Annotated in this window: 53 protein-coding genes and 1 pseudogene (1 of these 54 cut by a window edge); 16 read left to right on the forward strand and 38 right to left on the reverse strand. The window is 65.2% G+C overall.

Translation table 11 applies throughout. The features are described from left to right. Positions 1-1708, reverse strand: the 5' portion of a protein-coding gene (gene csaB, locus B5E42_RS15980; RefSeq protein ID WP_087241465.1) for a polysaccharide pyruvyl transferase CsaB. It extends 524 nt beyond the left edge of the window; 1708 of the gene's 2232 nt are visible here — the first part of the coding sequence; it begins with the start codon at positions 1706-1708; its stop codon lies beyond the left edge, outside the window. Positions 1709-1833: 125 nt separating this feature from the next. On the opposite strand from csaB, the gene B5E42_RS15985 reads away from it, so the two are divergent. From B5E42_RS15985 to pfkB, 3 genes are all read left to right on the forward strand, one after another. Continuing rightward, positions 1834-2361: a DUF4330 domain-containing protein gene (locus B5E42_RS15985; RefSeq protein WP_087241467.1), complete on the forward strand. Its 528-nt coding sequence runs from the start codon at positions 1834-1836 to the stop codon at positions 2359-2361. A gap of 79 nt (positions 2362-2440) precedes the next feature. Beyond that, a complete protein-coding gene (locus tag B5E42_RS15990) occupies positions 2441-2995 on the forward strand; it encodes a phosphatase PAP2 family protein (RefSeq protein ID WP_087241469.1) in 555 nt (184 codons plus the stop codon). Positions 2996-3016: 21 nt separating this feature from the next. Further along, positions 3017-3931: a 1-phosphofructokinase gene (pfkB, locus tag B5E42_RS15995; RefSeq protein WP_087241470.1), complete on the forward strand. Its 915-nt coding sequence runs from the start codon at positions 3017-3019 to the stop codon at positions 3929-3931. Positions 3932-4240: 309 nt separating this feature from the next. Here the strand turns inward: pfkB and B5E42_RS16000 are convergent, their stop codons facing one another. From B5E42_RS16000 to B5E42_RS16040, 9 genes are all read right to left on the reverse strand, one after another. Beyond that, positions 4241-6778 carry an ATP-dependent Clp protease ATP-binding subunit gene (locus B5E42_RS16000; RefSeq protein ID WP_087241472.1) on the reverse strand — a complete coding sequence of 846 codons (2538 nt, stop codon included), beginning with the start codon at positions 6776-6778 and terminating at the stop codon, positions 4241-4243. Between the two features lie 80 nt (positions 6779-6858). Further along, positions 6859-7398 carry a CDP-alcohol phosphatidyltransferase family protein gene (locus B5E42_RS16005; protein WP_087241474.1) on the reverse strand — a complete coding sequence of 180 codons (540 nt, stop codon included), beginning with the start codon at positions 7396-7398 and terminating at the stop codon, positions 6859-6861. 38 nt (positions 7399-7436) lie between these two features. Next, positions 7437-8132, reverse strand: coding sequence for a CvpA family protein (locus B5E42_RS16010; RefSeq protein ID WP_087241476.1), 696 nt, complete (start codon positions 8130-8132; stop codon positions 7437-7439). 18 nt (positions 8133-8150) lie between these two features. Then, the gene (locus tag B5E42_RS16015; RefSeq protein ID WP_087241478.1) at positions 8151-9353 is read right to left on the reverse strand and encodes a DUF5711 family protein; all 1203 of its coding nucleotides are present in this window, start codon (positions 9351-9353) and stop codon (positions 8151-8153) included. Positions 9354-9410: 57 nt separating this feature from the next. Then, complete coding sequence (truA, locus tag B5E42_RS16020; RefSeq protein ID WP_087241480.1) at positions 9411-10160, reverse strand: tRNA pseudouridine(38-40) synthase TruA; 750 nt, start codon at positions 10158-10160, stop codon at positions 9411-9413. A gap of 34 nt (positions 10161-10194) precedes the next feature. Then, positions 10195-11007 carry an energy-coupling factor transporter transmembrane component T gene (locus B5E42_RS16025; RefSeq protein ID WP_087241481.1) on the reverse strand — a complete coding sequence of 271 codons (813 nt, stop codon included), beginning with the start codon at positions 11005-11007 and terminating at the stop codon, positions 10195-10197. Continuing rightward, on the reverse strand, positions 11008-11886 hold the full coding sequence (locus B5E42_RS16030; RefSeq protein ID WP_087241483.1) for an energy-coupling factor transporter ATPase: 879 nt from the start codon (positions 11884-11886) through the stop codon (positions 11008-11010). 76 nt (positions 11887-11962) lie between these two features. After that, positions 11963-12814: an energy-coupling factor transporter ATPase gene (locus B5E42_RS16035; protein ID WP_087241485.1), complete on the reverse strand. Its 852-nt coding sequence runs from the start codon at positions 12812-12814 to the stop codon at positions 11963-11965. Positions 12815-12825: 11 nt separating this feature from the next. Then, on the reverse strand, positions 12826-13689 hold the full coding sequence (locus tag B5E42_RS16040; protein WP_087241487.1) for a class I SAM-dependent methyltransferase: 864 nt from the start codon (positions 13687-13689) through the stop codon (positions 12826-12828). A gap of 220 nt (positions 13690-13909) precedes the next feature. Here B5E42_RS16040 and B5E42_RS16045 point away from each other — a divergent pair, with 220 nt between their 5' ends. The 3 genes from B5E42_RS16045 (at position 13910) to B5E42_RS16055 (ending at position 15401) form a co-directional block, all read left to right on the forward strand. After that, positions 13910-14140 (forward strand): hypothetical protein, encoded by a 231-nt coding sequence (locus B5E42_RS16045; protein WP_087241489.1) that lies wholly within the window; start codon positions 13910-13912, stop codon positions 14138-14140. A 133-nt stretch (positions 14141-14273) separates the two neighbouring features. Further along, positions 14274-14579, forward strand: a complete 306-nt coding sequence (locus B5E42_RS16050; protein ID WP_087241491.1) for a hypothetical protein — start codon at positions 14274-14276, stop codon at positions 14577-14579. A gap of 78 nt (positions 14580-14657) precedes the next feature. After that, complete coding sequence (locus B5E42_RS16055; RefSeq protein ID WP_087241493.1) at positions 14658-15401, forward strand: hypothetical protein; 744 nt, start codon at positions 14658-14660, stop codon at positions 15399-15401. Between the two features lie 73 nt (positions 15402-15474). Here B5E42_RS16055 and B5E42_RS16060 read toward each other — a convergent pair whose 3' ends face one another. The 26 genes from B5E42_RS16060 to B5E42_RS16185 form a co-directional block, all read right to left on the reverse strand. Next, a complete protein-coding gene (locus tag B5E42_RS16060; RefSeq protein WP_242967187.1) occupies positions 15475-16317 on the reverse strand; it encodes a helix-turn-helix transcriptional regulator in 843 nt (280 codons plus the stop codon). Positions 16318-16413: 96 nt separating this feature from the next. Continuing rightward, entirely contained in the window at positions 16414-17214 is an 801-nt protein-coding gene (locus B5E42_RS16065) for a helix-turn-helix transcriptional regulator (protein ID WP_087241496.1), read from the reverse strand. A gap of 108 nt (positions 17215-17322) precedes the next feature. Further along, positions 17323-18594 (reverse strand): phosphoribosylamine--glycine ligase, encoded by a 1272-nt coding sequence (gene purD, locus B5E42_RS16070; RefSeq protein ID WP_087241498.1) that lies wholly within the window; start codon positions 18592-18594, stop codon positions 17323-17325. Between the two features lie 9 nt (positions 18595-18603). Continuing rightward, positions 18604-19377, reverse strand: a complete 774-nt coding sequence (locus B5E42_RS16075) for a TraX family protein (RefSeq protein WP_087241500.1) — start codon at positions 19375-19377, stop codon at positions 18604-18606. 141 nt (positions 19378-19518) lie between these two features. Then, entirely contained in the window at positions 19519-20691 is a 1173-nt protein-coding gene (locus tag B5E42_RS16080; RefSeq protein WP_087241502.1) for a phosphoribosylaminoimidazolecarboxamide formyltransferase, read from the reverse strand. A 20-nt stretch (positions 20692-20711) separates the two neighbouring features. Then, positions 20712-21419, reverse strand: coding sequence for an IMP cyclohydrolase (locus B5E42_RS16085; RefSeq protein ID WP_087241504.1), 708 nt, complete (start codon positions 21417-21419; stop codon positions 20712-20714). Between the two features lie 12 nt (positions 21420-21431). After that, entirely contained in the window at positions 21432-22073 is a 642-nt protein-coding gene (gene purN / locus B5E42_RS16090; protein ID WP_087241506.1) for a phosphoribosylglycinamide formyltransferase, read from the reverse strand. A 242-nt stretch (positions 22074-22315) separates the two neighbouring features. Further along, positions 22316-23362: a phosphoribosylformylglycinamidine cyclo-ligase gene (gene purM, locus B5E42_RS16095; RefSeq protein ID WP_087241508.1), complete on the reverse strand. Its 1047-nt coding sequence runs from the start codon at positions 23360-23362 to the stop codon at positions 22316-22318. Between the two features lie 263 nt (positions 23363-23625). Next, positions 23626-25047 carry an amidophosphoribosyltransferase gene (locus B5E42_RS16100; protein WP_087241510.1) on the reverse strand — a complete coding sequence of 474 codons (1422 nt, stop codon included), beginning with the start codon at positions 25045-25047 and terminating at the stop codon, positions 23626-23628. A 2-nt stretch (positions 25048-25049) separates the two neighbouring features. Continuing rightward, the gene (gene purC, locus B5E42_RS16105; protein ID WP_087241512.1) at positions 25050-25769 is read right to left on the reverse strand and encodes a phosphoribosylaminoimidazolesuccinocarboxamide synthase; all 720 of its coding nucleotides are present in this window, start codon (positions 25767-25769) and stop codon (positions 25050-25052) included. Between the two features lie 48 nt (positions 25770-25817). Further along, complete coding sequence (purE, locus tag B5E42_RS16110; RefSeq protein WP_087241514.1) at positions 25818-26312, reverse strand: 5-(carboxyamino)imidazole ribonucleotide mutase; 495 nt, start codon at positions 26310-26312, stop codon at positions 25818-25820. 309 nt (positions 26313-26621) lie between these two features. Beyond that, positions 26622-27332 carry a 4Fe-4S binding protein gene (locus B5E42_RS16115; RefSeq protein ID WP_087241516.1) on the reverse strand — a complete coding sequence of 237 codons (711 nt, stop codon included), beginning with the start codon at positions 27330-27332 and terminating at the stop codon, positions 26622-26624. Between the two features lie 321 nt (positions 27333-27653). Then, complete coding sequence (locus tag B5E42_RS16120; protein WP_087241518.1) at positions 27654-28082, reverse strand: DUF3788 domain-containing protein; 429 nt, start codon at positions 28080-28082, stop codon at positions 27654-27656. Further along, positions 28082-29308 (reverse strand): WYL domain-containing protein, encoded by a 1227-nt coding sequence (locus B5E42_RS16125; RefSeq protein WP_087241520.1) that lies wholly within the window; start codon positions 29306-29308, stop codon positions 28082-28084. The genes B5E42_RS16120 and B5E42_RS16125 overlap by 1 nt, the downstream gene beginning before the upstream one ends. Further along, positions 29308-29706, reverse strand: coding sequence for a GNAT family N-acetyltransferase (locus B5E42_RS16130; RefSeq protein WP_087241521.1), 399 nt, complete (start codon positions 29704-29706; stop codon positions 29308-29310). The genes B5E42_RS16125 and B5E42_RS16130 overlap by 1 nt, the downstream gene beginning before the upstream one ends. Next, the gene (locus tag B5E42_RS16135) at positions 29703-30215 is read right to left on the reverse strand and encodes a GNAT family N-acetyltransferase (protein ID WP_087241523.1); all 513 of its coding nucleotides are present in this window, start codon (positions 30213-30215) and stop codon (positions 29703-29705) included. Before B5E42_RS16135 ends, B5E42_RS16130 begins: the two co-directional genes overlap by 4 nt. Continuing rightward, on the reverse strand, positions 30212-30724 hold the full coding sequence (locus B5E42_RS16140; RefSeq protein WP_087241525.1) for a GNAT family N-acetyltransferase: 513 nt from the start codon (positions 30722-30724) through the stop codon (positions 30212-30214). The genes B5E42_RS16135 and B5E42_RS16140 overlap by 4 nt, the downstream gene beginning before the upstream one ends. Before the next feature lie 101 nt (positions 30725-30825). Then, complete coding sequence (locus tag B5E42_RS16145) at positions 30826-31662, reverse strand: DegV family protein (protein WP_087241527.1); 837 nt, start codon at positions 31660-31662, stop codon at positions 30826-30828. 98 nt (positions 31663-31760) lie between these two features. After that, on the reverse strand, positions 31761-33122 hold the full coding sequence (locus tag B5E42_RS16150; RefSeq protein WP_087241529.1) for an alpha-amylase family glycosyl hydrolase: 1362 nt from the start codon (positions 33120-33122) through the stop codon (positions 31761-31763). Then, the gene (gene trmD / locus B5E42_RS16155; protein WP_087241531.1) at positions 33119-33874 is read right to left on the reverse strand and encodes a tRNA (guanosine(37)-N1)-methyltransferase TrmD; all 756 of its coding nucleotides are present in this window, start codon (positions 33872-33874) and stop codon (positions 33119-33121) included. Before trmD ends, B5E42_RS16150 begins: the two co-directional genes overlap by 4 nt. Further along, on the reverse strand, positions 33867-34367 hold the full coding sequence (rimM, locus tag B5E42_RS16160; protein WP_087241533.1) for a ribosome maturation factor RimM: 501 nt from the start codon (positions 34365-34367) through the stop codon (positions 33867-33869). Before rimM ends, trmD begins: the two co-directional genes overlap by 8 nt. Before the next feature lie 211 nt (positions 34368-34578). Continuing rightward, positions 34579-34809, reverse strand: a complete 231-nt coding sequence (locus tag B5E42_RS16165) for a KH domain-containing protein (protein ID WP_087241535.1) — start codon at positions 34807-34809, stop codon at positions 34579-34581. A 17-nt stretch (positions 34810-34826) separates the two neighbouring features. After that, on the reverse strand, positions 34827-35066 hold the full coding sequence (gene rpsP / locus B5E42_RS16170) for a 30S ribosomal protein S16 (RefSeq protein ID WP_007489428.1): 240 nt from the start codon (positions 35064-35066) through the stop codon (positions 34827-34829). Positions 35067-35133: 67 nt separating this feature from the next. Beyond that, positions 35134-36492 carry a signal recognition particle protein gene (ffh, locus tag B5E42_RS16175; RefSeq protein WP_087241537.1) on the reverse strand — a complete coding sequence of 453 codons (1359 nt, stop codon included), beginning with the start codon at positions 36490-36492 and terminating at the stop codon, positions 35134-35136. A gap of 3 nt (positions 36493-36495) precedes the next feature. Continuing rightward, positions 36496-36864 (reverse strand): YlxM family DNA-binding protein, encoded by a 369-nt coding sequence (gene ylxM, locus B5E42_RS16180; protein WP_087241539.1) that lies wholly within the window; start codon positions 36862-36864, stop codon positions 36496-36498. A gap of 105 nt (positions 36865-36969) precedes the next feature. Next, positions 36970-37743 (reverse strand): formate/nitrite transporter family protein, encoded by a 774-nt coding sequence (locus tag B5E42_RS16185; protein ID WP_087241541.1) that lies wholly within the window; start codon positions 37741-37743, stop codon positions 36970-36972. A 449-nt stretch (positions 37744-38192) separates the two neighbouring features. Here B5E42_RS16185 and B5E42_RS19750 point away from each other — a divergent pair, with 449 nt between their 5' ends. From B5E42_RS19750 to lgt, 4 genes are all read left to right on the forward strand, one after another. Next, positions 38193-38828: a hypothetical protein gene (locus B5E42_RS19750; protein ID WP_242967189.1), complete on the forward strand. Its 636-nt coding sequence runs from the start codon at positions 38193-38195 to the stop codon at positions 38826-38828. Between the two features lie 113 nt (positions 38829-38941). Next, on the forward strand, positions 38942-39454 hold the full coding sequence (locus B5E42_RS19755) for an insulinase family protein (protein ID WP_242967191.1): 513 nt from the start codon (positions 38942-38944) through the stop codon (positions 39452-39454). Between the two features lie 4 nt (positions 39455-39458). Then, positions 39459-40736, forward strand: coding sequence for a pitrilysin family protein (locus tag B5E42_RS16195; RefSeq protein WP_087241543.1), 1278 nt, complete (start codon positions 39459-39461; stop codon positions 40734-40736). Further along, entirely contained in the window at positions 40733-41809 is a 1077-nt protein-coding gene (gene lgt, locus B5E42_RS16200) for a prolipoprotein diacylglyceryl transferase (protein ID WP_087241545.1), read from the forward strand. Before B5E42_RS16195 ends, lgt begins: the two co-directional genes overlap by 4 nt. Before the next feature lie 55 nt (positions 41810-41864). Here lgt and B5E42_RS16205 read toward each other — a convergent pair whose 3' ends face one another. Next, on the reverse strand, positions 41865-42398 hold the full coding sequence (locus tag B5E42_RS16205; protein WP_087241548.1) for a nitroreductase family protein: 534 nt from the start codon (positions 42396-42398) through the stop codon (positions 41865-41867). A 120-nt stretch (positions 42399-42518) separates the two neighbouring features. Between B5E42_RS16205 and B5E42_RS16210 the strand changes: the two genes are divergently transcribed. After that, positions 42519-42896, forward strand: a complete 378-nt coding sequence (locus B5E42_RS16210) for a helix-turn-helix domain-containing protein (RefSeq protein ID WP_087241550.1) — start codon at positions 42519-42521, stop codon at positions 42894-42896. Between the two features lie 14 nt (positions 42897-42910). On the opposite strand, the gene B5E42_RS16215 is transcribed toward B5E42_RS16210, so the two are convergent. Beyond that, positions 42911-43429: a methyltransferase gene (locus B5E42_RS16215; protein WP_087241552.1), complete on the reverse strand. Its 519-nt coding sequence runs from the start codon at positions 43427-43429 to the stop codon at positions 42911-42913. Positions 43430-43636: 207 nt separating this feature from the next. Between B5E42_RS16215 and B5E42_RS16220 the strand changes: the two genes are divergently transcribed. From B5E42_RS16220 to B5E42_RS16240, 5 genes and pseudogenes are all read left to right on the forward strand, one after another. Continuing rightward, positions 43637-44548, forward strand: a complete 912-nt coding sequence (locus tag B5E42_RS16220; protein ID WP_087241554.1) for a stage III sporulation protein AB — start codon at positions 43637-43639, stop codon at positions 44546-44548. Continuing rightward, entirely contained in the window at positions 44542-45051 is a 510-nt protein-coding gene (locus tag B5E42_RS16225; RefSeq protein ID WP_087241556.1) for a stage III sporulation protein AB, read from the forward strand. Before B5E42_RS16220 ends, B5E42_RS16225 begins: the two co-directional genes overlap by 7 nt. A gap of 13 nt (positions 45052-45064) precedes the next feature. Next, a complete protein-coding gene (spoIIIAC, locus tag B5E42_RS16230; protein ID WP_087241558.1) occupies positions 45065-45259 on the forward strand; it encodes a stage III sporulation protein AC in 195 nt (64 codons plus the stop codon). Between the two features lie 3 nt (positions 45260-45262). Next, a complete protein-coding gene (locus B5E42_RS16235) occupies positions 45263-45649 on the forward strand; it encodes a SpoIIIAC/SpoIIIAD family protein (protein ID WP_087241559.1) in 387 nt (128 codons plus the stop codon). Between the two features lie 25 nt (positions 45650-45674). After that, a pseudogene (locus B5E42_RS16240) lies at positions 45675-45996 on the forward strand (stage III sporulation protein AE); the annotation flags it as partial.

Consider the following 45996-nt stretch of genomic DNA (forward strand, 5'->3'; position numbering starts at 1 on the left):
CCCTGGGGTCGATGCCCTGGCTCTCCAGGATGCCGTCCACCACCTGCTCCGGGGCGGCGGGGAGGATCACCGTGGGGTCGGCGGAGAGAATGATCTCCGGGTTGGTGACCCCCATATCCTCCAGCTCCTCCCGGGAGTGGGTGTCCCGCAGGGTGATGGCGTCCACGCTCTTCTGGAGCACCTTGGCCGCCCGGCGGCGGTTGGCGGGGGAGTGGATGGGCCCGATGCCGCAGCCGTACATCATCACCTGGCAGCCCAGGCGCTTGGCCGCCGAGATGGTGAACAGGTAGAACCACAGGGAGCGGTGGCTGGTCACATCCTGCATCAGGGAGCCGCCGCCGTTGATGTAGAGCCGGGTTTTGCCCATCCGCCGCAGGAAACGGGGGAAGGCGAAGGTGTAGATGGAGTTGACCCGGTAGGTGAGGCGGGTGTCGTCCGGGTTGCGGGAGAGCACCCAGATGGGCAGATCCGGGTCGATCTGCCGCAGCTCGGTGACGATGGCCTCCAGGATGGCGTCGTCGCCGGCGTTGCCCCGGCCGTAGGCGCCGCACACCAGGGCCCCGTCCCGGCGGCCCCTGAGGTTTTTCTTCCGCTCCTGGCGGCGGAGGATGGTGCGGTAGATGGTCAGCTGCCGCTCCAGGGTGCTCTCCAGGGAGAAGTCGGCCTTGGCCCGCTGGTAGAGCCGCTGCCCCAGGTGCTCCCGCAGGGTGGGATCCTGGGCCAGGGAGACCAGGCAGCGGGCCAGCCCCTCCGCATCCCCCGCCTCGAAGAGCAGGCCGTGGATGCCGTGCTCGATGAGGTAGGGCACGCCGCCCACCCGGCTGGCCACCGTGGGCAGGGCTGCCCGGGCCCCCTCGGTGAGGGAGTAGGGGAAGGTCTCGGACAGGGAGGTGAGGGTGTTGATGTCGATGGCGTGGTAGAAGCTGTCGGTGTCGGTGATCCACCCGGCAAAGCATACCTGCCGCTCCACCCCCAGCTCGGCGGAGAGCTTTTTCAGCATGTCCATCTGCTCCCCGTCGCCGGCGATGAGCAGCCGCAGGTTGGGGCAGGTCTGGTGGGCGATGGCGAAGCCCCGCACCAGGGTGGCGATGTCCTTCACCGGGTTGAGCCGGGCGGCGATGCCCACCACCACGCTGTCCCCGTCGGCCTCCAGCCCCACGGAGCGGAAATACTCCTCCCGGCCCAGGGCGGGGGTACGGGGGGTGAAGTCGATACCGTTGTAGATGGTGAACAGCTTGTCCGGGTCGAAGCCCCGGCTGATGAGCAGGTCGGTCATGGCGTCGGACACGCCGATGCGGTAGTCCAGCAGCCGCAGGGCGATGGTGTTGATGGTGCCGTAGCTGAGGCGGGAGAAGGGGCGGCCCAGGTAGTCCAGACGGTAGTCGGAGTGGACGGTGGTGACCACCGGCAGCCCAGTGGCCCGGCGCAGCAGGGCTCCCATCATATTGCCCCGGGCCCCGTGGCAGTGGATGATCTCATAGCCCTCCTCCCGGATCATCCGCTTGAGGGTGCGGTAGGTGCGCAGCAGGTTGCGCCCGGGGAGCACCACGGTGCGGATCCCCAGCTCCCGGGCCTCCTGGGCGAAGGGGCCCTCCATGAAGCACACCATGGTCACGTCAATGGTGCGGGTGAGGTTCTGGAGCAGGGAGTGGACATGGGTCTTGGCTCCGCCGCTGTCCCCGCCGGAGATCAGATGGATGACTTTCATAGGAAAACCTCCAGGGAAAGAAAAGACTTGTTTCCTGGTATGGATGTATGGTACAATATCCAAGTATCAGTAAAGATCATTGTACCAACTCTACAGACAATTTACAACCTCGGAGGCTGCAAAAGATGATCGACGAAAAGGGAAGACTGTTTGGTAAGATCAATATTGTGGATCTGATCGTGATCCTGGTGATCGTGATTGCCGCGGTGGTCGTGGGCATGAAGTTCCTGGGCGGCAGCGGCAGCGCCATCAACCCCACCAAGACCCCGGTGCGGTACACCGTCCTGGTGGAGGGCGTGGAGCCGGAGGTCTATGAGAATATTCAGAAATACATCCCCGGGCAGCTGATGGCCTCCGGCGAGATGCTGGACGGCCATGTTGTCGCTGTGGAGGCGGTGGAGGGCCGCACCCACACCGCCGCCGTGGATACCGCCGACGGCACGCTGGAGATCCCTGTGAACAGCGGCAAGCTGGATCTGATTTTCACCATCGAGTGCAATGTGGTGAACTCCATCACCACCGAGATCGGCACCCAGGAGGTGCGGGTGGGCAAGACCCACACGGTCAAGACCGACAAGTTTGAGCTTATCAACGGCATCATCCTGGACTGCGACTGGGGTGAGGACGCGGAGAACGCGGGCGGCGCGGAATAAGCGAAGGCGCACAGAGGGCGGCGGCGGTTGTGCCGCCGCCCTTTTCATCTCAATACCGTATGAGAAAGGAAGCGATGTCTTGCTCCAGGGACTGCTCAATCTGGACGGCGGGGTGCTGCTGTGGATCCAGGAGTGGGTGCGCAGCGGCCTGCTCACCCCTCTGGTGACCGTGTACACCCACCTGGGGGACAGCGGCATGCTGTGGATTGCCCTGTCCGTCCTGCTGCTCTGCTTCAAAAAGACCCGGAAGGCCGGGGTGGTGAGCCTGCTGGCCCTGCTGCTCAGCCTGATTTTCACCAACGGCATCCTCAAGCACCTGGTGGCCCGAACCCGGCCCTGGCTGACGGTGGAGGGGCTGGTGCCCCTGATTGCCGAGCACGACCCCAACTCCTTCCCCTCGGGCCACACCAGCGCCTCCTTTGCCGCGGCGTCGGCCTGGTGGCGCACCCTGCCCCGGCGGTGGATGAAGGTGACGGCGGTGGTGCTGGCGGCCCTGATGGCCCTCTCCCGGCTGTATGTGGGGGTGCACTTCCCCAGCGACGTGCTGGCGGGGGTGCTGGTGGGCCTGCTGTGCGGCTGGCTGGCATGGCTGCTGTGGCGGAGGTTCGCCGCCTGGCGGGGCCTGGAGCCCTGAGAAAGCGGGGCGCGAGGCACGATGATCTATACCGTCACCTTCAATCCCGCCATTGACTATGTGGTGTGGCTGGACGGGCTGCGGCCTGGGGCCGTCAACCGGGCCAGGCGGGAGTTCATCCAGTTCGGCGGCAAGGGCATCAATGTGTCCGTCATGCTGGGCCGCCTGGGGGTGGAAAGTACCGCCCTGGGCTTTCTGGCCGGCTTCACGGGCCGGGCGGTGGAGCAGGGGTTGGTTCAGGACGGGATCAAAACCGACTTCATCCACCTGGACGAGGGTTTTACCCGCATCAATGTGAAGCTCAAGGGCGGGGAGGAGACCGAGATCAACGGGCAGGGGCCGGCCATTCCCGCCGGGGCGCTGGAGGCCCTGTTCAGGCGGCTGGACAGGCTGACCGGGGAGGACATCCTGGTGCTGGCCGGCTCCATCCCGTCCTCCCTCCCCGGCGATATCTATGAGCGCATCCTGGCCCGGCTGGACGGCCGGGGCGTACGGACGGTGGTGGACGCGGAGGGGGAGCTGCTGCGCGGGGTTCTGCCCTGCCGGCCCTTCCTCGTCAAGCCCAACCACCTGGAGCTGGAGGCCGTCTTCGGCCGGGAGCTCCGCTCTGAGGAGGAGCGGAGGGCATGTGCCGGGGAGCTCCGGAAGCGGGGGGCGCGCAACGTGCTGGTGTCTCTGGCCGGGGACGGCGCCCTCCTGCTGGACGAGACCGGGGCCTTCCACCGCATCGCCGCCCCAAGAGGCGCGGTGCGCAACTCGGTGGGGGCGGGGGACTCCATGGTGGCCGGCTTCCTGGCCGGCTGGCTGAATACCGGGGACTATGCCCGGGCTCTCCGGCTGGGGGTTGCCGCCGGCAGCGCCACCGCCTTCTCCGACGGGCTGGCATCCCGGGCGGCCGTGGAGGAGCTGCTCAGACAGGGATTTCCGCAGGCCTGACCGGCAGGTTTGGCGGCCGACAGCCGACAAAAGAACGCCCCGGCCCGTATGGGCCGGGGCGTTCTCAGCGTGTCGGAAAAGTCTCGCAGAGTTCGCGCCCGCAGGCGCGAAAAAATTGGAATCTGTTTTCTCCGGCGACATGTGCGTCGGAGAAAACACTTCTCAGACCGCAAGTGTGGGATTTGTCCGCCTGAAGCGGACAAATCCTGCGCGCGGCGGACTGCATCCTGCTCGAAAAAGTGGCTTTGCCACTTTTTCGACAGTCTCAGAGTGCCCCGGCCCGTATGGGCCGGGGCGCTCTTTATGCGCTTATTCGGAGGTGAGCACCACGCTGTCTCCGTCGGCGGAGGCGTGGATGCTGTGCAGGGGGTGGAGGTAGCTGTCGATGAGCTTGGTGGCGATGCCGTCCTCCAGATCCTTCTGGATCTGCCGGCGCAGGTTGCGGGCGCCGTAGGTGGCAGAGAAGGACTTCTTCACCAGGTGATCCAGCAGGGCCTCGTCCCAGGTGAAGGTGATGCCCCGCTCCTTCAGGTTGTCCCGCAGCTCGCCCAGCATGATGCCGGCGATGGCCTTGAAGTTCTCCTCGGTGAGCTTGTTGAAGTAGACGATCTCGTCCACCCGGTTGATGAACTCGGGCCGCAGGAAGCCCTCCAGAGCCTTCATGGCCCGCTCCTTGCCCTGCTCGTCGGCGGTGCGGCCGAAGCCCACGCTGCCGGCGGAGGTGCGGGCGTCGCTGCCCGCGTTGGAGGTCATGACGATGATGGTGTTCTCGAAGTTCACGTTGCGGCCCTGGGCGTCGGTGATGTGGCCGTCGTCCAGGATCTGCAGCAGGATGTTGAGCACATCGGGGTGGGCCTTCTCGATCTCGTCAAAGAGGATGACGCAGTAGGGCTTGCGGCGCACCTTCTCGGTGAGCTGGCCCGCCTCGTCATAGCCCACATAGCCCGGGGGAGAGCCGATGATGCGGCTGACGGCGAACTTCTCCATGAACTCGCTCATGTCCAGCCGGATCAGGGATTCGGGGGAGTGGAACATGTCCATGGCAAGCCGCTTGACCAGCTCGGTCTTGCCCACGCCGGTGGAGCCCACGAAGATGAAGGACACGGGCTTGCGCTTGGAGGCGATGCCCACCCGGCCCCGCCGCACGGCGGTGGCCACGGCGTGAACGGCCTCATCCTGGCCGATGATGTGCTCCTTCAGCCGGTCTTCCAGCCTGGCCAGGCGCTCGTACTCCGCCTCCTGGATCTGGCTGGCGGGGATCTTAGTCCACAGCTCAATGACGTGGGCCAGGTGCTCCACCGTCAGGGGCGGGGCGCTCTGGGCCTCCAGCTTGGCCAGCTCGTCCTGGAGCTGCATCTCCCGGCTCTTGATGGCGGCCAGGTTCTCATAGTCCTTGCTGCTGCCCTCGTCGGAGAGGAGCTTCTCCCGCTCCTCGGCCAGGCTGCCCAGCTCCCGGCGGAAGTTGGACTGCCGCTGCTCGTTGGCGCTGAGGGCCTCGGTGGTGGCCGGATTGCCCATGAGAGAGTCGTGCTCGGCATTGAGCTTGGCCAGCTCCCGGCGCAGCTCGGTCTGCCGCTGCTCGTTGTTTTTCAGGGCGGTCTGCCGCTTATAGTCCCGGTCGTTGGCCTCCACCATCAGCCGCTCCCGCTCCTTCTCCAGGGACTCGATCTCTTTCTTCACCTCCACCTCCCGGGCCAGGGTCTTGTTGTGGAGGTTCACGTCGGAGCAGGCTTCGTCGATGAGGTCGATGGCCTTGTCGGGGAGGAACCGGTCGGTGATGTACCGCTCGGACATGGTCACCGCCAGGCGGCACATCTCGGGGGAGATGGACACGAAGTGGAACTTCTCATAGTAGGGGGCGATGCCCTGGATGATCTTCACGCTGTCCTCGATGGAGGGCTCCTCCACCATGACGGGCTGGAAGCGCCGCTCCAGGGCGGAGTCCTTCTCGATGTACTTGCGGTACTCGGTGAGGGTGGTGGCGCCGATGACCTGGATCTCGCCCCGGCTCAGGGCGGGCTTGAGGATGTTGGCGGCGTTCATGGAGCCCTCGGCGTCGCCGGCGCCCACGATGTTGTGCACCTCGTCGATGACCAGAATGATGTTGCCCAGCTTCTTGATCTCCTCAATGAGGCCCTTCATGCGGCTCTCAAACTGGCCGCGGAACTGGGTGCCCGCCACCAGGGCGGTGAGATCCAGCAGGTAGACCTCCTTGTCCAGCAGCTTGTAGGGCACGTCCCGCTGGTAGATCTTCTGGGCCAGGCCCTCGGCGATGGCGGTCTTGCCCACGCCGGGCTCGCCGATCAGGCAGGGGTTGTTCTTCTGCCGGCGGTTGAGGATCTGGATGGTGCGCTGGATCTCCTCGTCCCGGCCGATGATGCGGTCAAGCTTGCCGTCGGCGGCCTTCTGGGTCAGGGAGATGCAGTAGTTCTCCAAAAACTTCCGCTTGGGGGGCTTGTCCCCCTTCTTCTCCTTGCCGTCCCCCTGCCGGGGCTGCTCCCGCTCCGGGGGCTGGGCCTGGGGGCTCTGGGCCGAGCCGAAGAGCTTGTTCAGGAAAGGGAAGGTGGCGGTCTTGCCCTCGTCCTCCTCGTCGTCGCCGTCCTCGGCGGGAACCAGCCCCTCCATACCCTCGGCGCCGCCGAAGGCGGACATCATCTCGTTGGTCAGGCCCTCCAGATCCTCGTCGCTGATGCCCATCTTCTGCATCATATCTTCCACGGGCTTGATGCCCAGCTCTTTTGCGCATTTGAGGCAGAGACCCTCGCTCTTGGTGGCCCCGCCCTCCATCTTCTGGATGAAGATGACGGCCACATTCTTGTGGCATCTGGAACAAAGTGTGGGTTGCATAGTCGTTCAGCTCCTTTGGAGGGGTCTCCACGCCCCTCGGAGAAATGATTCTAATCCGAAATTATGAACTGCGTATGAAATTACGCGTTTTTTCTCTGCTGAATTACCCGCCGGTACTGGATGATGTAGCTGACCAGGGCGGCCAGGGTGAGGGCCAGGGCAAAGGAGATCAGCCCGGTGGCCCAGGGGCGGGAGATGGCGGGGAAGAGCACCAGGGCTGCGCACACCACGAAGAACACGCCGGTGGAGGACTTGCCCAGCCAGTTGGAGGAGATCACATCCCCCACCTTCTGATACATGAGGTAGCCGCCGATGGCCATGGTCAGCTCCTTGCAGAAGAAGACCACCACGGCCCAGAGGGGGATAATGCCGTCGGCGGTGATGCAGATGATCACCGTAAAGGTCATCAGCTTGTCCGCCAGGGGATCCAGGATGCGGCCCAGCTTGGTGATCTGGTTGAAGTGCCGGGCGATCCAGCCGTCGGCGATGTCGGTGAGAAAGGCGGCCAGGTAGATCACCGCCGCCCAGAAATGGGCGTCCGGCCAGGGCCGGAAAAAGACCACGGCGAACACCGGCACCAGAACCAGCCGGATGAGGGAGAGCACATTGGGGATGGACATGGAACTTCACCTGATTTTCATTGGTATAGGGGTCGAAGTTATGCCACCAGGGAGAAGGGGTTGGTGGTCATGAAGAATTTCAGGAGCACGGTCTGCTCCACCAGCTCCCGGGGCAGCACCTGCCCGAAGAACTGGAGCAGCCAGGCGGCCACGAAGAGGATGATGCACCCCTGCACCAGCCCGAACAGGGCGCCGCCGGTCTTGTTGAGGAAGTGGAGCCCCGGCAGCCGGGCCACCAGATCCAGCGCCCGGCTGAGCAGCCGCCAGGCCAGCAGGATGAGGAAGAAGCCCAGCAGGAACAGGATCAGATAGGCCGCCGACTGGGCGATGGCGGCGGCCACTGCCGCTGCCGCGCTGGCCGCCACGGCGGTCATGCCGTTCTCCACCGCCCTGTCCACGGTGTTGATCAGCGTCTCGTAGAAGCCCATCTCCCGCAGGGCGTCCAGCACCCCCTCCAGGGGTACGTCGTCGGGGGAGAGGACGGCCGCCTCACCGGCCTCCGACTGCTGGCGGATGGACTCGTTGAGCTGCTCCTCAATGGCGGCGGCAAATTTGGGCTCCAAAGCGTCGGCCACCACGGGGGAGAGAGTGCGGGCGGCAAAGCTGGCCCCCAGAAAGGCCACCACAAAGGCCAGCAGGCCGCACAGGGACAGAATCAGCCCCCGGCGGGCGCCTATGCAGGCGAAAATGAGAAGCACGGCCAGAACCAGGCCGTCTGCGATCAGAAAAGCCATAGGGAAATTCCTCCGGATTTACTGCGGGACATAGAGGTGGGCGGTGTGGCTGGAGATGAGCATGGCGCTGCCGTCGTCCCGCAGCAGCACGCTCTGGGCGCCCTGGGTGCCGTCCAGGGTGCTGTAGCTCTCCAGGGACTGGTTGTACACATCCAGCCGGTCGGCGGTGAGCACCCCCACATACCGCCCGGCGGCGGAGAGGGAGAGGATCTGTTCATTGACGTCCAGCGCGGCCTGGGCGGCGCCGTCGGCGCCCACCAGAACCAGCTCCGCCGTGCTGCCCGCCCGGTACTTGCCCAGCAGCAGGGCGGCGGTGCCCTCCCCGTCCAGGGAGAAGGCCTTCAGGTACCGCCCGCCGTAGTCATAGGCGCCGGACAGGGCGCCGTCGGGGGAGACGATGACCAGGCCGGTGTCCCCCAGCGCCCAGATGCCGCTGTCGTTCCAGCGCAGGGCCAGGATCGCGTCGCCCCCCACGGGACAGCTCCAGTCCGGCTCGGTGTCCTCCTCCGTGCGCGCCAGGGCGTAGCACTCCACCCGGCTCTCAAAGCTGCCGTCGGTGAGGCCCATGGTGAGCACCGCAACGGAGCGGTTGTCCGGAGACACCACTGCGTCCATGACAAAGCGGTCGGAGCGGCTGATCTGGATCAGGGGCGTGGCGTAGTCGCTGTCATAGATGGTCACCGCCCCCTTGAAGCCGCTCTGCTGGCTGACCACAGCCAGCCACCCGTTCCGGTTGAGGGAGGCGGACAGAATGGACTGCCCCGTCTCCTGGGTGAGGGAAAAGACCTCCTCACGGCTGGCGTAGATCAGCAGCTCCTCGCCGCCCACGTCGTAGATCAGGGCGGTTTCCCCCGCCGTGTCCACGGCGGGATTTTCCATGGAGATGGTCTCATTCACATAGAGCTGGCCGCTGCCTGAATAGAGCTGCAGGCTGTTGGGAGAGCAGACCAGCAGATCTCCGCCCACCGAGGCGAAGATGCTGTCGGAGTCCCCGTCAAAGGGGAAGGACTCCGCCTGCCCGCTGTCACTGCGGGCCAGGGAGCGGTAGGAGAACCACCGCTTGACAAAGTCGAAATTCAGCTTGTCGTAATTGGCCACCAGGGCCACCGCCCCCAGCACCAGGGCCAGGGTCACCAGAAAGGCCAGGAAGCGGACAAAGGGATTGGGCCGCTTTCTGCCCTTCGGGGAGGAAGTGGGACGGCCCCCATTGATTTCTTCCATTCTATGCTCCTTCGCGGATTTTATGCGGTTGGAATCCGCCCCGCAAGGAAAGCGGGGCTACAACACATCCTCATTGTACCACAATCTGGTCATGTACAGGCCACCCGCAGGTACGGTGGGCCCGGCATCCGTCCGGTTTTTGCCCTCCAGAATGGCGGGCACGGCGTCGGGGGAGAACTTGCCGTCGGCGGCGTAGACGCAGGTGCCCACCATGGCCCGCACCATGTTGTACAGGAAGCCGTCGGCGCACACCTTACATTCAATCAGATCCCCGCTGCGGGAGATGTCGAAATAGTGGACGGTGCGCACGGTGGTGCGGGTCTCGGTGCCCACACTGCGCACGGCGGCGAAGTCGTGGGTGCCCACGAAGTGTGAGGCGGCCCGCTGCATGATGGTCTCGTCCAGCCGCTTGGGATAGAACCAGGCACGATTGACATAAAACGCATTCCGGATGCGGGAATTGTAGATCCGGTAGGTGTACTCCTTTTTCAGGCAGGAGCCGATGGCGTTGAATTCATCCGGCACCTCGGTGGCCTTGACCACCACGATGTCGTCGGGCAGGCGGGTGTTCACCGCCAGGGGGATCCGGTCGCAGGGGATGCGGGAGGAGGTGCGGAAATTGGCCACGTAGACCTCCGCATGGACGCCGGCGTCGGTGCGGCCCGCGCCGGTGCACTTCACCGGATGGCCCACCACCGAGGCCAGGGACTTCTCCAGAGTCTCGGCCACGGTCTCCGCGTTTTTCTGCACCTGCCAGCCGTGATAGGCCGTGCCCACGTACATCAAGCGTAACGCAATATTTCTCATAAGGCTTTAAGCTCACATTATAATTTTCTTAAATTTACAGCCCGAAGTGGCCCAGCACGCCGATGCCCACGCACATGGCCAGGGCAAACAGCAGGGCGGCCACATCCATGCCCTTCAGCTTCAGCTGGCGCAGGCGGGTGCGGCCCTCGCCGCCGTGGTAGCAGCGGCACTCCATGGCCACCGCCAGCTCGTCGGCCCGGCGGAAGGCGGAGATGAACAGGGGCACCAGCAGAGGCACCAGGGCCTTGGCCTTCTGCATCAGGTTGCCGGTGTCGAAGTCGGCACCCCGGGCCTTCTGAGCGGACATGATCTTGTCCGTCTCCTCAATCAGGGTGGGAATGAACCGCAGGGCGATGGACATCATCATGGACAGCTCATGGACGGGCACCTTGATGGCCTTCAGGGGGTTCATCAGCCGCTCCAGGCCGTCGGTGAGCTGGATGGGGGAGGTGGTGTAGGTCAGCAGGAAGGTGCAGGTGATGAGCATGGCGATGCGCAGCACCATGAAGATGGCGGCCCAGATGCCCTCCGCGTAGATGTTGAACACCCAGAAGGAGACCAGGGGCTCCCCCTCGCCGGCGGTGTAGAACAGGTTGAGCACGCCGGTGATGATCACGATGATCAGAATGGGCTTCATGCCCCGCAGGATGCTCTTGAGGCCCACCTTGGACACGGCGATGAGCACCCCCAGCAGAACCAGCAGGATGGCATAGGAGACCACCTGCCTGGCCAGGAACAGGGCCACGATATAGGCCACGGTGAAAATGAGCTTGGTGCGGGGATCCAGCCGGTGGATCACGGTGTGGCCGGGGAAGTACTGGCCCAGGGTAATGTCCTTCAGTGCCATTTACACCGCCCCCTTTTCTGTCTGCCCACGGCCCAGCCTGGCCAGGATGGCGTCCCTGGCCTGCTCGGTGGTGTATACCGAGGCGTCGATGTCCACGCCCATGGCCCGCAGCCGGTGGAACACCCGCGTCATGGCGGGCACGCCCAGGCCCATGGCCTCCAGCTCGTCCCCGTGGGCAAACACCTCCCGGGGCGCGCCGGAGAAGGGAATGCGGCCGTCGTTGACCACCACGATGCGGTCTACCGTCCGGGCCATCTCCTCCATGGAGTGGGAGACGATGATGATGGTGGCGTTCTTGGCCTGGTGGTAGTCCCGGATGTTGCCCAGAATCTCCTCCACGCCCACGGGATCCAGCCCGGCGGTGGGCTCGTCCAGAATGAGCACCGACGGCTCCATGGCGATGACGCCGGCGATGGCCACCCGGCGCTTCTGGCCGCCGGAGAGCTCAAAGGGGGACTTGTCCAGCAGTTCCTCCCTCAGGCCCACGAACTGGGCAGCCTCCCGCACCCGGCGGTCGATCTCCTTCTCGTCCAGGCCCATGTTTTTGGGGCCGAAGGCGATGTCCTTGTAGATGGTCTCCTCAAAGAGCTGGTACTCCGGGTACTGAAACACCAGGCCCACGTGGAAGCGGGTCTCACGGGTGCGCTCCTTGCTCTCCCAGATGTCCTGCCCCTCGTAGAGCACCCGGCCGGAGGTGGGTTTGAGCAGGCCGTTCAGGTGCTGGATCAGGGTGGATTTGCCCGAGCCGGTGTGGCCGATGATGCCCAGGTATTCCCCCCGGTAGGCGGTGAAGTCCACGTCCACCAGAGCGCCGTGCTCAAACGGGGTGCCGGCGGAGTAGATATGGCTCAGGTGTTCCGTCTGAATGATGGGTTCCAACTGACTTCATTCCTTTATCAATAGTGGTGCATCCCCGTGAAACCGGGTGACGCCCGGTAAGCGGAGCGCGATTTTCTCACGCCCGCGTCAATACGTCATACAGAGCCTGGGCGCACTCCTCGTCGCTGAGGGCGTCCAGGGGCACGTCCACCCCGGCCTGGCGCAGCTGCCACAGCAGCTCGGTGGTCTCAGGGACGGTGAGGCCCACAGATTTCAGCGCATCCACCTGCTGGAAGACCTCCTTGGGGGCGCCGTCGGCCACCACCCGGCCCTTGGCCATGACCACCAGCCGGTCGGCCTGGGCGGCCTCGTCCATGTGGTGGGTGATGAGCACCACCGTGACGCCGGACGTGCGGTTGAGGGTTTTTATGGTTCTCATGACCTCCGCCCGGCCGGTGGGATCCAGCATGGCGGTGGGTTCGTCCAGCACGATGCACCGGGGCGCCATGGCCAGCACGCCGGCGATGGCCACCCGCTGCTTCTGCCCGCCGGAGAGCAGATGGGGGGCGTGCTCCCGGTACTCGTACATGCCCACGGTCTTGAGGGCGTCATCCACCCGGCGGCGGATCTCCTCCGGGGGCACCCCCAGGTTCTCCGGGGCGAAGGCCACATCCTCCTCCACCACGTTGGCCACGATCTGGTTGTCCGGGTTCTGAAATACCATGCCCACGGTGCGGCGGATATCCAGAAGCCGCTCCTCGTCCGCGGTGTCGATGCCGTCCACGTACACCTTGCCGCCGGAGGGCAGCAGGATGGCGTTCAGGTGCTTGGCCAGGGTGGACTTGCCGGAGCCGTTGTGGCCCAGCACGGCCACGAAGGAGCCGGCCTCAATGTCCAGGCTCACCCCGTCCAGCACCAGGGGGTTGACCTCCCCTGCCTCGGCATAGGTGAAGCGGAGGTTCTCGGTTTTGATGATGGTGTCGTTCATGCGTCTCCCTCTTATTCGGCAGTCCAGCGGCCCGTGGCCCCGCAGGGCAGAGCCAGACCGGTGGCGGTGACGGGCAGGCCCAGCTCCTGGCTCTCGGTGCGGCCGCCGTATTTCCGGCTCACCAGGGTCTCCAGCAGATAGGTCAGCACCGACGGGGCCAGGCCCGTGGTGTAGGAGTTGATCAGGAAAAACAGGGGCTCGTCAGAGAGCACCCCGGTGACCAGTTCCACAAAGGGGAACAGGTTCTCCTCCAGCTTCCAGATCTCCCCGGAGGGGCCCCGTCCGTAGGAGGGGGGATCCATGATCACCGCGTCGTACTTCCGCCCCCGGCGGATCTCCCGCTCCACAAACTTGGCGCAGTCGTCCACAATCCAGCGGATAGGGGCGTCGGACAGGCCGGAGGAGGCCGCGTTCTCCCGGGCCCAGGCCACCATGCCCTTGGCCGCGTCCACGTGGCACACCGAGGCCCCCGCCGCCGCGCAGGCCACCGAGGCCGCGCCGGTGTAGGCGAACAGGTTGAGTACGCTGACGGGCCGCCCGGCGGCGCGGATGCGCTCCATGGCGAAGTCCCAGTTGGCCGCCTGCTCGGGGAACACGCCGGTGTGCTTGAAGTTCATGGGCTTGACGTTGAGCGTCAGCGGGCCGTAGCCCAGCGTCCACCGCTGGGGCAGTTCCTTCTTGACCCACTGGCCCCCGCCGGTGGAGGAGCGCTGATACCGGGCGTCATACTTCCGCCAGCCGGGGTGCCTTCCCTCGGGCCGCCAGATGGCCTGAGGGTCGGGCCGCACCAGCAGGTAGTTTCCCCAGCGCTCCAGCCGCTCGCCATTGCCGCAGTCCAGCAGCTCATAGTCTCTCCAGTTATCGGAAATCCACATCTTGATCCCGTCCCATTGTCCAGTTTGTCATAATCATCCTATTATATCACCTGTAGGGAAACCAGTCAATGCAAAGAAGCCGGGAGGGCCATGGCCTGGCTTTCTGCCCGGAAAATCGGGCGGAAGGTGGATTTTTCCCCCGCCGTATGCTATACTCTCCCTGACAGGAGGAGACGGCCGGGCGGGCGGCGGAGGCCGCGAAAAAGTTGGGGGATGCAGTATGAAAAATGGCTTGCACAGGAGATGGCGGGCGGTACTCTGCATCGGCGTGCTGGTACTGGCCGCCGCTGTGGCGGCAGCTGTATTTCTGCCCACAAGGCCCATGGTAGAGCCCGCGGACAACCCCAGCGTCGGCTTTGTCAGCGCCGACTTCGGGCGGGACGGGGAGACCTACAGCGCGGACATTCCCGGGAGCGAGCTGCCTCAACCTCTCCAGCCGGCCAGGCTATGACTCCGCCCAGTTTGGGGACCCCCATTATCAAATTGTCGGGCACGAGAAGCTGTATCAGGAGGTCTATGCCCTGCTGTCCGACGTGATCTCCGCCCATGCGATAAAGAGATGAGGAACGGAAGGGGGTATCCGGATGAACAGGAGAAGAAAGCTGACCATCGCGGTTCTTGTTCTGGCGGCTGTCCTGGTGTTTTTCATTTGGCTGCCCCTGGTTCATTCCGCCCGTGATTATCGGGCCATGTCCATGACCGCGCAGTTGGAGTACAAAATCAAGGTGGAGCACGGCGTATATTCCGACTCGCTATTTGAAAGCGTGGAGGTAATACGCCCGTGGTACAGCCGTGATCCGTCAGGCTGGATCTTTGTGGTCACCATGGCCCCGGACGGTGAGACGCTGTATTACAGGTATGACGACGGTGAATTTGTCCTTCTTTCTTGAACAGGACGCACTTTTTGTTGTACTGTGGCGTTAACTGTGATAAAATAGCCGTGAATCTGTAGAAACGAGGGATCCGAAATGGCCGACACAGAACTCCAATTCCGCACAGCCACCTTTGGCGGCTTTCAGAAGCAGGACGTACTGCTGTATATTGAGACCATGACGCGGGAGCACCGGGAGAAGCTGGATGGGCTTCAGCGGAAGCTGGACGAGGCCGGAGAGGCGCAGTCTGCCCGGGAGGGGGAGCTGGCGGCCGCCCGGGAGCGGGAGGAGAAGCTGGGACAGGAACTCCAGGGCCTGCGGGAGGAGCTCTCCGCCGCCCGCAGGGAGGGCGAGGAGCGTCAGAAGGAGCTGGCCCGGCTGGAGACGGAGCTGGCGGAGCTGCGCCGGGAGAAAACCGCGGCGGAGGAGCTGCTGACCGAGACGGAGGCGCGCCTGACGGAGACCAAGGAGAAGCTGGCCCGGGCGGGTCAGGCGGCGGAGGCCTACGAGAAGATCAAGGATCGCACCGCCGGCATCGAGCTGGAGGCCCACTGCCGGGCCCAGGATGTCCAGGCAGAGGCGGAGGAGCGGGCAAAGCGGCTCCAGGCCGACGTGGAGCAGTGGCTGAGCCGGGTGCAGACCGGATACGGCAGGCTGCGGGAGGACGTCAACGCCGCCATCGGACGGGCCAGGGCCGAGATGGATCAGGCGGGCGGCCTGCTGGAGGAGATCTCCCACACCCTGGGCAGCCAGGCGGAGCAGCTGAGCCGACTGGCCGAGGGCTATTCGGCGGAGCTCAACCACCGGCCGCCGGATCCCCTGCCCCTGGACGATAACTGAAATACAGAAAAACCGGGCGGACGCGGCTGCGTCCGCCCGGTCTGCTTGTGCTGCGGCCGGAACCCCGGCCGGGCTACCCCCAGAAGCGCCAGTTCCGCCACGTGCGGAAGTCAATCAGGCCCTCCACGGTGAGGGAGGCCGTGCCGGACTCCGGCTCGTCCTCCAGCCCGGAGGGGAACAGGTAAAAGGAGAAGTCGTTTCCTGTCCGCCCCAGGGGCTGTATGTCCGCCAGCTCACCGGCCCAGCTCTGCCCGCCCACAGCGGTGGTGAGGGACAGGCCGTCGGCGGCCTCCACCCGGAAGCTGCTCAGGGAATCGTCGGCGCGCTCCTCATAGCAGCCGGACACCAGCCGCCCGCCCAGGCGGTTCAGGGCACCCTCCGCCTGGAAGGTGACCACCCAGCGGCCGTTAAGCTGTTCCAGCCCGGACACTGTAATGGAGCATCCCTTGTCATTCTGATAGAGCACCGAGCCGATGCTGGAGGACGGATCACTCAGCTCCACCTCCACCGTCCGGGGATCCGTCAGGGTGTAGACGGTGGTGTGGTAGGCCCCGTCCTCCAGCTGGTAGCGGAAGCCGTCCCGCCGGGTGCCAACCGCCCCGTTGGAGAAGGCCAGCAGATACACCAGATAGATCAGCACCGCCGCCCCCAGCACCGCCAGGGCCCCGGTGATCAGCCACCGCCGCCGGACGGCCCCTGTGACCGCCGCCGGGGGCGGCGTGCCGTAAATCACCTCGGTGACCTCCACCCCCAGGGCGGCGGCGATGGCCTGGAGGGTGTCCAGATCCGGCTGGGCGGCGCTGCGCTCCCAGTTGGACACCGCCTGCCGGGTGACGTGGAGCCGCTCCGCCAGCTCCTCCTGGGTGAGGCCCCGTTCCAGCCGGAGCTTTCTGATGTGCTTTGCCACGGACGCCATGTGCATCCCTCCTTGTGCCCACAGTGTAGCAGGGAGGCCAGATTTTGTCACGCAAAGAGCCCTTGCGCCGCGGCGCAAGGGCTCTTTTTCCAGCTGTTAACGGCCCGCCGCGCCCAGCAGCAGGCGGAGCACCCACCGGGGAGCCTCCGGCGCCTGGGCCTGGAGCCAGGACAGCAGCTCCGGCGGAGACAGCTCCAGCGCCTGGAGCTGATCCAGGGTGAAGGCCAGGCCGCGGGCCGACTCGGCGTCCTGGCCGATAGCCAGCAGGGAGCCGAAAGCCGCCGCGCCGCCGGCGTACTGCCCGACGGCGGCACCGCCCACGGCCACAAACCGGCTGACGGCGCAGCCGCCGAGGGCGGCACCCAGGCTGAACGCGCCGCCGCCCAGGGCGGCCAGCAGGCCGAAGGCCATTCCGCCCACGGCCAGCCCGCCGGCGGCCAGTCCGGCCAGGGTCAGCAGGCCGATGCCCAGCCCGCCGATGGAGAGCAGTCCGGCGGAGAAGCCGCCGATGGCCACAAGGCCGGTGGCCACGTTGCCGATGGCGATGATCCCCCTGGCCCGGCGGAGGCCGTAGCCCAGGTGGATATGCACCAGGGGCAGGCCCAGGAGGGTGCATTTACTGCGGTACTCGTAGTGATAGGGGGTGTAATAGTTGTGGATCACCGTCCGCTCCGCCGGGGCGGCCTGGGGCGCCTCCGGCTCCACCCCCCGCACCAGGTAGTCCAAGGTGACGGAGAAATAGCCGGCCAGGGCGGACAGGTTGTTGAGATCCGGGGTGGAGGCCCCGGCCTCCCACTTCTGCACCGCCTGGCGGGAGACCCCCACGGCGTTGGCCAGCTCCTCCTGGGAGATACCCCGCCCCTTGCGGAGCTGGTAGAGCCGTTCACGAAATTCCATATGGATGAACCTCCTTCGTTTCTGGCTCCATCCTAACAGAACGGCCCGTCCCCGCGCAACCAACCGGAGCATCCAATTTGACAACCGGCGGTTGCATACCTTGGGGCTCTAAGCGTTGGGGTTCCACACCCGGCCAATGTCGGAGCGGAAGAACATGTCCTGGAAGTGGATGTGAGAGGCGGCGGCATAGGCCCCGTCGATGGCCGCGTTCAGCTCCGGCCCGGTGGCGGTGACCCCCAGCACCCGGCCGCCGCTGGTGAGGACGCTCCCGTTCTCACCCAGCCTGGTGCCCGCATGGAACACCACGGCGGATTGGCCGGCCTCCTCCAGCCCTGTAATGGGATATCCCTTTGCATAGCTGCCGGGGTATCCGCCGGAGGCCAGCACCAGACAGCAGGAGGCCCCGTCCTTCCAGCGCACGTCCACCTGATCCAGGGTGCCGTTCCGGCAGGCCAGGAAGATGTCCATCAGATCGCTGTCTAGCAGGGAGAGCACCGCCTGGCACTCCGGATCGCCGAAGCGGGCGTTATACTCCACCACCTTGGGGCCGTCGGGGGTGAGCATCAGGCCGAAGTAGATCACCCCGTGGAAGGGGCGGCCCTCCGCCCTGAGGGCGGCCACGGTGGGCAGGAAGATCTCCTCCATGCACCGCTTTGCCACCTCGGGGGTGTAGTTGGGGGAGGGGGAGATGGCCCCCATGCCGCCGGTGTTGGGGCCCTGGTTGCCGTCAAAGGCCCGCTTGTGATCCTGGGAGGAGGGCATGGGCACCAGGTGCTCCCCGTCGCAGAAGGCCAGCACGGTGAGCTCCGGGCCAGTCATGCACTCCTCGATGACCACTCTGGCCCCGGCGTCGCCGAATTTGTGGCCGCTCATCATGGAGCGGACGGCGTCCTGGGCCTCGGCCACGGTCTGGGCCACGATGACCCCCTTGCCCAGAGCCAGACCGTCGGCCTTCACCACGATGGGGGCGCCCTGGGCCTCGATATAGGTCAGGGCGGGCTCCAGCTCTGTAAAGGTCTGATACTTTGCGGTTGGGATGTGGTATTTCTCCATCAGACGCTTGGAGAAGCTCTTGCTGGCCTCGATGATGGCGGCGTCGGCCCGGGGGCCGAAGGCGGGAATGCCCGCCGCCTCCAGGGCGTCCACCATGCCCAGGGCCAGGGGGTCGTCGGGGGCCACCACCACAAAGTCCACGCTGTTTTCACAGGCCCAGGCCACCATGGCGTCCACGTCGGTGGCGGGAATGTCCACGCACTGGGCCAGGGCGGCGATGCCGCCGTTGCCCGGCGCACAGGAAAGGTGATCCACTTTACTACTCTTGGACAGCGCCCAGGCGATGGCGTGCTCCCGCCCGCCGCCGCCCACGATCAAAACATGCATGACGACACCTCAATTCAGCGCCAGCCCCAGGGCCCACAGGCCCAGCAGGTGCGCGGGATAGAATACATAGAAGAACCACTTGTTCTGGAGGCCCAGCTGGCCCCGGTAGCAGGCCAGAGGCAGAAGGGAGATTTCTGCGCACAGTGCATAGAGGACGGCGGAGGGGACAGCCGCCGCCAGATAGTCCGCCACCAGCCGGGGCAGCAGGACAGGCAGGGAGAGGAAGCCCATCAGGGGGTTGTACACCAGATAGATCAGCGCCAGCCCCGCACCCAGGCAGAGCAGCAGCCGCTTCCGATCCTCGCCGCACAGGTAGAGCCCGAACACCAGCAGCACGGCGGGAAAGCCATAGTCGGTATTCAGCACCAGGGCCAGCACGCAGGCCCCAAGCAGGGGGAGGGCGGCCACAGTCACGCTGTACTCCGCTTTCACCAGCCGCTCGTAGCCGCAGATGGCGGCGGCGGCCAGGAAGAAGGTGAGGATCACGTTGCCGCCCCAGGTGCCGGTGGCCAGGGTGAAGGGCACCTGGGACACCAGGGCGAATACACCCAGCCGGATGAGATAGCGGTGGAAGAAGCGGGTGCGCCTGCACCCCTCGGCCACGAAGTAGGCGAAGATGGGGAAGGCAAGCCGCCCCGCGCACCGGGGCAGGAGATCCAGGGCGGCGGGAAGGCCCAGCCCGGAGAAGAGCTGGGGGAACACCACCCCCATGTGATCCAGCAGCATGCACAGGGCGGCCAGGTATTTCAGATCTGCCGCGGAAAGGGAAAGGGGACGTTTCATAGGGAAACCTCTCGACAGATCCCCGCCGGAGGCCGGAGGGGGTATCGCGGCGAAGCCGCGTATCTAGGGGGAACTGGTTCCCCCTGGAAGGCGCATATCTGAGCGAAGCGAAAGCCTTTCCGCAGAAAGGCGATGCGCCTTTTAATGGTGGAAAAGCCGCATCCCGGTGAAGGCCATGACGATGCCGTACTTGTTGCAGGTGGCGATCACATGGTCGTCCCGGATGGAGCCGCCGGGCTGGACGATGTAGCGCACGCCGCTCTTGCGGGCCCGCTCCACGTTGTCGCCGAAGGGGAAGAAGGCGTCGGAGCCCACGGTAACGCCGGACTGGGTGGCGATCCACGCCTTTTTCTCCTCCAGGGTGAGCACCTCGGGCTTGACCTGGAAGGTGTTCTGCCACACGCCCTCGGCCAGCACGTCCTCGTACTCGTCGGAGATATACACGTCGATGGCGTTGTCCCGGTCGGGGCGGCGGATGCCGTCCACGAACTGGAGATCCAGCACCTTGGGGTGCTGCCGCAGCAGCCAGTTGTCCGCCTTGCTGCCCGCCAGGCGGGTGCAGTGGATGCGGCTCTGCTGGCCGGCGCCCACGCCGATGGCCTGGCCGTCCTTCACGTAGCAGACGGAGTTGGATTGGGTGTACTTCAGGGTGATGAGGGCCACCAGCATGTCCCGTTTGGCGTTGTCGGGCAGCTCCTTGTTGTCGGTGACGATGTTGTTCAGCAGAGACTCGTTGATGGCGAAGTTGTTGCGGCCCTGCTCAAAGGTGACGCCGAACACGTCCTTGTGCTCCACCTCCCGGGGCACATAATCCGGGTCGATCTGCACCACGTTGTAGCCGCCCTTGCGCTTGGTCTTCAGGATCTCCAGGGCCTCGTCGGTGTAGCCGGGGGCGATGACGCCGTCGGACACCTCCAGGGCCAGATAGCGGGCGGTGGCGGCGTCGCACACGTCGGACAGGGCGGCCCAGTCGCCGTAGGAGCACAGCCGGTCGGCCCCCCGGGCCCGCACATAGGCGCAGGCGATGGGGGAGAGCTCCATGCCCTCGGCGAAGTAGATTTTCTTCTCCACGTCGCTCAGGGGGGTGCCCACGGCGGCGCCGGCGGGGGAGACGTGCTTGAAGGACGCGGCGGCGGGCAGGCCGGTGGCCTCCTTCAGCTCCTTCACCAGCTGCCAGGAGTTGAGGGCGTCCAGGAAGTTGATATACCCCGGCTTGCCGTTGAGCACCTGGATGGGCAGCTCGCCCTCCTCCATGAAGATGCGGGCGGGCTTCTGGTTGGGGTTGCAGCCGTATTTCAGTTCCAGTTCTCTCATGCTCAAACCTCCGTCCAATCTCAGTTGTGCTTGTTCTTGATCACGCTCTCCCACTGGCCGCTCTTGCGGTCGATATAGCGGACAAAGAGGGAGACCTTGTTGTCCTCGTTCAGGCTGGCCCACAGCAGCTCGGCAAAGTCGGCGGCGGTGTCGCTGACGATGTCCACCTGCTCCGGCTCGCCCTGGAAGGAGGGGAGGGGATTGCCGTCCTCCATATAGGTGTGGAGGAAATGGCCCTGCCCGGCCAGGGGGGCCTCGTAGTCGAAGAAGTACCGGCGGCAGGAGGCGGGATTGCCGTCGGCGCTCTTGAGGATGGACAGGGTGTAGTCCCCGTTCTGCTGCACCAGGCCGGAGATGCGGGGGGTGTAGTTGGGCTTGTCCGGCTCGAAGGTGCGCTTGCGCAGGGCCTCCTCAAAGCTCTTGCCCGCGGCCAGCCCCTCCCGGATGGTGTCGGTCTGGTCGCCGTTGGTGACGATGGTGGAGGTGCCGAACACCCGCACGGGGGCGTAGATGATGAGGGAGGGATCGGTGAGCTTGGCGGGATCGTAGGCTTGGGTGCGGATGCCGTCGGGGGTCTCCACGAAGATCCGGTTGCGGGAGTTCTCGCTCCGGCCCATGATGAAGTAGGCGATGACCGACTTGCTCCCGTCGGGGGAGCTGCCCAGCACGATACCCCGGCCGGGATAGGGGTTGATGCGCAGCAGCGCGGTGAGATCCAGAGTTTTCATGCAAAGGCTCCTTTATTTGGATTCTTTGTCCTGCTTGATGTGAACCGTCCGACCCTCCACGGAGAGCCGGCCCTCACAGAACAGGGAGACGGCCCGGGGGAGGATGCGCCACTCGGCCTGCTCCATCACCCGGCGCTGGAGAACCTCGGGGGTGTCCCCCTCCTGAATCTCCACCGCCTTCTGGAGGACGATGGGGCCGCCGTCGGGCTCCTCGTTGACAAAGTGGACGGTGGCGCCGGTGACCTTCACGCCGTAGGCCAGGGCGGCCTCGTGGACGTGGAGGCCGTAGTACCCCGCGCCGCAGAAGGAGGGGATCAGGGCGGGGTGGACGTTGAGGATGGCGTTGGGGTAGGCCGCCACCATCTCTTCGGTGAGGATGTGCATGAAGCCGGCCAGCACCACCAGGCCGATGTCCAGCTCTTTCAGCTTGTCCACCAGGGCCAGGGTCATCTCCCGGTTGGAGGAAAACTCCTTCCGGGCCACCACATAGCCGGGTATGCCGGCCTTCTCCGCCCGCTCCAGGGCGTAGGCGCCGGGCTTGGAGGAGATCACGGCGGCGATGGCGCCGTTTTTCAGCTCGCCCCGGGCCTGGGCGTCAATCAGCGCCTGGAGGTTGGTGCCCCCGCCGGAGACCAGAACCGCAATTCGTACCATAATTCACCTCTTTACGTGTGCGGGCTGTGGCAGCCTCGCAGCATTTGCCGCCGGCGGCGGCAAATTAAATTTTCAAGAAGTGCGGAGCAGGACATGTGCCTGCGGAGCACACCGATACTTGCTCCGCTACCGGCGGGCAACCACCCGCGCGGGCGCGGGTGAGGGGGGTATCGCGGTCATTGTGCCGCCCATAGGGCGGCGCGGTGACCGCGTATCTAGGGGGGACAAAGTCCCCCCTAGAACTATACCAATTCGACGCCGGCGTTGCCCTTGACCACGGTGCCGATGATGGAGGACTGCTCGCCCGCCCGGGCCAGCACGTCCAGGGCGTGGCCGATCTGATCCTTGGGGATGGCGATGACCAGGCCGATGCCCATGTTGAAGGTGTTGTACATATCCCGCTCCGGGATGTCGCCGGAGCGCTGGATGATCTCAAAGATGGGGGGCACGGGGAAGGAGTCCTTCTGGATGCGGGCGGTGAGGCCGGCCTTCATCATGCGGGGCACGTTCTCATACAGGCCGCCGCCGGTGATGTGGCTGATGGCCTTGACCTCCACGCCGTGCTGGCGCAGGCACTGGATGGATCTGACGTAGATGTGGGTGGGGCGCAGCAGCTCCTCCCCCAGGGTGCGGCCCAGCTCGGACACGTGGATGTCCAGGGCCTTGGGGTTGGAGTCGATGCCCAGCACCTTGCGCACCAGGGAGAAGCCGTTGGAGTGGACGCCGTTGGAGCTCAGGCCGATGAGCAGATCCCCCTCCTGGAGGGTGGAGCCGTCAATGATCTTCTCCTCGTCCACAATGCCCACGGAGAAGCCGGCCACGTCATACTCATTCTCCGGCATGAGGCCGGGGTGCTCGGCGGTCTCGCCGCCGATGAGGGCGCAGCCGGCCTGGCGGCAGCCCTCGGTGATGCCGGAGACGATGTCGGCGATGTGCTCCGGGTGGTTCTTCCCGCAGGCGATGTAGTCCAGGAAGAAAAGGGGCACGGCGCCGCCGCAGATGATGTCGTTGACGCACATGGCCACGCAGTCGATGCCGATGGTATCGTGCTTGTCCATCAGGAAGGCGATTTTCAGCTTGGTGCCCACGCCGTCGGTGCCGGACACCAGAACGGGCTTCTTCATGCCCGCCACGTCGGGGGCAAACAGGCCGCCGAAGCCGCCCAGGGTGCCCAGGACGCCGGGGATATAGGTGGACTCCACCAGGGGCTTGATGCGGTTGACCGACTCGTAGCCGGCGGTGACGTCCACGCCGGCGGCGGCGTAGGACTCGGAATGGGAGTTCTTCATCGCAAAACCTCCAAAAGAAATGAGGAAATGGTGCGCTGGGATACAGGAAAAAGCCTCGCAGAGTTTTACCCGCTTTGCGGGTAAAAGAGATTCAAAGGAAGTCCGCAGGCGAATTCACTTCGCCGGAGGACACCACTGCCCCTGGCCGCGGCGGCCAGGGCCACCCGCGCGGGCGCGGGTGAGGGGGGTATCAAAACCGCTGTGCCGCCATAGGCGGCGCGGCGGTTTTGTATCTAGGGGGGACGAAGTCCCCCCTGGAAGGATCATTCTTTCCCAGTCCAGCAATAGGTGCAGATCTTGTCCCGGTCGATGCCGATGGCCTCCAGCAGGCCGTCCAGGGACTGGTAGCCCAGGGAGTCAAAGCCCAGCTTCTCGCAGATGGCCTTGAGCATGCACTGGCCCCGCTCCGTGGAGGAGTCGGCATACTCCTCCAGATGGTTCTGGCCCTCGTCACCCTCCAGCTCCTGGATGGTGCGGCGGGCCAGCAGCTCCATGTCGGAGTTGCTGCGGGAGAAGTTCAGGTACTTGCAGCCGTACATGATGGGCGGGCAGGCCGAGCGCATGTGAACCTCCTCGGCGCCGGACTCATAGAGGAAGTCCACCGTGCCCTGGAGCTGGGTGCCCCGGACGATGGAGTCGTCCACGAAGAGGAGCTTCTTGCCCTCGATGAGCTCGGGCACGGGGATCTGCTTCATCTTGGCCACCTGGTCGCGGGCCTTCTGGTCGGCGGGCATGAAGGAGCGGGGCCAGGTGGGGGTGTACTTGACGAAGGGGCGGGCGAAGGGCTTGCCGCTGCGGTTGGCATAGCCGATGGCGTGGGGCACGCCGGAGTCGGGCACGCCGGCCACATAGTCCACCTTGGGCATTTTACCCTTTTTCACCTCGTCCCGGGCCATGATCTCACCGTTGCGGTAGCGCATGACCTCCACGTTGACCCCCTCGTAGTTGGAGTTGGGGTAACCGTAGTAAGTCCACAGGAAGGCGCAGATGCGCATCTTGTCCCCGGCGGGGGAGAGGGTCTCCCACCCTCCGGGGGTCACCTTGACGATCTCGCCGGGGCCCAGCTCATAGGCGTCGTGGTAGCCCAGCTTGTGGTAGGCAAAGGACTCAAAGGACACGCAGCAGCCGTCCTCGGTCTGGCCCACCAGCACGGGCAGGCGGCCCAGCCGATCCCGGGCGGCCACAATGGCGTCGGGGGTGAGGATCAGGATGGTGCAGGAGCCGTCGATCTCCGCCTGGGCTCGACGGATGCCGGATACCAGGTCGTCCTCCTGGTTGATGAGGGCGGCGGCCAGCTCGGTGGAGTTGACCTTGCCGGAGCTCATGGCCAGGAACTGGTGGCCGTGGTCGGAGAAATAGCGCTCCACCAGCGCGTCGGCGTTGTTGATGATGCCCACGGTGGTGATGGCGTACAGCCCCAGGTGGGAGCGCACCAGCAGGGGCTGGGGGTCGGTGTCGCTGATGCAGCCGATGGCGGCACAGCCGTGGAACTCGGAGAGATCCTTGTCGAACTTGGTGCGGAAGGGGGTGTTCTCGATGTTGTGGATCTGCCGCTGGAAGCCGTCCTTTCTGTCGTAGACCGCCATGCCCGCCCGCTTGGTACCCAGGTGGGAGTGGTAGTCGGTGCCGAAGAACACGTCCAGCACGCAGTCATGCCTGGAGATCGCGCCGAAAAATCCGCCCATGTTTATTTGTCCCCCATCAGGCGGCGCATGACCTCCTCATAGGCCTCCTCGGCGCCGCCCAGATCCCGGCGGAAGCGGTCTTTGTCCAGCTTCTCGTGGGTCTTCTCGTCCCACAGGCGGCAGGTGTCGGGGGAGATCTCGTCGGCCAGGACGATGGTGCCGTCGGCCGTCTTGCCGAACTCCAGCTTGAAGTCCACCAGATCGATACCGATCTCCTTCATGAAGCCGCGCAGCAGGTCATTGACCATCATGGTGTACTTGCGGATGAGGGCGATCTCCTCCTTGGTGGCCAGCTTGAGGGCCAGGGCGTGGGAGGTGTTGAGCAGGGGGTCGCCCAGATCGTCGTTCTTATAGGAGAACTCGAAGGTGGGCTCGTCAAACACGATGCCCTCCTCCACGCCGTACCGCTTGGCGAAGGAGCCGGCGGAGATGTTGCGCACAATCACCTCCAGGGGCACGATGGACACCTTCTTCACCGCGGTCTCCCGGTCGCTGAGCTCCTCAATGTAGTGGGTGGGCACGCCCTTGGCCTCCAGGCGGCGCATCAGGTTGTTGGTCATGCGGTTGTTGATGGCGCCCTTGCCGGTGATGGTGCCCTTCTTCAGGCCGTTGAAGGCGGTGGCGTCGTCCTTGTAGGAGACGATGACCACCTCGGGGTCGTCGGTGGCGTACACCTTCTTGGCCTTGCCCTCGTACAGCTGCTCTCTCTTTTCGTAAGCCATGATACAAACTCCTCTATACACAAAAATTTTTGATTCAGGGATTGGAACTCAGAGCGCCTCGCTCTGGAGCTTCTGATCCTTCAGCTCCACCTCGGCGGCCATGGAGGCCTTGAACTGCTCCAGCTTGTCCCCCAGGGCCTCGTCGGACAGGGCCATCATCTGGGCGGCCAGAATGGCGGCGTTGTCCGCCCCGTCCACCGCCACGCAGGCCACGGGGATGCCCTTGGGCATCTGCACCATGGACAGCAGGGAGTCCAGCCCCCCCATCATGGAGGTCTTGATGGGCACGCCGATGACGGGCAGGGTGGTGTAGGCGGCCAGCACGCCCGCCAGATGGGCGGCCTTGCCGGCGGCGGCGATGATCACGCCGAAGCCGTTCTCCTTGGCCGAAGAGGCGAAGCGCTCGGCGGCGGCGGGGGTGCGGTGGGCGGAGATGATGTGCACCTCCACGGGGATGCCGAAGGCTTTGAGCCGGGCGATGCAGGGGCGCATGGTGTCCAGATCCGAGTCAGAACCCATGATGACGGCAGCTTTTTTGCTCATAGGAACCCTCCTGTCCAAAATTCACGCTGGTCATACTGACAAATTTTAAGGAACCTGAAAAATAAATCAGGGTATCCGGCTATACGGATACCCTGATGCTATTTTTCCGCAGAAAAGGGCGCGAAGGCACGCACAGCGGGCCAATCCCCAGAGCGCAGCATATGCACCGGCGTCATGGCCCTACCTCCCCGTCCCCAGAATACCTATAATATATCGGATTTCCCGGGGGTTTGCAAGAGAAGGGGAGGAAATTCGTATGCTTTCACAACGATCTTTGGCGAAAAAGAAGCGTCAATTGTAAAGTGTGTGTCAAGTGCGGGCGGTGACGGCGCCGTCGGGGCTGATGACCGCCACGTGGAGGGGAATCTGTTTCCCGCTGGCGGACACGGCGGCCTCCGCCGCCCGCTGAATCCCGCCGCAGCAGGGCACGGTCATCCGGGCAACGGTGACGCTTCTGATGTCGTTGCCGGCCAGGATGGCGGTGAGCTTTTCCGTGTAGTCCCCCTCGTCCAGCTTGGGGCAGCCGATCAGCGTCACCTTCCCCCGGATGAAGTCCCGGTGGAAGGCGCCGTAGGCGTAGGCGGTGCAGTCGGCGGCAATGAGCAGGTCGCACCCGTCGAACCAGGGGGCGTTCACCGGGGCCAGCTTGATCTGCACCGGCCACTGGCGCAGCTGGCTGGGAATCTCCCCGGCGGCGGGGGCGGCGCTCTCCGCCGGGCGGTGGAGGGCCCGGCTCTGGCTGCCGGGACAGCCGCAGGGCAGGGGGGCGGCCTGGGCCGCTTTGGCCGCCTTGGCGGCCAGCACGGCGGCGTGGTCGTAGGCGGGGGCCTCCCGCTCCTCGAAGGTGATGGCCCCGGCGGGGCAGGCGGGCAGGCAGTCCCCCAGCCCGTCGCAGTAGTCCTCCCGGGTGAGGCGCGCCTTGCCGTCCACCATCTCGATGGCCCCCTCGTGGCAGGCGGCGGCGCACAGGCCGCAGCCGTCGCACCTGCTCTCGTCAATATGGATGATTCTGCGTTTCATGCAAAACGCCTCCTTGTCTTGTTGTGAGGACAGTTTAGCAGAATCCCGGCGCCCTGTAAGTTGCAGATGCAACGTTTTTTCCAAATTCAAAAATTTTACCGGAAGAGAAGCCCGTCAGAGTTCCTGCGGTCATCTCGGCCTAAGAGCCGCCGCAGGCGGCGGTTGGCCTGGAACGCGCCTGCGGGCGCAGGCAGCCGCAGGAATCAAATCAAAATCCGTCATCTCCGGGGATACAAGGTGAATTGCCCCGAAGGGGCAAGAGAGAGCCCCCTGGGGGGTGCGCCTCGGAAATGACACTTCTCATTTTTTGACAGGCTGAGGCTATGCCTGTCCCGCGTGTTTTGGCTTTTGTTTCAGTAACAGAAGGGCCTTCACGTCCTCCAGCACCTGGGGGGAGGAGACCTCCAGCGACAGCCAGCGGACAGAATTCATGGGCTTGGCGGAGTTCCACAGCTCCCTGGTGTACGCCGACAGGGTGGGGAGCAGGGCCTCCGCCTGGGCGGGGGCCGCCACCAGACAGGTGAAGGCTCCCGGCGTGGGGTAGAGGGTACACAGGGCCCGGCTGCCCGCCCGGTACTTGACATTCCAGCCCCGGCCCATGGAACAGCGGCTGTAGGTATACCTGGGGGCAAGGGAATAGACTTCACAGATCCAGCGGTTCAGCTCGTCCCACAGGGGGTGGGACACATAGGCGGAGAGCTGCTCCGCAGTGGGCTCCTCCGGCCCGGGGTAGATGGCGTTCCAGTCCATTACTTCCTCCATCGCAGCAGCATGGGGAAGAACCGGCGCATCTGGTCTCTGGCCTGTTCCTCCGTCATGCCGGGGTTGGCCTGCACCGTCATGGGGACGCAGAAGTCGATCATCTGCTCCATGGTCATATTGCCGGTGAAGGCCCCGTTCTGATAGCAGTATTTGCAGTAGTGGGGGCTGGGGGTTCCGTCCCGTTCGGTGCCCCGGAGGGCGGGGTCGTCCATGGGCATTGCGCAGGACTGACAAAAGGTCTGGTTCATGGCAGATTCCTCCTGTGTGTGAGATGCCCCCATGGTACCACACATATCCTGACATCCTGTGTCAGGGTTTCCGTGGTGCTCTGCCATGTTTTCCGCCAGCAGGGCCAGCCGCCGACGGAGCCCCGCCGGCTCCAGCACCTCCACCCCCAGGCCGAAGGAGAGCAGATAGCCGTACAGCCACGGATCCTCCGGGAAGGAGACGGACACCTCCAGCGACCCGTCCGCCTGCCGGGTGACGCAGCCCTCGTCGAACTCGTCATACACCCGGTAGGCGAAGGCGGGGGAGAAGCGCAGGCGCACCGACACCACCGGTGCGTCCCCCGTCCAGCCGTTTTCCATGGGCGGCGGGGAGAGCACCTGGTCGAAGGGCTCCCCGGCCTCCAGTGCCAGCATCCGGGTCAGCTTGAAGGTGCGGTAGTCCCGCCGCTCCAGGCAGAGGGCCTGGAGGTACCAGGACTGGCCCTTGAACACCAGCCGGGCGGGTCGCACCTGCCGCCGGGCGGTGGGCCCGCTGGCGGAGAGGTAGAGGAAGGAGAGCTCCCGGCGGGAGAGGATGGCGTCCTTCACCACGCCGAACCTGGCGTCGTCCTGCCCGGCGCTGCCCCAGCGGGAGAGCTCCACCCGCAGCCAGTCCGGCTCCGACCGCTGAAACAGGGCGGACAGCTTGGACAGAGTCTCCGCCGTCTCCCCTCCGGTCTCCACAGACAGGCTCCGGAGGGCGGTGAGCAGCTGCCGCTGCTCCGCCTCGGTAAAGGCGGCCCGGTGGAGGGTGTAGCCCTCCAGCAGGGCCACGCCGCCGTTCCGCCCCGGCGCGGCGTACACCGGCACCCCCGCCGCCGACAGGGCGTCCACGTCCCGGTAGATGGTGCGCACCGACACCTCGAAGTGCTCCGCCAGCTCCCCGGCGGTCATGCGGCCCCGCTCCAGCAGGAGGCAGAGCAGCTCAAACAGCCTGCCCTGGGACATCAGGGCGTCCTCAGCCGGGCCATTACCAGCAGATCCACATAGGCACCGTTTTTCACGGAGGCCTCCCGTTTGCGTCCCTCTGTTTCAAAGCCGAACTTTTCATAGAGGCGGACGGCCCGCTGGTTGTCGGCATATACCTCCAGCTCCACCCGGCGGAGCATCAGCCAGTTGTCCGCCAGATCCAAAACCGCCTCCAGCAGGGCGGTGCCGATGCCCTGCCCCTGGCAGTCGGTGCGCACCATGATACCCAGGCCGCCGGAGTGCCGCCGCCGGAGGTTGGACTCCACGGTCAGGTCGGAGGGGAGGGAGGCCGCCTGTTCAAATACGCCGGGCATGCGGCGCAGAGCGGTGATGCCCGCTGTGTCCTCCGGCCCGGCGGGGCGGATGGTGTAGTTCATGTCAAGGCCTCCCCGGAGACACGGATGCGGGCCATCTTGTACTTGTCCCGGTACTGCCCGTCCCGCACCACGGACATGCGCAGCAGGGCCTCCTTCTCAAAGCCGAACTTCTCGTAGAGGTGGATGGCCCGCTGGTTGTCGGCAAAGACCTCCAGTTCCACCCGCATCAGCATGAGCCAGTTGTCCGCCAGCTCCAGTACGGTTTTCATCAGGGCGGTGCCGATGCCCTGATCCTGGAAGTCCGTGTGTACCAGCATACCCAGGGTGCCCACGTGGCGCATCCGGGGGTTGGTGCAGACCTGGAGCCCGGCGGAGCCGATGACGGTGCCGTCCTCCAGCACCGCCACGAAGATGTGGTCGTCGGGGCCAAAACGCTGAAAGCCGTCTATGCTGTGCTGAACCCGCTCGGAGGGCAGGCCAAGGGTGTTCTCAAACACGCCGGGCATCCGCCGCAGGACGTTGAAGCCCGGAGCGTCGCCAAGCTCCATGGGACGGATGGTATAGTTCATGTCAAAGCCTCCCCGGGGATACGGATGCGGGCCATCTTGCAGTCGTCTACATAGCGCCCATCCCGTACCGTGGTCATGCGCAGCAGGCCCTCCTTCTCAAAGCCCAGCTTCTCATAGAGATGGATGGCCCGCTCATTGTCGGCAAAGACCTCCAGCTCCACCCTCACCAGCATGAGCCAGTTGTCCGCCAGATCCAGCAAGGCCTTCATCAGAGCCGTGCCCACCCCCTGGTTCTGGTAATCGGTGTGCACGTAGAGCCCCACACTGCCCACGTGGCGCATCCGGGGGTTGGAGCAGACCGTGAGCCCGGCGCAGCCGATCACGGTGCCGTCCTCCAGCACCGCCACGAAGTTGTGGTCGTCGGGCCCCAGCCCGGCGATGAACGCCTCGCTGTCGGCGGTGCGGCAGGAGGGAAGCCCTGTGGTGTTCTCAAACACGCCGGGCATCCGCCGCAGGGCGGCGGCACCCTCCGCGTCCCGGGGCTCAATGGGGCGGATGGTATAGTTCATGAAGTTCGCCTCCCGATGGGTATTTTGGCAATCATAGCACAGCGCCGGACAAAAAACAACCGCCCGGGGGATTTTCCCTCCGGGCGGAACGGTATTTTGTGTCAATAGGCCACCACAATCCCGCCGTCGTTGGCGTACATGGTGGCGATGCCGCCGGTGTCGCTGACCAGGATCTCGTCAAACCGGCACTGCTTCATGGCCAGCTCCTTGACGTAGAAGGCCCGCTCCAGACAGTTGCAGTGGACAATGGACAGCCGCTTTCCCACGTGCTTGAGGTCGTCGGCCATGAGGGCCACCATCTTGTTCAGGGCCTGCTTGACGGACATGGCCTGGCCCTTCTTGCAGATCTCCCCCTCGGGGGTGGCGCCCATCAGCAGCTTGATGTGGAGGGCGCCGGTGACGATGGACTGTACCCGGGTGAGCCGGCCGGCCTTGCGCAGGTTGTCCAGGGTCTCCAGGACAAAATAGGTCTGCATTTCATTGATATACCGGGAGACCTGATCCACCACGGTGGTGAAGTCCATCCCGGACTGGGCCAGCTCCTGGATTTTCAGGGCTACCAGCACCTCCCCCGCCGAGGCGGAGCAGGAGTTGAAGATGTGCACATTGGCGCCGGGGTGATCCTCCAGCCAGATGCTGCGGGCCTGGGCCGCCGCGTTGTGGGAGCCGGACAGCAGAGCGGAGAGGGTGACCACGTACAGGTCGTCCGCCCCGCAGTCAAAGGCCTCCAGGTACTGCATGGGGGAGGGGCAGGCGGACTGGGGAGCGGTCTCACTCTCCTTCATCCGCCACAGCAGCTCACCCTGGTCAAAGGTGTCGTCGTCCACGATGGTGTGGCTGCCCACCCGGATGGTCAGCGGCACCTTGACAAAGCACTCCTCCCGGAGCTGGGCCGGCGTCAGATCGCAGCAGCTGTCGACAATGATCTTAAAAGACATAGAAAAAACCCTCTTATATCATAATCGAAATTATATCTTTGGATTGCAGCCATTGTAGCACGCGCCGGCAAAAAAGTAAAGCGAAAAACTGTGAACAATCATCCGCTCCAGGCAAAACGATCCGGAGCGCCCACCAGGATGCGGGCGGAGCAGGGGGGCACGGGCAGCCAGGTGCGGCCGCCGTCGTTGTGAAAAATGGCGTCGCCGTTGAGCACGTCCTGGAGCACCGGCTCCTGGTGGGGGAACTCCAGGTGGATCTCCTCCTCCGCCAGGTTGAGCAGGACGTACACCCGCTGCTCCGGGGTGGCGCGGCGGTAGACCAGCTGCTCATTCTTGATCACCACGTTCTCAAAGTCCCCATAGCGCAGGGCGGGGAAGGCCGCCCGGATACGGGCCAGCCTGGACAGGTGGGCGCACAGGGTCTGATCCCGGCTCTCCATCTCCGCCAGCTCCAGGCAGGGGCGCAGGGGGGCGTCGGACTCCCTGGTGCGGGCTCCCTCCACGGCCCACTCGCTGCCGTAGTAGACGGAGGGGATGCCGGGCATGGTGTAGAGGATGGTGTAGACGTTCTCCAGGTGGCGGCGGTTGGTGAGCTGGCTGGCCAGTCGGTTCACGTCGTGGTTGTCCGCGAAGCTGTAGAGGGCCAGATTCTTGTAGATGCCGTCGGGGCCGAACTGCCGCTGGAGGGAGTGGGCGATCTCAAAGTAATTTTTGGTGTTGTGGGCCGACCAAAGTCCCTTCCAGCACTCGTAGTTGGTCACCGAGTCCAGCAGCTCTGGGTTGGCCCAGCGGGCGTAGTCCCCGTGGATGATCTCCCCCATGAGCCAGAAGTCGGGGTTCCGCTCCCGGACATAGCCCTTGAGGGCGCGGAAGAAGTCGAAGTCCACGCAGTCGGCGGCGTCCAGCCGCAGGCCGTCGATGCGGAACCGATCCATCCACATCCCCACCGCGTCCAGCAGGTGGCGCACCACGTCGGGGTGGCGCAGGTTGAGCTTCACCAGCTCGTAGTGGCCCTGCCAGGAATCGTACCAGAAGGGGTCGCCCATGGGGGAGGGGCCGCCGAAGTTCAGGTTGTGGAACCAGCCGCAGTAGGGGGAGGACTGCCCGTTTTTCTGCACGTCCTGGAAGGCCCAGAAGTCCCGGCCCACGTGGTTGAACACCCCGTCCAGCACCACCCGGATGCCGTTCTGGTGGAGGGCGTCGCACAGCTTGGCGAAGGAGTCGTTGTCCCCCAGGCGGCCGTCCACCCGGTAGTAGTCGGCGGTGTCGTAGCCGTGCCTGGTGGACTGGAACACCGGCCCGAAGTACACGGCGGTGATCCCCAGCGCCTTCAGGTGGGGAATCCAGTCGTACAGCTTGTCCAGCCGGGGCACCGGGTTAGCAAAGTCGTTATACTCCGGCGCGCCGCAGAACCCCAGGGGATAGATGTGATAGAAGACCGCGTCCTGTGCCCAGCTCATACAGAGTCCTCCTTTTCTTCCTCCTCCAGCTCACGCAGCAGCTTCTGATCCTCCTTGGAGGACAGATCCAGCCTGGCGTACAGATCCGGACGGCGCTGCCGGGTGCGGAGGATGGACTGCTTGCGCCGCCACCGGGCGATGTTCTTGTGGTCTCCGGAGCGGAGGATGGGGGGCACCCTCCGGCCGTGCCACTCCTCGGGCCGGGAGTACTGGGGGTACTCCAGCAGGCCGTTCCAGTGGCTCTCCTCCTCAAAGCACTCCGGGTCGGACAGCACGCCGGGCACCAGCCGGGCCACCGCGTCGGCCACCACCATGGCGGCCAGCTCCCCGCCGGTGAGCACATAGTCCCCGATGGAGATCTCCTCGTCCACGCACTCCTCGATGAACCGCTCGTCGATGCCCTCGTAGTGGCCGCACACCAGGATCAGGTGGTCGTGGTCGTCCCGCAGGCGGCGGGCGTCGGCCTCTACAAAGGTCTTGCCGGCGGGGGAGAGGTAGATGGTGTGCCCCGGGCCGCAGGTGTCCACGATGTGCCTCCAGCACTGGTAGAGGGGGTCGGCCTGCATCACCGCCCCGTGGCCGCCGCCGTAGGGGTAGTCGTCCACCTGCTTCTGCTTGTTGAGGGTGTAGTCCCGGATCTGGTGGGCCTCGATGCGGATGATGTCCCGCTCCTGGGCCCGGCCCAGGATGGACTCGTTCATCATGTCGCCCACGGTCAGGTCGAACAGGGTCATAATGTCGATTCTATACATCGGTTCGCATCCCCTCGATCAGCCGCACCTTGAGATAGCCGCCCTCCACGCTGGTCTCCACCAGGAACTCGTCCGCGGCGGGGATCATATACTCGTGCTCCCCCTTGACCACGTAGACCTCGTGGGCGGGAGGGGTGAGCACGTCGGCCACCACCCCCAGCTTCTCCCCGCTGTCGGCGTCCAGCACCTCCAGGCCGATGAGATCGGCGATGAAGTGCCGGCCCTCGGGCAGCTCCACGCCGGTGCGGTCGATGAACACCGTCTTGCCCTTGAGTACCATGGCGGCGTTCACGTCGCTGACCCCCTCCAGCTTAGCCAGCACGTTGCCCTTGTGCACCCGGCGGGCCAGGACTTTGACGGGCCTGCCGTCCAGGTAGAGGGTGTCGAACTGGCAGAGGAACTCCGGCGTGTCACACCAGGGGACGATTTTGACCTCCCCCTGGATGCCGTGGGTGTTGACGATCTGCCCGGCCTCTAAAAATTGATTTTTCATCGGTATCACTCCGGAATTCGCGCCGCAGCGCGAATCAATTTCAATTCCTGTCCGGAGCAGGACATGTGCCTGCGCAGGACACCATAACCTGTGGCCGCGGCGGCCACAGCCGCCTTTGCTGTGCAAAGGCGAGGGGGGTATGGAAGAAGCCGGCCGACCATCTGGTCGGCCGGCTTCTTCCAATCTAGGGGGGACAGCGTCCCCCCTGGACTTAGTCGACGATTTCGACGGAAACCTTGGTGCCCTGGCGCTGGGCCACCGAGCGCATCAGCGCCCGGATCTCCTTGGCGATGCGGCCCTGACGGCCGATCACCTTGCCCATGTCCTCGGGGGCCACCCGAAGCTCCAGGACGGTCTCGCTCTCGCCCGGATACTCGGTGACCGACACGGCGTCGGGATTGTCCACCAGATTCCGGGCGATATAGGTGAGCAGTTCCTTCATGCCAGCCGAGACCTCCATTAGATGGCGCCAGCTTTTTTCAGCAGGGCCTTCACGGTCTCAGTGGGCTGAGCACCAGTCTTGATCCAGGCCTGGGCGCGCTCGGCGTCCACCTTGATCTCGGCGGGCTGGGTCAGAGGATTGTAAGTGCCGATCTCCTCGATGAAGCGGCCGTCACGGGGATAGCGGGAGTCCGCCACCACGATGCGGTAGAAGGGGGCCTTCTTGGCGCCCATCCGGCGCAGTCTGATCTTAACCATTGTATCTTCACCTCCATGTAATTTCGTACATCTATGGAAACGCGCCGCGGCGCGCTTACCAACTCACTTAAAAGGGCATACCGGGCAGCTTGCCGAACTTGCCCATCTTTCCCATCTTGCCCATGCGCTTGAGCTGCTTGTTGGAGAGCTGACGGGTCATCTGGCGCATCATCTCAAACTGCTTGAGCAGGCGGTTGATGTCCACCACCTGGGTGCCGGAGCCGGCGGCGATACGCTTCTTCCGGCTGTTGTTCAGCAGGGAGGGATCCTCCCGCTCGGCGGGGGTCATGGACAGGATGATGGCCTCGGTGCGGGAGAGGGCCTTCTCGTCCACATTGGCCCCGTCCAGGGCCTTGGCGTCCACGCCGGGGAGCATCCCGGCGATGTCGGCCAGGGAGCCCATGCTCTTGATCTGCACCAGCTGGTCGTAGAAGTCGGCCAGGGTGAATTTATTCTTCCGGAGCTTCTGCTCCAGCTCGGCGGCTTTCTTGGCGTCAAAGCTCTGCTGGGCCTTCTCGATGAGGGAGAGCACGTCGCCCATGCCCAAAATGCGGGAGGCCATGCGGTCGGGGTAGAAGATGTCCACCTGATCCAGCTTCTCGCCCTGGCCCACAAACTTGATGGGCTTGCCGGTGACGGCCTTGATGGACAGGGCCGCGCCGCCCCGGGCGTCGCCGTCCAGCTTGGTGAGCATGACGCCGGTGATGTCCAGCGCCTCGTCAAAGGCCTTGGCGGCGTTCACCGCGTCCTGGCCGATCATGGCGTCCACGATCAACAGGATCTCGGTGGGGTCGATGGCGGCCTTCATCACCTTCAGCTGCTCCATCAGTTCCTCGTCCACGTGGAGCCGGCCGGCGGTGTCGATGAACACGATGTCGTTGCCGTGCTGCTTGGCGTGCTCAATGCCCGCCCTGGCGATGTCCACCGGGTCGATCTGCCCCATCTGGAACACGGGCACGTCCACCTGCTGGCCCACCACCTCCAGCTGGGTGATGGCGGCGGGGCGGAAGGTGTCGCAGGCCACCAGAAGGGGCCGCTTGCCCTGCTTCTTCATGAAGCCCGCCAGCTTGGCGCCGTTGGTGGTCTTGCCGGCGCCGTTGAGGCCCACCAGCATCACCACCGTGGGGGGCTTGGGGGAGATGGTCAGCTTGGTGCTCTCGCCGCCCATGAGGTTGGTGAGCTCCTCGTTGACGATTTTGACGATCATCTGGGCGGGGGTCAGGCTCTCCAGCACGTCGGCGCCGATGGCCCGCTCGGTGACGGTGGCCACGAACTGCTTGACCACCTTGAAGTTCACGTCGGCCTCCAGCAGGGCCATGCGGATCTCCTTCATGGCCTCCTTCACGTCGGCCTCGGAGAGACGGCCCTTGCCCCGCAGCTTCTTGAACGCCGCGGAGAGCTTTTCGGTCAGTCCTTCAAATGCCATGGATTACTCCTGTTTCAGCTGGGAGAGGACGTCCTTGAGCTTGTGGCACAGAGTCTCCACCTCGTCGTCCTGCCAGCGCTCGTCGTTGCGCTTTGCGATGGCGTCCACCGCCGTCTCCATCTGGGCAAACTGCTCCTGCATCCTGTGGAAGCGCTTGATGATGCCCGTCTTGTCCTCCAGCTCCGTGAGGATGGCCTCGGCCCGGACGATCACGTCCCGGACGCCCTGTCGGGTGATGCCGTAGTTCTCCGCGATCTCGGCCAGGGAGAGATCCTCATTATAATAGAGGTCGTAGAACTCCTTCTGCCGGTCGGTGAGCATGTCGCCGTAGAAGTCGTAGAGCAGGGCCATGCGGTAGGCCTGATTCTTCATGCGGAGCGCCTCCCCTCGGAACTGTGTAAAGGTGGTAAAGTTTTTGAGCTTTACAACAGATGTGATGATACTATAAATTGAACCGCTTGTCAAGAGAAAAATGGCCTACAGCGCGGATTTTTCCGGCTCCGCCGCGTACCACAGGGGCAGGCCCAGCAGCGCCGCCCCGCCAAGCAGGTTGCCCAGGGTGACCCACAGCAGGTTCCATCCCATGGCGGCGATGTCCGCGCCGGGCACCAGCAGGGCGCAGAGGGAGAAGTAGGCCATGTTGGCGATGGAGTGTTCCAGCCCGGTGAGAACGAAGGTGGTGACCACCAGGAACACCACGATGGCCTTGGCGGTCTCGCTTTTCAGACGGAAGCCGGCAAAGACGGCGATGCACACCAGGAAGTTGCACAGCACGCCCCGGAGCAGGAGCAGATACCAGGGGGGAGACAACTTTCCGGGCACCAGGATGGCCAGATAGGCCCCCAGCAGATCGCCGCTGGCGCCGGAGCCGGCCAGCAGCAGGCAGAGCACCAGAATCCCCGCGAAGTTGCCCACCCAGGCCAGCGCCCAAACCCGCAGGGTGCCGCCCGCTCCGGCCTTTCCCTCGTAGAGGGAGACGCCCATCACCAGGGTACAGCCGGTGAACAGCTCGCCCCCCAGCAGGACGATCAGCGTCAGGGCGGCGGAGAAGGTGACCGCCGCCAGTAGCCGGGCCACGGGGAGGCTGGTGTCGTAGAACCAGGCCGCGCAGAGGGTGGAGAGCAGGGTGCCCACGAAGATGAAGGCCCCCGCCATGGCGGCCCGGGCGAAAAAGCGGCCGGGGGCGGAGCGGGACAGCTGGAGCTTCTGCGCCCCGGCCTGGGTGAGTGCGTTTACTGCGTCACGTGTCATAAATTGCCTCCTTCTCGGGACAGTGCGGATTCCTTTACATCTATTGTAATGCGTACTGAACAAAGCCGAACACCTTGAAAGCCAACGCTTTCAAGGCCTATTGGCTTTGTTCAAGTGCAAGGGTTTTGGGCCGAAACAGCCAAAAACCCTTGCACTTCCTGAGGCGGCATGGATATGCCGCCTCAGGAGGACGCATTGCAACAATGGCTGAATTCTTCCCACAAACGCCGATTTTGGCGTATGTGGGAAGAATTGCGCGGCTACGCCGCGCGAATAAACCGCTTTGCGGTTGATTCAGCAGACATTATTGTACCGGAAGGGGGAGGGGAGGGCAAGCCGCCGCGGCGCCAATCTTTTTTCGTTTTCCTAGTGTCAAAACCGTCAAAACGTTGTATAATATGCGGTGCTGAACCATTGAGATTTCCTGCCTCAGAAAGGAATGGTAACCCGTGATGGAAGTCACACGGACGGAATTGCTGCCCGGCGTCCACCTGACGGCGGTGCAGACAAAGAAATTCAAATCCAGCGTGCTGGGGATGCAGTTCCTCGCCCCGCTGGCAAGAGAGACGGCGGCGCTGAACGCCCTGCTGCCCGCGGTGCTCCGCCGGGGCACTGCGGCCCACCCGGACATGGAGAGCCTCTCCGCCGCCCTGGACGAGCTGTACGGCGGCACCCTGGAGCCCACGGTGCGCAAGAAGGGGGAGGCCCAGTGCGTGGGCTTTGTGGGCAGCTTTCTGGACGACGCCTACACCCTGGACGGCTCCGCCGTGCTGGAGCCGGCGGCGGCGCTGCTGGGGGAGCTGGTGCTGGAGCCCTATACCCGGGACGGGGCCTTCTGCCCCGACTACACCCGGCAGGAGCGGGAGAATCTGGTGAACCGCATCCGCGCCCAGATCAACGACAAGCGGCAGTACGCCCAGCTGCGGGTGGTGGCCGAGATGTGCGCCGGGGAGCCCTTCGGCGTGGACAAGCTGGGGGATGAGGAGACAGCCGCTGCCGTCCCCCCCCAGGCCCTGTGGGAGCACTACCAGAAGCTGCTGCGCACCGCGCCGGTGGAGTTTTACTACTGCGGCTCCGCCCCTTGAGCGGGTGGAGGCGCGGTGCGGGCCATCGCCCGGCGCCTGCCCCAGGGGGCGGACGCCGGTGCCCCGCCCCGCAAGGGAGCGCCCCGCCCAGCCCGCCGGTGGAGGCCCTGGACGTGACCCAGGGCAAGCTGTCCATGGGCTTCCGCACCGGCGCCGACGCCTGGGACGAGGACTACCCGGCCCTTACCCTGGTCAACGCCGTCTACGGCGGCACCACCACCTCCAAGCTGTTTATGAACGTGCGGGAGCGCCTGTCCCTGTGCTACTACGCCAGCTCCGGCCTGATGAAATACAAGGATGTGATGCTGGTGTCCTCCGGCGTGGAGTTTGACAAGGTGGGCCAGGCCCAGGACGAGATCCTGGCCCAGCTGAAAAACTGCCAGGAGGGCCAGTTCTCCGACGACGAGCTGGAGTGGGCCCGCCGGTCGGTGGTGAGCACCCTCATGACCACCCTGGACGCCCAGAGCCGGCTGGAGGACTACTGGCTGGGCCAGTCGGCCGCCGGCCTCACCGAGGCCCCCGACGAGCTGGCGGAGCGGGTGGAGCACACCACCCGGGAGCAGGTGACGGCGGCGGCCCAAAAGCTGACGCTGGACACGGTCTATTTCCTGAAAGGCAAGGAGTGAGCCCATGGTAAGCAAGGAATACCCCCGCATCGGGGAGACGATTTATCACGCGGAGCTGCCCAACGGCCTGCACATCTATGTGGATCGGCGGCCCGAGTTTCAGAAGAGCTACGCCTTTTTCGCCACCAACTACGGCGGCATGGATATGAAGTTCCGCCTGGACGGCCAGTGGCGGGACACCCCGGCGGGGGTGGCCCACTTCCTGGAGCACAAGATGTTCGACACTGAGGACGGCAACGCCCTCCAGGATCTGGCGGCCAACGGGGCGTCCCCCAACGCCTTCACCAGCTCGGCCATCACCGGCTATTTCTTCGAGAGCACGGAGAAGTTCTACGACAATCTGAAAATCCTCCTGTCCTTTGTGTCCATCCCCTACTTCACCCAGGAGAGCGTGGACAAGGAGCAGGGCATCATCGGCCAGGAGATCCGCATGGTGGAGGACGACCCGGAGAACCAGGTGTTCTACGGTCTGATGGAGTGCCTGTTTGACCACCACCCCATCCGGGTGCCCATTGCCGGCACCCAGGAGTCCATCTCCCACATCACCGCCGACACCCTCTACGCCTGCCACAAGGCGTTCTACACCCCCTCCAACATGGTGCTCACCGTGGCGGGGAACGTGGAGCCGGAGAAGGTTGTCCGCATTGCGGAGGAGCTCCTGCCCAAGGAGCCCGGCGGGGAGATCCAGCGGGACTACGGCGGGGAGGAGACCGGCCGCGCCGCTTCGGCGGAGAAGGAGCTGACCATGGAGGTGTCCACCCCCATCTTCCAGCTGGGCTTCAAGGCCGATCCGGCCCCGGCGGGGGAGGAGCACCTGCGGGAGCAGCTCATGGGCGAGCTGGCCTGTGAGGCCCTGCTGGGCAGCTCCAGCCCCCTGTACGCCAAGCTGTACAGCGAGGGCCTGATCAACAAGAATTTCGGCTACGGCTTTGAACTCTACCCCGGCTGCGCCCTCATGGCCGCCGGCGGCGAGAGCCGGGATCCCAAAGCCGTGCGGGACGCCGTGCTGGCCGAGGGGGAGCGCCTGGCCCGGGAGGGCATCGACGAGGGCCTGTTCCGCCAGCTGAAAAAGGGCGTCTACGGCGCCAAGGTGCGGGGGCTCAACTCCTTTGAGAACGTGTGCATCGAGCTGGCCCAGGCCCATTTCGCCGGGGTGGAGTACCTCACCTTCCCGGAGGTGTTCGACGGCATCTCCAAGGCCGACGTGGAGGACTGCATCCGCCGCTGGGTGACCGGGGAGCGGTGCGGCCTGGCCGTGATCCGGCCGGGGGAGACGGCATGATGGGTACCGTCACCTTCCCCGGCCTGGGGCTGGAGTTCCACCTGAACTCCATTGCCTTCCGCATCTTCGGCTGGCCCGTCCACTGGTACGGCATCATCATCGCCGCCGGATTTCTGCTGGCGGTGCTGTACTGCTGCCACGTGTCCGGCCGGTTCGGCATCAAGCAGGACGACATCATCGACATGCTCTTCTTCGCCGTGCCCCTGTGCATCATCGGGGCCCGGCTCTACTACATCATCTTCTATCTGGATCTCTACCGCCGGGAGGACGGCTCCCTGGACTTCGGGGCCATGGTGCGCATCTGGGACGGGGGCCTGGCCATTTACGGCGGGGTCATCATGGCGGTGATCGTGCTTTTCGTGTTTTGCAGGGTGCGGAAGATCAAGTTTCTGGCCTTTGCGGATCTGGGCGTATACGGCATGCTCATCGGCCAGATGATCGGCCGGTGGGGCAACTTCGTCAACATCGAGGCCTACGGCGGCCCCACGGATCTCCCCTGGCGCATGGGCATCTACGCCTACGTGGACGGGGCGCGGCAGTACATGGAGGTGCACCCCACCTTCCTGTACGAGTCCCTGTGGAATCTGCTGGGCTTTGTGCTCCTGGTGGTGATCGCCAGAAAGTGGCGGAAGTTTGACGGCCAGATGTTTTTGAGCTACTTCGCCTGGTACGGCGTGGGCCGGGGCTTCATCGAGGGCCTGCGCACCGACAGCCTGTACTTCTTCAACACCCCCATCCGGGTATCCCAGGTGTTCGGCTTTGTCACGGCGGCCATCGCCATCGTGCTGCTGATCATCAACCTGGGCTTCCGGAAGCACGATCCGGACGACCTGTGGGTCAACCGGGTAAAGAAAAGCGCCCGCAGGGTGGCCCTGGTCTATGTGGAGGGCGACCCGGCGGGGGCGAAGTGGCTGAAGGAGCAGAGCAGGCGCCTGACCCAGGAGTTCGCTAAACTGGAGACCTACGCCCTGCCCGCAGGGACTTCCGCGGAGGAACGGGACGAGCTGCTGACCGCCCTGAAAGAGCGGGAGGATCTGAGCGACGTGCTGGTCTACCAGCAGAAACAGCCATAGCCAAAAAGAGGGAGTCCCCCGGCTCTGCCGGGGGACTCCCTTGTATGTTGCTTTCTCAGCCCACGTAGTTGACACCGATGCGGTTCTGGGGGATTTCCCGGGGGGCGTAGCTCTCTTCGGACTGTCCCAGAACCAGGCCGCAGCAGGGGACAAAGCCCTCCGGCAGGCCAAGTGCCTTCACCAGCTCGGGGCGGCCGCTCAGGGCCACAACGGCCCCCCAGATGTAGCAGCAGCCCACGCCCAGGGCGGTGGCGGCCAGGGACATGGTATGCACCAGAATGGCGGCGTCGGAGTAGGCCGGGTTTGCCATGGCCTCACCGGGGAACCGGGAGGAGGCCACCACCAGGGTCGGGGCCCCGTAGAGGGGGTGAGAGCCGGGCTGGCCCATGAACTCGGCGCAGGCGGCCTCGATCTCGGCCAGCAGCTTGGCATCGGTGATTACCGTCAGGTGGACGTTCTCATACTGCCCCATGGCGGTGGGGGCGGTGTTGGCGGCCTGGAGAATCTTCTGCAGCTCCCCGTCGGAGACGGGAGCACCGGTGTAGCTGCGGATGCACCGGCGGGACTGGAAGAGTTCAAAGGGATTCATGCAAACAACTCCTTCTTGTAATTGGATTGTAGTTTTATTATACTAAAGAAGAAAATGGATGCAAGTACGCAGAAATAACCGACTAAGTATCAAATCTCTGACTATTGGGAGGAATCCAAGATGGAGCACGGCACCTTTCAGGAGTATCAGGCCCGCCTGCGGGTGGAAAACGCGGCCATGACCTGCCCCGTGGGGCGCACCCTGCGCCTGTTCCAGGGAAAGTGGGCCATCCGCGTGCTCTTTGAGCTGAGCAAGACGGACACGGTTCGCTTCGGAGCGCTGAAGCAGCGGGTGGAGGGCATCACCAACACCATGCTGACCTCCACGCTGCGGCAGCTGGAGGAGAACGGCCTGGTTCGCCGGGAACAGTTTAACGAGGTGCCGCCCCACGTGGAATACGCCCTCACAGAGGCGGGGCGGGATCTCTACCCCATCTTCATCGAGATCGGCCGGTGGGGGGAGCGGTACCTGCCGGCGCCGGCGGGGCTGGGCACCTGAACGGTTCGTCCCCGTCAGAGATAGCGGCGAACCCGCCCCATATAGCGGGTGTATGCCGCCCCGAAGGTGCGGAGGCACCACCGCTCCTCCGCCCGAATGAGCACGTGGGCGGTGAGCTGAAACACCGCCAGGCAGAGCAGCAGGGGGAGAGACCGGGTGAGCAGGGCGCAGCCCAGAAACAGGAGAAAGTAAGCGGCGTACATGGGATTCCGGGACAGGCGGTAGACACCGGACTGACAGAATCCCTCCTCTGACGGGGCGGCAAAGGCGGCCACGGACAGCACAAGCAGCAGGAGGCCCGCCGCATACAGGACTCCGCCCGCCCGGAAGCAGGCAGGCGGGGCAGCTTTGACCCGGGAGAGCAGAATGAGGAGCAGAAGGGCCGCGGTGGAGAGCTGATAGATCCACAGGGCCGCCCGCTCCCACCCCTCTACAGGCGGATAATGGGCGGCACGCCGCAGGCCGTCCGGGCTCAGGGCAGACAGGAGCCCAAAGCGGATGAGAAAAAAGGGGATCAGGAGCAGAGCGGCCACGAGTACACCTCCCATCGGCCGGAATACTGCCCTGATTGTACCACAGAACGGCTGGCGCAGGAAGCCGGCAGGGCCAGGAAATGGGCGGGGGATCCGTTTGGATCCCCCGCCCGTTCCTGTTTTGGGGCCCGGGCATACGGACCCGTGGCATAAACGGGGACAGGCGTTCATAGGATGTGCCAAGCACAGAAGAAGGACGTGAGCAAGATGACGGATGAGCGAGACACGGCCCGGTTCCGCCAGGCGGCGGCCCTGCTGCCGCCCCGGCTGCGGCAGATGACCGGGGGCCTGGACAGGGAGAGCCGGGGACGGGCGGAGGAGCTGCGCCTGCGGACGGGCCGGCCCATGACCGTGGTATTCCCGGAGGGGGAGCGCCCCCTGTCCGGGGAGCCGGTGACCCAGCGGGAGCTGTACGCCGTATTGGAGACCGCCACCCAGGCCTCCGCCCACGCCGCCCTCGAGCGGGTGCGCAGCGGCTTTTTCACCGTGCAGGGCGGCCACCGCATCGGCATCTGCGGTACCGCCGTGGTGCGGGACGGGGCGGTCATCAATCTGCGGCAGCTCTCCTCCCTGGCCATCCGGGTGGCCCGGGAGGTGCCCGGCGCCTCCGCGCCGGTGCTGGACAGGCTGTGGAGCGAGGGGGAATTTCAGAGCACCCTGCTCCTCTCCCCGCCGGGGGGCGGCAAGACCACCCTGCTGCGGGATCTGATCCGCGCCCTCTCCGATGGAGAGGGACATCCCGCCCTGCGGGTTGGTGTGGCGGACGAGCGGGGGGAGCTGGCGGCCATGTACCAGGGGGTGCCCCAGCTGGCCGTGGGCGGGCACACCGACGTGCTGGACGGCTGCCCCAAGGGGGCGGCGCTGCTGATGCTCCTGCGGGGCATGAATCCCCAGGTGCTGGCGGCGGACGAGATCACCGCGCCGGAGGACGCGGCCGCCCTGGAGATGGCGGCCAACTGCGGCGTGGCCCTGCTGTGTACGGCCCACGGGCGGGAATTGGAGGACATACAGACCCGGCCCCTGTACCGGAGGCTGCTGGACGGGAAGCTGTTCCGGCGGCTGGTGACCATCCGGCGGGACGGCGGGGAGCGGGCTTACCGGGTGGTGGAGCTGTGCTGAGGCTGATGGGCGCCGCCCTGCTGGTGGGCGGCTGCGGCGCGGTGGGCTTCTCCGCCGCCGGGCGGCTGGCCCGGCGGGTGGGGGTGCTCCGGGCCCTGCTGGGCGCACTGGAGGGGATGGAGCGGGAGCTGTCCTTCCGCCTCACCCCCATGCCCGAGCTGCTGGAGCGGGCGGCGGAGAGCCCGCCGCCGGCAGGGGAGCTGTTTGCCCGCTGCCGGGCCAGGCTGGACGAGCTGGGGGAGCGGCCCCTCTCCCAGCTGTGGCGGGAGTCGGTGGAGGACACCCCCCTGGGGCTGACCGGGCCGGCGCTGCTGGCCCTGGAGGAGCTGGGGGACGTGCTGGGCCGGTACGACGGGGAGGAGCAGCGCTCCGCCCTGGCCCGAACCCGGGCGGAGCTGGGCCGGGCCCTGGAGCAGGCCCGGGAGGAGTCGGAAAAGCAGGGGCGGATGTACCGGGCCCTTGGCCTGACGGCCGGGGCGATGCTGGCCATCCTGCTGCTGTGAGGGGGAGAAACAGATGGATGTGGATTTGATTTTCCGGATTGCGGCCATCGGGATCCTGGTCTCGGTGCTCAACCAGGTGCTCTCCCGCTCCGGGCGGGACGAGCAGGCCACCATGACCACCCTGGCGGGCCTGGTGGTGGTGCTGGTGATGGTGGTGCAGCAGATCAGCGATCTGTTCGATCTGGTCAAGAACCTGTTCGGGCTGTAGGCCATGGAGAGCGTGGTCAGACTGGCGGCCGCCGCCGTGGCCGCCGCCCTGTGCGCGGTGGTGGTCAAGCAGCACGCCAGGGAGGTGGGGGCGGTGCTGGCCCTGGCCGCCGGGGCCCTCCTGCTGGGGGCGGCTCTGGGTGCCATAGAGGAGGTGCGCGCCCTGGCGGACGAGCTGGGGGAGCTCATCGGCCTGTCCCCGGCGGTGCTGGCGCCGGTGCTCAAGACGGTGGGCATCGCCATCCTGACCCGTATTGCCGCCGAGCTGTGCCGGGACGCGGGAGAGGGGGGCATCGCCGCGGCGGCGGAGACGGCGGGAGCCGCCGCCGCCGTGCTGACGGCCCTGCCCCTGCTGCGGGCGGTGCTGAGCACCATAACGGGCTTGCTGTGAGGGAACATAGATCGGAGAGGTACCAATGAGACGAATCATACTTGCATTTCTGGCCGTGCTCCTCCTGCTGCCGGGCGTGGTGACGGCGTCGGCCAGCGGGGGGGACGTGCTCTCCGCCCAGTCGGAGGCCCTGGATCTGGACGGCCTGGAGGACGCGGCGGGGGACTGGCTGCCCGGCGTGGAGCTGGAGGCGGGGCTGAGTCTGGACGAGGGGCTCCGCTCCATCGTGGACACCGGCAGCGGGGAGCTCTTCGGCGTGGTGCGCAAGGCGGTGCGCAGCGGGGTGCTGCTGCTGGCGGTGGTGCTCCTGTGCGGCCTGGCGGAGGGGCTGTACGCCGGGACGGGGG

It is taken from the genome of Flavonifractor sp. An10 (genome assembly GCF_002161215.1).
GTDB classification, from domain to species: Bacteria; Bacillota; Clostridia; order Oscillospirales; family Oscillospiraceae; genus Flavonifractor; species Flavonifractor avistercoris.

What these genes read in the sequence shown, in the direction of transcription:
- B5E42_RS15985 (WP_087241467.1), top strand. Translation starts at nt 1,834, where the DNA reads ATGATCGACGAAAAGGGAAGACTGTTTGGTAAGATCAATATTGTGGAT.
- pfkB (WP_087241470.1), top strand. Translation starts at nt 3,017, where the DNA reads ATGATCTATACCGTCACCTTCAATCCCGCCATTGACTATGTGGTGTGG.
- B5E42_RS16000 (WP_087241472.1), bottom strand. Translation starts at nt 6,778, where the DNA reads ATGCAACCCACACTTTGTTCCAGATGCCACAAGAATGTGGCCGTCATC.
- B5E42_RS16005 (WP_087241474.1), bottom strand. Translation starts at nt 7,398, where the DNA reads ATGTCCATCCCCAATGTGCTCTCCCTCATCCGGCTGGTTCTGGTGCCG.
- B5E42_RS16010 (WP_087241476.1), bottom strand. Translation starts at nt 8,132, where the DNA reads ATGGCTTTTCTGATCGCAGACGGCCTGGTTCTGGCCGTGCTTCTCATT.
- B5E42_RS16015 (WP_087241478.1), bottom strand. Translation starts at nt 9,353, where the DNA reads ATGGAAGAAATCAATGGGGGCCGTCCCACTTCCTCCCCGAAGGGCAGA.
- truA (WP_087241480.1), bottom strand. Translation starts at nt 10,160, where the DNA reads ATGAGAAATATTGCGTTACGCTTGATGTACGTGGGCACGGCCTATCAC.
- B5E42_RS16025 (WP_087241481.1), bottom strand. Translation starts at nt 11,007, where the DNA reads ATGGCACTGAAGGACATTACCCTGGGCCAGTACTTCCCCGGCCACACC.
- B5E42_RS16035 (WP_087241485.1), bottom strand. Translation starts at nt 12,814, where the DNA reads ATGAACGACACCATCATCAAAACCGAGAACCTCCGCTTCACCTATGCC.
- B5E42_RS16040 (WP_087241487.1), bottom strand. Translation starts at nt 13,689, where the DNA reads ATGTGGATTTCCGATAACTGGAGAGACTATGAGCTGCTGGACTGCGGC.
- B5E42_RS16045 (WP_087241489.1), top strand. Translation starts at nt 13,910, where the DNA reads ATGAAAAATGGCTTGCACAGGAGATGGCGGGCGGTACTCTGCATCGGC.
- B5E42_RS16050 (WP_087241491.1), top strand. Translation starts at nt 14,274, where the DNA reads ATGAACAGGAGAAGAAAGCTGACCATCGCGGTTCTTGTTCTGGCGGCT.
- B5E42_RS16055 (WP_087241493.1), top strand. Translation starts at nt 14,658, where the DNA reads ATGGCCGACACAGAACTCCAATTCCGCACAGCCACCTTTGGCGGCTTT.
- B5E42_RS16060 (WP_242967187.1), bottom strand. Translation starts at nt 16,317, where the DNA reads ATGGCGTCCGTGGCAAAGCACATCAGAAAGCTCCGGCTGGAACGGGGC.
- B5E42_RS16065 (WP_087241496.1), bottom strand. Translation starts at nt 17,214, where the DNA reads ATGGAATTTCGTGAACGGCTCTACCAGCTCCGCAAGGGGCGGGGTATC.
- purD (WP_087241498.1), bottom strand. Translation starts at nt 18,594, where the DNA reads ATGCATGTTTTGATCGTGGGCGGCGGCGGGCGGGAGCACGCCATCGCC.
- B5E42_RS16075 (WP_087241500.1), bottom strand. Translation starts at nt 19,377, where the DNA reads ATGAAACGTCCCCTTTCCCTTTCCGCGGCAGATCTGAAATACCTGGCC.
- B5E42_RS16080 (WP_087241502.1), bottom strand. Translation starts at nt 20,691, where the DNA reads ATGAGAGAACTGGAACTGAAATACGGCTGCAACCCCAACCAGAAGCCC.
- B5E42_RS16085 (WP_087241504.1), bottom strand. Translation starts at nt 21,419, where the DNA reads ATGAAAACTCTGGATCTCACCGCGCTGCTGCGCATCAACCCCTATCCC.
- purN (WP_087241506.1), bottom strand. Translation starts at nt 22,073, where the DNA reads ATGGTACGAATTGCGGTTCTGGTCTCCGGCGGGGGCACCAACCTCCAG.
- purM (WP_087241508.1), bottom strand. Translation starts at nt 23,362, where the DNA reads ATGAAGAACTCCCATTCCGAGTCCTACGCCGCCGCCGGCGTGGACGTC.
- B5E42_RS16100 (WP_087241510.1), bottom strand. Translation starts at nt 25,047, where the DNA reads ATGGGCGGATTTTTCGGCGCGATCTCCAGGCATGACTGCGTGCTGGAC.
- purC (WP_087241512.1), bottom strand. Translation starts at nt 25,769, where the DNA reads ATGGCTTACGAAAAGAGAGAGCAGCTGTACGAGGGCAAGGCCAAGAAG.
- purE (WP_087241514.1), bottom strand. Translation starts at nt 26,312, where the DNA reads ATGAGCAAAAAAGCTGCCGTCATCATGGGTTCTGACTCGGATCTGGAC.
- B5E42_RS16115 (WP_087241516.1), bottom strand. Translation starts at nt 27,332, where the DNA reads ATGAAACGCAGAATCATCCATATTGACGAGAGCAGGTGCGACGGCTGC.
- B5E42_RS16120 (WP_087241518.1), bottom strand. Translation starts at nt 28,082, where the DNA reads ATGGACTGGAACGCCATCTACCCCGGGCCGGAGGAGCCCACTGCGGAG.
- B5E42_RS16125 (WP_087241520.1), bottom strand. Translation starts at nt 29,308, where the DNA reads ATGTCCCAGGGCAGGCTGTTTGAGCTGCTCTGCCTCCTGCTGGAGCGG.
- B5E42_RS16130 (WP_087241521.1), bottom strand. Translation starts at nt 29,706, where the DNA reads ATGAACTACACCATCCGCCCCGCCGGGCCGGAGGACACAGCGGGCATC.
- B5E42_RS16135 (WP_087241523.1), bottom strand. Translation starts at nt 30,215, where the DNA reads ATGAACTATACCATCCGTCCCATGGAGCTTGGCGACGCTCCGGGCTTC.
- B5E42_RS16140 (WP_087241525.1), bottom strand. Translation starts at nt 30,724, where the DNA reads ATGAACTATACCATCCGCCCCATTGAGCCCCGGGACGCGGAGGGTGCC.
- B5E42_RS16145 (WP_087241527.1), bottom strand. Translation starts at nt 31,662, where the DNA reads ATGTCTTTTAAGATCATTGTCGACAGCTGCTGCGATCTGACGCCGGCC.
- B5E42_RS16150 (WP_087241529.1), bottom strand. Translation starts at nt 33,122, where the DNA reads ATGAGCTGGGCACAGGACGCGGTCTTCTATCACATCTATCCCCTGGGG.
- trmD (WP_087241531.1), bottom strand. Translation starts at nt 33,874, where the DNA reads ATGTATAGAATCGACATTATGACCCTGTTCGACCTGACCGTGGGCGAC.
- rimM (WP_087241533.1), bottom strand. Translation starts at nt 34,367, where the DNA reads ATGAAAAATCAATTTTTAGAGGCCGGGCAGATCGTCAACACCCACGGC.
- B5E42_RS16165 (WP_087241535.1), bottom strand. Translation starts at nt 34,809, where the DNA reads ATGAAGGAACTGCTCACCTATATCGCCCGGAATCTGGTGGACAATCCC.
- rpsP (WP_007489428.1), bottom strand. Translation starts at nt 35,066, where the DNA reads ATGGTTAAGATCAGACTGCGCCGGATGGGCGCCAAGAAGGCCCCCTTC.
- ffh (WP_087241537.1), bottom strand. Translation starts at nt 36,492, where the DNA reads ATGGCATTTGAAGGACTGACCGAAAAGCTCTCCGCGGCGTTCAAGAAG.
- ylxM (WP_087241539.1), bottom strand. Translation starts at nt 36,864, where the DNA reads ATGAAGAATCAGGCCTACCGCATGGCCCTGCTCTACGACTTCTACGGC.
- B5E42_RS16185 (WP_087241541.1), bottom strand. Translation starts at nt 37,743, where the DNA reads ATGACACGTGACGCAGTAAACGCACTCACCCAGGCCGGGGCGCAGAAG.
- B5E42_RS16195 (WP_087241543.1), top strand. Translation starts at nt 39,459, where the DNA reads ATGGTAAGCAAGGAATACCCCCGCATCGGGGAGACGATTTATCACGCG.
- lgt (WP_087241545.1), top strand. Translation starts at nt 40,733, where the DNA reads ATGATGGGTACCGTCACCTTCCCCGGCCTGGGGCTGGAGTTCCACCTG.
- B5E42_RS16205 (WP_087241548.1), bottom strand. Translation starts at nt 42,398, where the DNA reads ATGAATCCCTTTGAACTCTTCCAGTCCCGCCGGTGCATCCGCAGCTAC.
- B5E42_RS16210 (WP_087241550.1), top strand. Translation starts at nt 42,519, where the DNA reads ATGGAGCACGGCACCTTTCAGGAGTATCAGGCCCGCCTGCGGGTGGAA.
- B5E42_RS16220 (WP_087241554.1), top strand. Translation starts at nt 43,637, where the DNA reads ATGACGGATGAGCGAGACACGGCCCGGTTCCGCCAGGCGGCGGCCCTG.
- spoIIIAC (WP_087241558.1), top strand. Translation starts at nt 45,065, where the DNA reads ATGGATGTGGATTTGATTTTCCGGATTGCGGCCATCGGGATCCTGGTC.
- B5E42_RS16235 (WP_087241559.1), top strand. Translation starts at nt 45,263, where the DNA reads ATGGAGAGCGTGGTCAGACTGGCGGCCGCCGCCGTGGCCGCCGCCCTG.